This is a genomic window from Stenotrophomonas sp. SI-NJAU-1 (assembly GCF_020883215.1).
Taxonomy (GTDB): domain Bacteria; phylum Pseudomonadota; class Gammaproteobacteria; order Xanthomonadales; family Xanthomonadaceae; genus Stenotrophomonas; species Stenotrophomonas indicatrix.
In genome coordinates this window covers 4,377,501-4,435,171 of sequence record NZ_CP086598.1, presented here as the reverse complement: position 1 = coordinate 4,435,171, position 57,671 = coordinate 4,377,501, and the positions used below count along the sequence as shown (strand labels likewise).

The 57,671-nt window shown below is 66.6% G+C and carries 43 protein-coding genes, 2 tRNA genes and 3 rRNA genes (1 of these 48 only partly in view); 25 read left to right on the top strand and 23 right to left on the bottom strand.

Going from position 1 to position 57,671, the window contains the following annotated elements; genetic code table 11:
* A protein-coding gene (locus LMF57_RS20115) for a glycerophosphodiester phosphodiesterase (protein ID WP_117311807.1) crosses the window boundary here: on the top strand, window positions 1-929 show its 3' portion. Its footprint begins 187 nt before the window's first position; only the last 929 of its 1,116 coding nucleotides appear in the window; its start codon lies off the left edge, out of view; the stop codon is at window positions 927-929.
* 88 nt (window positions 930-1,017) lie between these two features.
* Here LMF57_RS20115 and LMF57_RS20110 read toward each other — a convergent pair whose 3' ends face one another.
* Window positions 1,018-1,788: a rhomboid family intramembrane serine protease gene (locus tag LMF57_RS20110; protein WP_025875594.1), complete on the bottom strand. Its 771-nt coding sequence runs from the start codon at window positions 1,786-1,788 to the stop codon at window positions 1,018-1,020.
* A 106-nt stretch (window positions 1,789-1,894) separates the two neighbouring features.
* Complete coding sequence (locus LMF57_RS20105) at window positions 1,895-2,851, bottom strand: TerC family protein (RefSeq protein ID WP_049466516.1); 957 nt, start codon at window positions 2,849-2,851, stop codon at window positions 1,895-1,897.
* 294 nt (window positions 2,852-3,145) lie between these two features.
* Here LMF57_RS20105 and LMF57_RS20100 point away from each other — a divergent pair, with 294 nt between their 5' ends.
* On the top strand, window positions 3,146-4,315 hold the full coding sequence (locus tag LMF57_RS20100) for a class I SAM-dependent rRNA methyltransferase (RefSeq protein ID WP_025875598.1): 1,170 nt from the start codon (window positions 3,146-3,148) through the stop codon (window positions 4,313-4,315).
* Between the two features lie 92 nt (window positions 4,316-4,407).
* Window positions 4,408-5,646 (top strand): dipeptidase, encoded by a 1,239-nt coding sequence (locus LMF57_RS20095; RefSeq protein ID WP_229290472.1) that lies wholly within the window; start codon window positions 4,408-4,410, stop codon window positions 5,644-5,646.
* Between the two features lie 57 nt (window positions 5,647-5,703).
* On the opposite strand, the gene LMF57_RS20090 is transcribed toward LMF57_RS20095, so the two are convergent.
* The 3 genes from LMF57_RS20090 to LMF57_RS20080 form a co-directional block, all read right to left on the bottom strand.
* Complete coding sequence (locus tag LMF57_RS20090; protein WP_093820395.1) at window positions 5,704-7,131, bottom strand: amino acid permease; 1,428 nt, start codon at window positions 7,129-7,131, stop codon at window positions 5,704-5,706.
* Between the two features lie 154 nt (window positions 7,132-7,285).
* Window positions 7,286-7,699 (bottom strand): hypothetical protein, encoded by a 414-nt coding sequence (locus tag LMF57_RS20085; protein ID WP_025875608.1) that lies wholly within the window; start codon window positions 7,697-7,699, stop codon window positions 7,286-7,288.
* Window positions 7,700-7,745: 46 nt separating this feature from the next.
* Window positions 7,746-8,834, bottom strand: a complete 1,089-nt coding sequence (locus LMF57_RS20080) for an aldo/keto reductase (protein WP_025875610.1) — start codon at window positions 8,832-8,834, stop codon at window positions 7,746-7,748.
* Window positions 8,835-8,933: 99 nt separating this feature from the next.
* On the opposite strand from LMF57_RS20080, the gene LMF57_RS20075 reads away from it, so the two are divergent.
* Window positions 8,934-9,902, top strand: a complete 969-nt coding sequence (locus LMF57_RS20075) for a LysR family transcriptional regulator (protein ID WP_117311804.1) — start codon at window positions 8,934-8,936, stop codon at window positions 9,900-9,902.
* On the opposite strand, the gene leuE is transcribed toward LMF57_RS20075, so the two are convergent.
* Complete coding sequence (leuE, locus tag LMF57_RS20070; protein ID WP_049469679.1) at window positions 9,840-10,469, bottom strand: leucine efflux protein LeuE; 630 nt, start codon at window positions 10,467-10,469, stop codon at window positions 9,840-9,842. The genes LMF57_RS20075 and leuE overlap by 63 nt on opposite strands.
* Before the next feature lie 12 nt (window positions 10,470-10,481).
* The gene (locus LMF57_RS20065; RefSeq protein WP_117311803.1) at window positions 10,482-11,456 is read right to left on the bottom strand and encodes a LysR family transcriptional regulator; all 975 of its coding nucleotides are present in this window, start codon (window positions 11,454-11,456) and stop codon (window positions 10,482-10,484) included.
* 89 nt (window positions 11,457-11,545) lie between these two features.
* On the opposite strand from LMF57_RS20065, the gene LMF57_RS20060 reads away from it, so the two are divergent.
* Window positions 11,546-12,553: a zinc-binding alcohol dehydrogenase family protein gene (locus tag LMF57_RS20060; protein WP_117311802.1), complete on the top strand. Its 1,008-nt coding sequence runs from the start codon at window positions 11,546-11,548 to the stop codon at window positions 12,551-12,553.
* 251 nt (window positions 12,554-12,804) lie between these two features.
* Here LMF57_RS20060 and LMF57_RS20055 read toward each other — a convergent pair whose 3' ends face one another.
* A complete protein-coding gene (locus LMF57_RS20055) occupies window positions 12,805-13,410 on the bottom strand; it encodes a glutathione S-transferase N-terminal domain-containing protein (protein ID WP_117311800.1) in 606 nt (201 codons plus the stop codon).
* A 45-nt stretch (window positions 13,411-13,455) separates the two neighbouring features.
* Between LMF57_RS20055 and rmuC the strand changes: the two genes are divergently transcribed.
* From rmuC to LMF57_RS20040, 3 genes are all read left to right on the top strand, one after another.
* Window positions 13,456-15,006, top strand: coding sequence for a DNA recombination protein RmuC (rmuC, locus tag LMF57_RS20050; protein WP_117311799.1), 1,551 nt, complete (start codon window positions 13,456-13,458; stop codon window positions 15,004-15,006).
* 70 nt (window positions 15,007-15,076) lie between these two features.
* Complete coding sequence (locus LMF57_RS20045; RefSeq protein ID WP_117311798.1) at window positions 15,077-15,478, top strand: hypothetical protein; 402 nt, start codon at window positions 15,077-15,079, stop codon at window positions 15,476-15,478.
* 135 nt (window positions 15,479-15,613) lie between these two features.
* A complete protein-coding gene (locus LMF57_RS20040) occupies window positions 15,614-16,159 on the top strand; it encodes a glutathione peroxidase (protein WP_117311797.1) in 546 nt (181 codons plus the stop codon).
* 105 nt (window positions 16,160-16,264) lie between these two features.
* On the opposite strand, the gene LMF57_RS20035 is transcribed toward LMF57_RS20040, so the two are convergent.
* Genes LMF57_RS20035 through LMF57_RS20010 form a run of 6 tightly spaced genes read right to left on the bottom strand, consistent with a single transcriptional unit; the run spans window position 16,265 to window position 20,351 of the window.
* Entirely contained in the window at window positions 16,265-17,269 is a 1,005-nt protein-coding gene (locus tag LMF57_RS20035; RefSeq protein ID WP_117311796.1) for a VacJ family lipoprotein, read from the bottom strand.
* Between the two features lies 1 nt (window position 17,270).
* The gene (locus tag LMF57_RS20030; protein WP_117311795.1) at window positions 17,271-17,582 is read right to left on the bottom strand and encodes an STAS domain-containing protein; all 312 of its coding nucleotides are present in this window, start codon (window positions 17,580-17,582) and stop codon (window positions 17,271-17,273) included.
* Window positions 17,572-18,234: an ABC transporter substrate-binding protein gene (locus LMF57_RS20025; protein WP_117311794.1), complete on the bottom strand. Its 663-nt coding sequence runs from the start codon at window positions 18,232-18,234 to the stop codon at window positions 17,572-17,574. The genes LMF57_RS20030 and LMF57_RS20025 overlap by 11 nt, the downstream gene beginning before the upstream one ends.
* Window positions 18,231-18,755, bottom strand: coding sequence for an outer membrane lipid asymmetry maintenance protein MlaD (gene mlaD, locus LMF57_RS20020; RefSeq protein ID WP_117311793.1), 525 nt, complete (start codon window positions 18,753-18,755; stop codon window positions 18,231-18,233). The genes LMF57_RS20025 and mlaD overlap by 4 nt, the downstream gene beginning before the upstream one ends.
* A 58-nt stretch (window positions 18,756-18,813) precedes the next feature.
* A complete protein-coding gene (locus LMF57_RS20015) occupies window positions 18,814-19,563 on the bottom strand; it encodes an MlaE family lipid ABC transporter permease subunit (protein WP_006404088.1) in 750 nt (249 codons plus the stop codon).
* On the bottom strand, window positions 19,563-20,351 hold the full coding sequence (locus LMF57_RS20010; protein ID WP_117311792.1) for an ATP-binding cassette domain-containing protein: 789 nt from the start codon (window positions 20,349-20,351) through the stop codon (window positions 19,563-19,565). Before LMF57_RS20010 ends, LMF57_RS20015 begins: the two co-directional genes overlap by 1 nt.
* 194 nt (window positions 20,352-20,545) lie before the next feature.
* Here LMF57_RS20010 and recC point away from each other — a divergent pair, with 194 nt between their 5' ends.
* From recC to recD, 3 genes are read left to right on the top strand one after another with little or no spacing between them, the layout of a single operon-like run.
* The gene (gene recC / locus LMF57_RS20005; protein WP_229290471.1) at window positions 20,546-23,887 is read left to right on the top strand and encodes an exodeoxyribonuclease V subunit gamma; all 3,342 of its coding nucleotides are present in this window, start codon (window positions 20,546-20,548) and stop codon (window positions 23,885-23,887) included.
* Window positions 23,884-27,558 carry an exodeoxyribonuclease V subunit beta gene (gene recB, locus LMF57_RS20000; protein ID WP_229290470.1) on the top strand — a complete coding sequence of 1,225 codons (3,675 nt, stop codon included), beginning with the start codon at window positions 23,884-23,886 and terminating at the stop codon, window positions 27,556-27,558. The genes recC and recB overlap by 4 nt, the downstream gene beginning before the upstream one ends.
* Complete coding sequence (gene recD, locus LMF57_RS19995) at window positions 27,555-29,435, top strand: exodeoxyribonuclease V subunit alpha (RefSeq protein WP_229290469.1); 1,881 nt, start codon at window positions 27,555-27,557, stop codon at window positions 29,433-29,435. The genes recB and recD overlap by 4 nt, the downstream gene beginning before the upstream one ends.
* Window positions 29,436-29,829: 394 nt before the next feature.
* Here recD and LMF57_RS19990 read toward each other — a convergent pair whose 3' ends face one another.
* From LMF57_RS19990 to LMF57_RS19965, 6 genes are all read right to left on the bottom strand, one after another.
* Window positions 29,830-30,228, bottom strand: coding sequence for a hypothetical protein (locus LMF57_RS19990; protein ID WP_032978532.1), 399 nt, complete (start codon window positions 30,226-30,228; stop codon window positions 29,830-29,832).
* 94 nt (window positions 30,229-30,322) lie between these two features.
* Window positions 30,323-32,362 carry an FUSC family protein gene (locus tag LMF57_RS19985; RefSeq protein WP_229290468.1) on the bottom strand — a complete coding sequence of 680 codons (2,040 nt, stop codon included), beginning with the start codon at window positions 32,360-32,362 and terminating at the stop codon, window positions 30,323-30,325.
* A 3-nt stretch (window positions 32,363-32,365) separates the two neighbouring features.
* A complete protein-coding gene (locus LMF57_RS19980) occupies window positions 32,366-33,826 on the bottom strand; it encodes an efflux transporter outer membrane subunit (protein WP_229290467.1) in 1,461 nt (486 codons plus the stop codon).
* A complete protein-coding gene (locus LMF57_RS19975; RefSeq protein WP_229290466.1) occupies window positions 33,823-34,740 on the bottom strand; it encodes an HlyD family secretion protein in 918 nt (305 codons plus the stop codon). Before LMF57_RS19975 ends, LMF57_RS19980 begins: the two co-directional genes overlap by 4 nt.
* The gene (locus LMF57_RS19970; RefSeq protein ID WP_025875651.1) at window positions 34,737-34,946 is read right to left on the bottom strand and encodes a DUF1656 domain-containing protein; all 210 of its coding nucleotides are present in this window, start codon (window positions 34,944-34,946) and stop codon (window positions 34,737-34,739) included. The genes LMF57_RS19975 and LMF57_RS19970 overlap by 4 nt, the downstream gene beginning before the upstream one ends.
* Window positions 34,947-35,053: 107 nt before the next feature.
* Entirely contained in the window at window positions 35,054-35,509 is a 456-nt protein-coding gene (locus LMF57_RS19965) for a MarR family transcriptional regulator (RefSeq protein ID WP_025875653.1), read from the bottom strand.
* Between the two features lie 600 nt (window positions 35,510-36,109).
* Between LMF57_RS19965 and folE the strand changes: the two genes are divergently transcribed.
* From folE to LMF57_RS19945, 4 genes are all read left to right on the top strand, one after another.
* Window positions 36,110-36,721: a GTP cyclohydrolase I FolE gene (folE, locus tag LMF57_RS19960; protein WP_025875657.1), complete on the top strand. Its 612-nt coding sequence runs from the start codon at window positions 36,110-36,112 to the stop codon at window positions 36,719-36,721.
* A 109-nt stretch (window positions 36,722-36,830) separates the two neighbouring features.
* Complete coding sequence (locus tag LMF57_RS19955; protein ID WP_025875659.1) at window positions 36,831-38,300, top strand: DUF3375 domain-containing protein; 1,470 nt, start codon at window positions 36,831-36,833, stop codon at window positions 38,298-38,300.
* On the top strand, window positions 38,287-38,988 hold the full coding sequence (locus LMF57_RS19950; protein WP_117311786.1) for a DUF4194 domain-containing protein: 702 nt from the start codon (window positions 38,287-38,289) through the stop codon (window positions 38,986-38,988). Before LMF57_RS19955 ends, LMF57_RS19950 begins: the two co-directional genes overlap by 14 nt.
* Before the next feature lie 16 nt (window positions 38,989-39,004).
* Window positions 39,005-42,385 (top strand): ATP-binding protein, encoded by a 3,381-nt coding sequence (locus tag LMF57_RS19945; protein ID WP_229290465.1) that lies wholly within the window; start codon window positions 39,005-39,007, stop codon window positions 42,383-42,385.
* Window positions 42,386-42,465: 80 nt separating this feature from the next.
* On the opposite strand, the gene LMF57_RS19940 is transcribed toward LMF57_RS19945, so the two are convergent.
* Entirely contained in the window at window positions 42,466-43,245 is a 780-nt protein-coding gene (locus LMF57_RS19940; protein ID WP_117311784.1) for a TSUP family transporter, read from the bottom strand.
* 72 nt (window positions 43,246-43,317) lie between these two features.
* Here LMF57_RS19940 and LMF57_RS19935 point away from each other — a divergent pair, with 72 nt between their 5' ends.
* Window positions 43,318-43,710 (top strand): YchJ family metal-binding protein, encoded by a 393-nt coding sequence (locus LMF57_RS19935; protein ID WP_117311783.1) that lies wholly within the window; start codon window positions 43,318-43,320, stop codon window positions 43,708-43,710.
* Here LMF57_RS19935 and LMF57_RS19930 read toward each other — a convergent pair.
* Entirely contained in the window at window positions 43,692-44,993 is a 1,302-nt protein-coding gene (locus LMF57_RS19930) for a GGDEF domain-containing protein (protein WP_229290464.1), read from the bottom strand. The genes LMF57_RS19935 and LMF57_RS19930 overlap by 19 nt on opposite strands.
* Window positions 44,994-45,139: 146 nt before the next feature.
* On the opposite strand from LMF57_RS19930, the gene egtB reads away from it, so the two are divergent.
* The 4 genes from egtB to LMF57_RS19910 all read left to right on the top strand — a co-directional run bounded on the left by egtB (window position 45,140) and on the right by LMF57_RS19910 (window position 50,475).
* A complete protein-coding gene (gene egtB, locus LMF57_RS19925; RefSeq protein ID WP_229290463.1) occupies window positions 45,140-46,411 on the top strand; it encodes an ergothioneine biosynthesis protein EgtB in 1,272 nt (423 codons plus the stop codon).
* Window positions 46,408-47,385, top strand: a complete 978-nt coding sequence (egtD, locus tag LMF57_RS19920) for an L-histidine N(alpha)-methyltransferase (RefSeq protein WP_229290462.1) — start codon at window positions 46,408-46,410, stop codon at window positions 47,383-47,385. Before egtB ends, egtD begins: the two co-directional genes overlap by 4 nt.
* A 137-nt stretch (window positions 47,386-47,522) precedes the next feature.
* Window positions 47,523-49,658 carry a lytic murein transglycosylase gene (locus LMF57_RS19915; protein ID WP_229291415.1) on the top strand — a complete coding sequence of 712 codons (2,136 nt, stop codon included), beginning with the start codon at window positions 47,523-47,525 and terminating at the stop codon, window positions 49,656-49,658.
* A gap of 31 nt (window positions 49,659-49,689) precedes the next feature.
* The gene (locus LMF57_RS19910; RefSeq protein WP_229290461.1) at window positions 49,690-50,475 is read left to right on the top strand and encodes a DUF2628 domain-containing protein; all 786 of its coding nucleotides are present in this window, start codon (window positions 49,690-49,692) and stop codon (window positions 50,473-50,475) included.
* Between the two features lie 5 nt (window positions 50,476-50,480).
* Here the strand turns inward: LMF57_RS19910 and LMF57_RS19905 are convergent, their stop codons facing one another.
* Window positions 50,481-51,668 carry a benzoate/H(+) symporter BenE family transporter gene (locus LMF57_RS19905; RefSeq protein WP_229290460.1) on the bottom strand — a complete coding sequence of 396 codons (1,188 nt, stop codon included), beginning with the start codon at window positions 51,666-51,668 and terminating at the stop codon, window positions 50,481-50,483.
* Between the two features lie 643 nt (window positions 51,669-52,311).
* Between LMF57_RS19905 and LMF57_RS19900 the strand changes: the two genes are divergently transcribed.
* The 5 genes from LMF57_RS19900 (at window position 52,312) to rrf (ending at window position 57,511) form a co-directional block, all read left to right on the top strand.
* Window positions 52,312-53,856: ribosomal RNA gene (locus LMF57_RS19900) — 16S ribosomal RNA — on the top strand.
* A 91-nt stretch (window positions 53,857-53,947) separates the two neighbouring features.
* Window positions 53,948-54,023 (top strand) — tRNA-Ala (locus LMF57_RS19895).
* Between the two features lie 25 nt (window positions 54,024-54,048).
* A tRNA-Ile gene (locus LMF57_RS19890) sits at window positions 54,049-54,125 on the top strand.
* 225 nt (window positions 54,126-54,350) lie between these two features.
* Window positions 54,351-57,228, top strand: a 23S ribosomal RNA gene (locus LMF57_RS19885).
* A 168-nt stretch (window positions 57,229-57,396) separates the two neighbouring features.
* Window positions 57,397-57,511 (top strand): 5S ribosomal RNA (gene rrf, locus LMF57_RS19880).
* Together the 16S, 23S and 5S rRNA genes with 2 tRNA genes alongside form the textbook arrangement of a ribosomal RNA operon.
* The last annotated feature ends 160 nt before the right edge of the window (window positions 57,512-57,671 follow it).

Here is a 57,671-nt window from a genome sequence, read left to right as displayed (position 1 = left end):
TCGAACCGGACCTGGTGATGACCAAGGATGGGGTGATGGTGGCCCGCCATGAGAACGAGATCGGTGGCACCACCGATGTGGCCGAGCACAGGGAATTCGCCAAGCGGAAGACCCGCAAGGTCATCGACGGGCAGACGGTCGAAGGCTGGTTCACCGAAGACTTCACCCTGGCCGAGCTGAAGACGCTGTACGCCCGCGAGCGCCTGCCGGAGTTCCGCAGCACCGCCTATGACGGCCAGTTCCGCATCGCCAGCCTGGACGAGATCCTGGCGTTCCTGGTCCAGCAGGCCGGTCGTGCCAACCGTGGCATCGGCCTGGTGCCGGAGATCAAGCACCCGAGCTACTTCCAGTCGATCGGCCTGCCGATGGAAGACACGCTGCTGGCCGCGCTGCGCGGCAACGCCTATACCAACGTCGGCCCGGTCACCATCCAGTCGTTCGAAACAGCCAACCTGCGCTACCTGCGCGGCAAGATCCCGCGCGGCAGCAACATCCGCCTGCTGCAGCTGCTGTGGAAGGGCGACACCCAGCCGGCCGACATCGCCAAGGCCGGCGGCGCGCTGACCTATGCGCAGATGATGACCCCGGCGGGCCTGAAGGACATCGCGGCCTATGCCGACGGCATAGGCCCGGAGCTGCGCTCGATCATCCCGCTGGATGCCAACGGTGCGCTGGGCACGACGACGTCGCTGGTGCGCGATGCGCACGCGGTGGGCCTGATGGTGATCCCGTACACCTTCCGCCCGGAGAACCATTTCCAGGCCAGCAACCTGCGCAAGGGCGCCGACAACGCGCGCAATGCCGAGGGTTCGATCGCCGAGATGCGCGCTTACCTGGCCACCGGCATCGATGCCTTCTTCACCGATGACCCGGCATTGGGCCGGCAGGCGGTGGATGGAACGGGCGCGGCGGCGAACGCGGCGAACTGACCGGCGTCAATGCCGCCGGGCATGGCCCGGCGCTACCAGAGGCATCCAGAAGCGGTAGCGCCGGGCCATGCCCGGCGTATCCACCCGATCAACCGCGCGGGTCTTCCGGCCGGCGGAACGGGATCACCACATAGTCCTGCCCTTCGCGCGGCTGCCACAGCACCGGCACGCGCTGCGGCGACGGCGGCTCGAGTTCGTCATCGGCCAGCGGCTCGACCTCGTCTTCCTCGTCCTCCCAGCTGTAACGCGGGCGCGGCGGCAGCGGGTCGGCGTTGCGGAACAGCAGCGCGGCGATGATGCCGGCGAAGGCTCCGCCCATGTGCGACTGCCAGGACACGCCGTCGGCATGCGGCAGCACGGTCATCAGCATGCCGCCGTAGAACAGCATGCCGATCAGCCCGGTGGCGATCGCCGCGCGGTCGCGGCGCAGCAGGCCAAGGCTGGCCAGCAGGAACATCAGGCCGTGGGTGACGCCACTGGCGCCGAGATGGAAGCTGCCGGGGTTGCCGAGCATCCACGCACCGATGCCCGAGCCCAGCCACAGCAGGGGCAGGGCGCGCAGCGTGGCTTTGGGATAGACGCTGCCGGCCAGGGTGCCGAGGATCAGGATGGCGAAGCTGTTGGCGGCGATGTGTTCGACCGAGCCATGCAGCAGCGGTCCGCCGATCAGGCCAAGCAGGCCCTTGGCTTCCAACGGTGCGACCGCCCAGGGCCGCCAGTCGAAATGGTCCTGCAGGGCGAACACGGCCACCAGCACCAGCACGGCGGCCAGGCTGGCATTGAAGGCGCGCAGGATGCGCGTGCGGTCGTTGCGGGCGGCCGGCGCGTCGCCGGCGGGCAGGGGCGCGTTCGTGTTCATACCCTCAGCAATGGCGGTGGCCGGCGCGAAACCAAGGCCACCGCCGCGGGAGAGTGGCTGCGACCGGCGGGACAATCCACCGGCCGCAGCGTTCAATCGGCCAGGATCAGGCGCCGCCTTCCTTCGGCGGGTTCTTCAGGCTCAGCACCACCGTGGCGGCGATGATCACCGCGACCACGCCCAGCGAGATCGGGGTCGGGATCTTGAACAGGTCGATGATCATCATCTTGATGCCGATGAAGGCCAGAACCAGGGCCAGGCCGTACGGCAGCAGGTGGAAGCGGTCGGCCATGCCGGCCAGCAGGAAGAACATCGCGCGCAGGCCGAGCACCGCGAATACGTTGGAGGTCAGCACGATGAACGGGTCGGTGGTGATCGCGAAGATCGCCGGGATGCTGTCCACTGCGAAGATCACGTCGGTCACCGCGATCAGGATCAGCACCGCGAACAGCGGGGTGAACCAGCGCACGCCGTCGCGCTTGACGCTCATCGCATTGCCTTCGTACTCCGGCAGCAGGCGCAGGTGCTTGCGCATCCAGCGCAGGGCCGGGTTGGCTTCCAGGTCAGGCTCCTGGCCTGCGGCGAACCACATCTTCCAGCCGGTGAAGAGCAGGAAGGCGCCGAATACATAGAGCAGCCAGTGGAACTGGGTGATCAGCACGCTACCGGCGAAGATCATGATCGTACGCAGCACGATCGCACCCAGGATGCCGATGATCAGCACCTTCTGGCGCTGTTCCTCCGGCACCGCGAAGTAGCTCATGATCATCAGGAAGACAAAGATGTTGTCCACCGCCAGCGCCTTCTCGACCAGATAGCCGGTCAGGAACTCCAGGCCGACCTTGTTGGCCACGACCTGGCCGGCGGTCTCGTTCAGGTAGAACCAGAGGCCGCCGTTGAAGGCCAGCGCCAGCGCGACCCAGCCGATGGACCACCACAGGGCTTCCTTGAAAGTGACCTTGTGCGGGCCACCGTGGCGCATCAATACGAGGTCGACCAGCAGGGCGATGACCACCACCGCTGCGAAGCCGCCCCACAACCACAAATTACCGATCGTCTGCATGGGTTTGTCCGTTGGGAAATGAAAAATGCCTCAAGCCGGACGGCGAGGATCTGCAACGGAGGATCGGGAGGGGATCCAGGGACAGAGCTTCGCCAGTACGGCGAAGGTCTCGCTCGCAGTTCCGATGGGCCGGAACTGCCGTTGCACCGGAGCCTGCGGGCTCGAATTGACGGCAACAACGTCTGGGAGCTACTCCCCTTCTGCCGCCGATTCTGCGGCCTGGCTGGGCCGGCGTCAAATGCCGGGCCTTCACCGGATTTCCGGCGCCCCATGCCCCCCGGCTACAATAGGTGGATGAATACCCCCCTTCCCGTTGTCCGCCTCAAGAACGCGTGGCGTTCCAGCCACCCGTGGATCTTCCAGAAACTGGTCGAGAAGCCGACCGTCCGGCCCAAGCCCGGCTCCCTCGTCGATGTCGTCGGCGTGGATGGCGAGTTCATCGGCCGTGGCTTCTACAACGGGCATTCGCGTATTGCTGTACGCATCCTCGAAACCGACCCGCAGATCCCGCTGGATGCCGGCTGGTTCTCGCGCAAGATCGCCCAGGCGGTGTCGCTGCGTCGTGAGGTGCTCAAGCTCGATGCGGTGTCCGACGCCTGGCGCGTGGTGCACAGCGAGGGCGATGGCCTGTCCGGCCTGGTGGTCGACCGCTACGGCGACCTGGTGGTGGTGGAGTTCTTCGCCGCCGGCATGTTCCGCCACCGCGAGTGGATCTACGACGCCCTGCGTGAACAGTTCCCGGGTTGCCGCTTCCACAGCTTCGCCGACGAACACGTGCAGAAGCAGGAAAGCTTCGATTTCCACGGCAATACCACCACCGAAGCGTCGGTGATCACCGAGTACGGCATCAAGTTCCGCGCCGACCCGGCCGGTGCGCACAAGACCGGTTTCTTCGCCGACCAGCGCGAGAACCGTGAGTGGCTGAGCCAGCAGGTGGAAGGCAAGAGCGTGCTCGACCTGTGCTGCAACACCGGCGGTTTCGCCGTGTACGCGGCCGCGCGTGGTGCATCGGAAGTGGTCGGCATCGACATCGATGAGGACGTCATCCAGATCGCCAAGGGCAATTCGCGTCTGAACAACGTGCGCCCGAAGTTCGTCCAGTCCGACATCTTCCCGTGGCTGCGTGATGCGGCCAACCGCGGTGAGCAGTACGACGTGGTGATCCTGGACCCGGCGAAGATGACCCGCGACCGCGACCAGGTGATCACCGCGCTGAAGAAGTACCTGGACATGAACAAGCTGGCGCTGGGCGTGGTCAAGCCCGGTGGCCTGTTCGCCACGTTCTCCTGCACCGGCCTGGTGGCCGAGGACCAGTTCCTCGACATGCTGCGTCGTGCAGCGTACTTCTCGGGCCGCACCATCCAGATCCTGAAGGTGGCCGGCGCCGGCCCGGACCATCCGTTCATGGCCCACGTGCAGGAATCGCGTTACCTGAAGGCCGTGTTCTGCCGCGTGGTGGACTGACCGCAGCATGGTTGCCGGCCAACGGCCGGCACTACCGTTGACTGGCTGCTTGGCGCTATCGTCCCAGGCTTCCCGTCCAAGGTGAGGCATCCATGACGCTGCGCAGTCTGTCGTTGCTGGTATCACTGGCGTTGTGCACGCCGCTGTCCGCCCATGCCATCGACTTCAGCGCGCAGGAGCTGGCCCGTGCCAAGGCACTGCAGCAACGCCTGCTGACCCTGGACAGCCATCTGGATACGCCGGCCAACTTCGGCCGCACCGGCTTCGACATCGAGCAGCGGCACGACCGCAACGCACTCTCGCAGGTGGACTACCCGCGCATGGTTGAAGGTGCGCTTGATGGCGGCTTCTGGGCGATCTATACCGACCAGGGCGACCGCACGGCCGCCGCGCATCTGGCCGAGCGCGACCACGGCCTGCAGCGGTTGCTGGAGATCCGGCAGATGCTGGCCGCCAATCCCGAGCGCTTCGCCTTGGCGCTGACGGCCGATGACGCGGCGCGCATCAAGGCCGCCGGCAAGCGCGTGGTCTACATCAGCATGGAGAACGCCAGTCCGCTGGTGGCCGACCCCAGCCTGCTGTCGTTCTATCACCGTGCGGGCCTGCGCCTGCTCAGCACCGTGCACTTCGCCAACAACGAGTTCGCCGACTCGGCCACCGACCCCAAGGGCGCTGAATGGAAGGGCCTGAGCCCGGCTGGCAAGGACCTGGTGCGCGAGGCGGTGAAGCTGGGCATCGTCATCGACCAGTCGCACGCCTCCGATGCCGTGTTCGACGATCTGCTGGCGATGATGCCGGTGCCGTTCGTGCTGTCGCACAGCTCGGCCAAGGCGGTCTACGACCACCCACGCAACCTTGATGACGCGCGCCTGCGCAAGCTGGCCAAGGCTGGCGGGGTGATCCAGGTGAACGCGTATGGCGGCTACCTGATCGACACAGGCAAGTCACCCGAGCGCAGGCAGGCCGAAGAAGCGCTGAGCAAGCAGTTGGGTGGCTGGGAAGGCATGACCATCGAGCAGGGCGTGGCGCTGCAGAAGGCCGAGCAGGCACTGGACCACGAACACCCGGTGCGCCACGCCAGCCTGGACGACTTCTTCGCCCACTTCGAGCACATCCTGAAGGTGGTCGGCCCCGAGCACGTCGGCATCGGCCTGGACTGGGATGGCGGCGGTGGCCTGAGTGACCTGCCCGATGTCAGCCAGCTGCCGAAGATCACGGCGTGGCTGCTGCGCAAGGGGTACACCGAGAAGCAGATTGCCGCCATCTGGGGCGGCAACCTGCTGCGGGTGATGCGCCAGGCGCAGGACTACGCGGCAAAGCAGGGCGGCTGACCGCCCTGCGTGCATCCGGGATTCCGCCGGGCATGGCCCGGCGCTACCGGTGATCCGTTATTTCGCGATCAGCGCGTTTCGACGGCTGTAGGCGAAGTACAGCACCAGGCCGACCACGTTCCACGCAAGGAAGTACAGCTGGGTGGTGTGCGGCAGGCTGATGAACAGGTAGATGCAGCCCAGCGCCGCCAGCGGGCCGACAATGAAGGCCAACGGCGTGCGGAAGGTGCGCTCGCGGTTCGGCTCACGCACGCGCAGCACCACCAGGCAGATGCCAACGGCGGTGAACGCGGCCAGGGTACCGGCATTGGCCAGTGCGGCGATCTCGTCCAGGCGTGCAACGCCGGCCAGTGCCGACACCACCAGGGCGGTGAACAGCGTGGTCGCCACCGGCGTGCCGGTACGTGCGTTGACCTTGGACAGGCCACGCGGCAGCAGTCCATCGCGGCTCATGACGAAGAATATGCGACTCTGGCCGTACAGGAAGGCCAGCAGCACGGTCGGCAGGGCGATGATCGCGATCACGCCGATCAGCATCGCGGCGGTGGGCTGGCCCAGCTGGCGCATGATCAATGCCAGCGGCTCGGCACTCTGGCCGAACACGGTGTAGCTCATCGCACCGATCGCGGCCAGCGCCACCAGCACGTACACGATGGTGCAGCCGACCATCGAGCCGATGATGCCGATGGACAGGTCGCGCCCGGGGTTCTTGGTTTCTTCGGCGGCGGTGGAGATCGCGTCGAAGCCGTAGAACGCGAAGAAGATGATCGCCGCTGCCGCCATCACGCCGCGCTCGACGCCATCCGGGCCCAGCGTCTTGGCGAATCCGTAAGGCATGAACGGCTGCAGGTTGTTGGCGTCGAACGCCGGCAGGGCCACCGCCACGAAGATCGCCAGCGCGATCAGCTTGAACACGACCAGGATCGCGTTGAGGGTGGCGCTTTCCTTGGTACCGGCCATCAGCATCAGGGCCACCAGCCAAGTGATGACGATGGCGGGCAGGTTGATCATGCCGCCATCGACATGCGGGCCTGCCGCGAGCATCGCCGGCAGGCGCAGGTCCCAGCCGAACTGGGTATGCACCCATTCCAGGAAGCCGACGAAGTAACCGGACCAGCCGACCGCCACGGTACTCACCACCAGCGAGTACTCCAGGATCAGGCTCCAGCCGACCACCCAGGCAAACACCTCGCCCAGGGCACTGTAGCTGTAGGTATAGGCGCTGCCGGCGGCCGGCATCATCGTGGACAGCTCCGCGTAGGCCAATGCCGCGCAGGCACACACCGCGCCGGCGATGGCGAAGGAGATCAGCACGGCCGGGCCAGCGCGGTCGGCACCCACGCCGATCAGGGTGTAGATGCCGGTGCCGACGATGGCGCCGATGCCCAGCGCGATCAGGTGCGGCCAGCTGAGGGTCGGGACCAGGCGCCGGCCGGCTTCATGGACGGTGACGGAATCTAGGGACTTGCGCCGGAGCAGGGACATGCAGGCCTCGGAAGGGGTGACTGAGAACGACAAGTCCCCGAGTGTGACCGAACGCAGCGCAGCATTGCCACTGACGGGGGTCATGGCCGACACAGCGCGCGCTGGACGCTGGGCACTCTGCCGGAAACGGCACAAACGGCCTCAGCGCAGGCGCCTACCAGTGACAGCCGTCGTCCTGGAAGGCGTTGACGTCTTCGTCGAAGTCCGTGCGGCGACCGTCCCGGGCACGCACGTAGCTGAAGCTGTAGATCCGTGCGCCCTGCGTGCTCAGTGTGTAGTGACCGTTGATGCGACCGTCCACGCGCTCCTCCCAGACGGTATCGAACTGGTAGGGGCGGTCCTCGTCCAGCACCGTGGTCTGTTCGGAGACCCGGCGCAGTGGCAGGCGCTCGCTGTGCCCGGCGTAGCGCACATCGGCGCGGCCATCGTCCAGCCAGCGCCATTCCAGGTGGATCGTGTTGTCGCGGCCACCGCTGAGGCAGCGGTGGTCCGGTGCGGCCGTGGCCGGTCCACTGGCAAGCAGCAGCACCAGGGCTGCTGCGACCGCGAGCGTTGGTGTTGCGGCCATGGCGCTTTTGTCCAACGAGGGGCGCCAGCATAGCGCGCCCCCGCTGTTACCTGCCCAGCGCGCGTGGCTGCAGACGCGTACCACCGCTCATCAGCATGCGTGGCAGCGGCATCTGCAGGAAGTCGTGCGGGAAGGCAGGCGCGACCGCGCTGATCGCATCCAGCCGTGCCAGCGCCTCAGCCGGCAGCGCCAGATCCAGCGCCGCCAGGTTGTGTTCGAACTGGTCCAGGGTGCGTGCACCGACGATCGGCATGGCCCCGGCCGCGGGTCGTTGCAGCAGCCAGGCCAGAGCGACCTGCGCAGCCGAGTGCGACAGTTCCGCCGCGACGGCAGCGACTTCCCCGGCGATGTTCAACGAACGTGGCGTCAACGCGCCATTGATGAGGGCCACGTTGCGCCGGGAACCGCCCGGCGTAGCCTCCGGCGGCTCGGCCGTGGTGAGATCAGCCGCGCTGTACTTGCCGGTCAGCACCCCGCTGCCCAGCGGCGACCACGCCACCACGCCCAACCCGAGCGCCTCGGCCATCGGCAGCAGCTCCTGTTCGACGCTGCGCTGGATCAGGCTGTATTCGATCTGCAGGGCCACCAGCGGCGCCCAACCGCGCAGGTCGGCCAGGGTCTGCATGCGGGCGATCTGCCAGGCCGGCGTGTCCGAGATGCCGGCATACAGCACCTTGCCGCTGCGCACGAGATCGTCGAAACCGCGCATCACCTCGTCCACCCCGGTGGTGTCGTCCCAGGCGTGCAGGTACAGCAGATCCAGGTAGTCGGTGCCGAGCCGGCGCAGGCTGTCCTCCACCGAGCGCATCATGCTCTTGCGGTGGTTGCCGGCGTTGTTCGGATCGCCGGGCACGGTCGCCAGGGTGTACTTGCTGGCGATGACCAGCCGTTCGCGGCGGCCCTGGGCGAATCGCCCGAGCAGCGTCTCGGCGCTGCCATTGGTGTAGTTGTTTGCGGTATCAACGAAGTTGCCGCCGCGTTCGACGTAGGCATCGAAGATGCGGCGGGCCTCGGCTTCGTCCGCGCCCCACCCCCAGTCGGCACCGAAGGTCATCGTGCCCAGCGCCATCGGGCTGACACGCAGGCCGGAGCGACCGAGCAGGCGGTAGTGATCAAGTGACATGTGGCATTCCATCGGAGGAGGCGGGCGTGCCGCCGGGAGGGAAAGCATCCGTCCGATGATCCTGTGGATAAACTGGACACAGCCGAACTGACAATGAAGGAAGGCTTCACAATGGATCCCTCCGCACCGCTGTCGGCGGTGGTCGCCTTTGTCCACGTGGCTGACCACGCCAGCTTTACCCGCGCCGCAGATGCGCTTGGCGTCTCGACCTCGGCACTGTCACAGAGCGTGCGTGCGCTGGAAGCGCGGATGGGCGTGCGCCTGTTGCAACGGACCACGCGCCGGGTGGGCCTGACCGAGCACGGTGCACGCTTCCTGCAGCGCGTACGTGGCGGGCTGGCTCAGATCGAATCGGCCTTCGAAGACCTGGACAGCGCGCGGACCGTGCCGGCCGGCCGGCTGCGCATCACCCTGCCACGCATCGTTGCCGAGCGCCGGGTCCTGCCGGCGCTGCCGTCGTTCCTGGCCCGGTATCCGCAGGTGGAGGTGGAATTGTGCGTGGAACCGGCGTTGACCGATCTGGTCGCCGAAGGTTTCGACGCAGGCATCCGCCTGGGGGAATCGTTGGCGCAGGGCATGATCGCGGTGCCGATCGGGCCGCCCGAGCGCCAGGTGGTGGTGGCCACGCCGGGCTACTTCGCGCGCCACGGTGTGCCGCAGAGCCCGCAGGAGCTGCAGGGCCACGACTGTATCGTCCATCGCCGTGCCAATGGCCGGCTGATGCCTTGGGAATTCAGCCGTGAGGGGCGTGACCTGGACGTAGTCGTCGAGGGCCGGCTGGTGTTCAACGATGCCGAACTGGCCTATGCGGCGGTGCTGGCTGGGCTGGGCATGGCGCAGGGGTTCGCCTCACTGGTCGCTGGCGACCTGGCTGCCGGCCGCCTGCGCAGCGTGCTGGAGGACTGGCAGCCGCCGTTCCCCGGTTTCCACCTGTACTACCCGGCGCGCGAGCATATGGCGCCCAAGCTGCGGGTGTTCATCGACCACCTGCGCGCGGCCTGCCACGCCGACGGGATCTCAGCCGTTCAGGCCCAGGCGGATGCCGAAGCCGACCAGGAACAGCCCGGCCACGCGCCGTAGCGCATCGCTGACCCGCGGGTGCTGGATCAACCGGCGGCGGGCCAGGTTGCCGACCCAGATCAGCAGCGAGCAGTAGGCGATGCTGACCACGAAGATGATCCCGGCCAGCGCGGCGAACGTGGCGATGCCCTGGTGGGCCTTCGGGTCGATGAACAGTGGCAGGAAGGCCATGTAGAACAGGATCGCCTTCGGATTGAGCAGGCTGACCAGGATCGCCTGGTGGAAGTAGCGTCCGGGCTGCATGCGCACCGGGCCAACGTCGGCACCGTCAGCCTTGGGCGTGCGCAGCAGGCTGATGCCGACCCACACCAGATACGCCGCGCCCAGATATTGCACGGCATGGAACACCGTCGGATTGGCCTTCAGCAGCGCGGCCACGCCGGCCAGTGCCAGCCACATCAGGATCTGGTCGCCGACCAGCAGGCCGGCCAGCGCCGTGTAGCCGCCGCGCACACCGCCGCGACCGGTCGCGGTCAGCAGGGTGAAGGTGCCCGGCCCGGGCAGGGCCAGAAACACCAGCACAGCGAGCAGGAAGGTCCACAGGTCCTGGATGCCCATCCACGGCATGGCGCGACTCTCTTACAACGGGGGAGCGTCATTGTCGGCCAGTGCTGGTGCAGGCGACAGGGGCGTGTCGCCGTTGCCGGGCATGGCGGACAGCAGCGGTTGCAGATGCTGGCGCAGCTGTGCGTGCAGTTGCCGCACCGCCGGTGAGAACTGCTTGCGATGGGGGCAGACCAGCTGCAGGGGAATGTGGCTGCCGATGCCATCCAGCAGCACCTGCAGGCGCCCTTCCAGCACGTCGTCGCGGACGTCCAGCCAGGACTTGTAGGTGATGCCCTCGCCGGCGACCGCCCAGCGCCGCACCACGTCGGCGTCGTCGCAGACCAGTGGCCCGCGCACCGGGATCACCACGCGGCGCCCCTCAATCTCGAACGACCAGCGATCGTAGGCGCGGCCGCCGAGCTGGTAGACCAGGCAATCATGCTCGCGCAGATCTTCCAAGCGGCTGGGCGTGCCACGCCGCCGCAGGTACCCGGGCGACGCAGCCAGCACCCGCCGGTTCTGTTCCAGCAAGGGCAGGGCGACGTAGCTGGCGTCGTCGAAGTGGCCGATGCGGATGGCCACGTCGACCGGGTCGCGGAACACGTCGGCCACTTCGTCGGACAGGCGCAGGTGCAGGCGCAGCCGTGGATGCGCCGCGCGGAACGCGGTCAGCCACGGCAGCAGCAGGTTGCGGCCGAAGTCCGACGGCGCCGACAACTGCAGGGTGCCGTGCAGTTCGGCGTCCTCGCCCTGCACCCGCGCCTGGCCTTCGCGCAGGGTGCTCAGAACCTCCTGTGCGTAGGGCAGATACAGCGCGCCTTCGGCGGTCAGCCGCAGGCTGCGGGTGGTGCGCACGAACAGGCGCAGGTCCAGTTCGCGTTCCAGCCGTGCCACCGCCGCAGCAACCTGGCCCGGCAGCAGGTCGGCCTCGCGCGCAGCCTGGGAGAAGCTGCCCAGCGCGGCGGTACGGACAAACAGCTGCAGATCGTCGAAGCGGACCATTTTCATTGCTGCAGTGAAAGTGTTGACCGATTCTGCGCCTTTCCGCCCTCCTGCGCACGGCGCACGCTGTGGCCTCTCCTCCCTGGATGTTCCCCATGCGTGCCATTGCCTACACCCAAGCCGGCCTGCCGATCGACGACCCGCAAGCCCTGATCGATCTCGACCTGCCCCTGCCCCAGCCGGGCCCGCGCGACCTGCGGGTGGCGGTGCGCGCGGTGGCGGTGAATCCGGTCGACACCAAGGTGCGGCGCGGCGCCGCCACCGACGGCCCGCGCGTGCTGGGGTGGGATGCGGTCGGTGTGGTCGAAGCGGTCGGCAGCGAGGTGACCCTGTTCCAGCCCGGCGATGCGGTGTACTACGCCGGTGTGATCGATCGCCCGGGCAGCAATGCCGAGTACCAGCTGGTGGACGAGCGCAGCGTTGGCCGCAAGCCGGCCAGCCTGGACGATGCCGCCGCTGCGGCGCTGCCGTTGACCGCGATCACCGCATGGGAACTGCTGTTCGACCGCCTGCGTATTGCCGAAGGCGGCGGCGAGGGCCAGACCCTGCTGGTGATCGGTGCAGCGGGTGGTGTGGGTTCGATCCTGGTGCAGTTGGCGCGACGGCTGACGAAGCTGACGGTGATCGGCACCGCCTCGCGCCCGGAGACCCAGGACTGGGTGCAGGCGATGGGCGCGCATCATGTGATCGACCACACCCGGCCGCTGGCCGAGGGCCTGGCCCGGCTGGGCATCACCCAGGTGGACCATGCGGCCAGCCTGACCCACACCGACCAGCACTACGCGCAGCTGGTCGAGCTGCTGGCGCCGCAGGGGCAGCTGGGGCTGATCGATGATCCGGGCCAGATCGATGTAATGGCGCTCAAGCGCAAGGCGCTGTCGCTGCACTGGGAGTCCATGTTCACCCGACCGCTGTACAGGACCGCGGACATGCAGCGCCAGCACGAACTGCTGAACCGGGTGGCCGATCTGGTCGATGCCGGCGTGCTGCAGACCACGCTTGGCGAGCACTTCGGGCGCATCGACGCGGCCAACCTGCGGCGCGCGCATGCGCTGCTGGAGAGCCACCGGGCCAAGGGTAAGATCGTGCTGGAAGGCTGGTAACGCCGGGCCAACCCAGCCTCTGACCTTCATCCACGCATGGCGTGGATCTACTGCAGATCGCGGAGATCCGTGAAAGGCGGGGTGGCATGGGTTTGCGGGACCGCAGGCGCCATGGATGGCGCCTACGAGCCCCCATGGACGGGTTTACGGCGTGTCCCGCAAATCCATGCCACCCCGCCATCCCACGGAACGCCAGCTCTTGATGTTGACGTTGCCTCTGCGGGTGCAGGGCGCCGCCCTGCCGGCCCCCCTTACGCCACGCCGTTGTCTACATGCTCGGTGAAGCCCGGCCGGGGGCGCAGGCGTTCGAACCAGGCGTCTACGTGGCGCAGCACAGGTTTGTTGCCGGGGGTGCTGCGCCAGCGCTGTGTCGACAGGCCGAGGACGATGTCGGCCAGGCTGAAGCCGGTGCCCGCCACGTAGGCATTGCTGGCGGCAAGCTGGGTGTCCAACACCTGCATCAGGCCGTTCCAGTGCGCCAGGCTGGCCTCGGCGCGAGCGTCGTCCGCGAAGTCGGGGTGCTGCCGCACGCGGGCCATGAACACGTGGCGCCAGGCGCTGTTGAGGTCGGTGGCCTGCCAGTCCATCCACTGCTCGACCTGGGCACGGGCCTGTGCAGCGCCCGGCAGCAGATCGTCTCGTCCTTGCCGTGCGGCCAGGTAGCGGCAGATGCTGTTGGACTCCCACAGCACGAAGTCGCCATCGCGCAGCACCGGTACCTGCCGGTTCGGATTCAGCGTGGACAGCACGTCCGGCGCCGGTGCCGGATCATGGGAGAACGGCAGATCGAGTTCGGCGCACAGCCACAGCACTTTGCGCACGTTGATCGAGGTGGGCTTTCCGTACAGTACAAACATGGGCTCGTTTCAGCACGTGAGACTGGGCCAGCCTACACTTGCCACATGCAAACCGAATTCCTCCTCGTCGCCGGCCTGCTGCTGGTCGTGCTGATCCTGCAACTGGTGGCGCTGCTGCGCCGCCCGCCCCACGATCGCCTGGAACAGGCCGTGCGCGATGAAGCACGCGCCGGCCGAAGCGAGTTGCGCGAGCAGCTTGATGGGTTCGCGCGCGCGCTGACCGATCTGTCCACCCGCACCGACCAGCGCCTGGACCTGCTGCGTGAAGCGCTGAGCGAAGACGCACGCAAGGCCCGCGCCGAGGCGGCCGACAGCCAGCAGCGCAGTGCCGCCTCACTGGGCGAACGCCTGCAGGAACTGCGCGTGCAGCTGGATGTGTTCGGCCAGCAGCAGGAGGCACGTATCCATGCCTTCGGCCAGCAGCTGCAGGAACTGACCGCCCGTACCGACACCCAGTTCGGTGCACTCCGACAGGCCCTGGTGGAGGATGCCCGCAAGGGCCGCGAAGAAGGTGCGCAGTCGCAGCAGCGCCTGACCGAGAGCCTGGGCCTGCGCCTGCAGGAACTGACCCAGCGCAACGAACAGCGCATCTCGGAAATGCGCGCCACCCTGGAAGAACAGCTGCGCGCGCTGCAGGCCGACAACGCGCAGAAGCTCGAGCAGATGCGCCACACCGTTGACGAGAAGCTGCAGTCCACGCTGGAAACGCGGCTGGGCAATTCGTTCAAGCTGGTGTCCGAACGACTGGAACAGGTGCAGCGCGGGCTGGGTGAAATGCAGCAGCTGGCGACCGGCGTGGGCGACCTGAAGCGGGTACTGACCAACGTCAAGAACCGCGGCAGCTGGGGCGAAGTACAGCTGGAGAACATCCTCGAGCAGACCCTCACCCAGGAACAGTACGCACGCGGCGTGAAGGTACGTCCTGATGGCAACGAGATGGTCGATATCGCCGTGCGCCTGCCGGGCCGTCGCGACGACGACGCGCCGGTCTGGCTGCCGATCGATTCCAAATTCCCGCGCGAAGACTATGAGCGCCTGCTCGACGCGCAGGAACAGGGCGATGCCGAGGGCGTACGCCTGCAGGGCATCCAGCTGGAACGCGCGATCCGCGTGCAGGCCAAGTCGATCTGCGAAAAGTACATCGTGCCCCCGCACACCACCGATTTCGCGGTGATGTTCGTGCCGACCGAAGGCCTGTATGCAGAAGTGATCCGGCGCCCGGGCCTGGTCGACCTGCTGCAGCGCGAGCACCGGGTGGTGGTGGCTGGCCCGACCACCGTCACCGCGTTGCTCAACAGCCTGCAGATGGGTTTCCGTACCCTCGCCATCGAACAGCGATCGAGCGAAGTCTGGGGATTGCTGGGCGCAGTGAAGAGCGAGTTCGGCAAGTTCGCCGGTATCCTCGAGAAGGCCGAGAAGCAGATCACCACGGTGGGCCGCAGCATCGGCGAGGCCAGCCGCAAGACGCGCACCATCGAACGCCGCCTGCGCGGCGTGGAATCACTGGCGACCGAACAGGCGCAAGGCCTGCTGGGCGACCTGGGCGAAGCGTCCAGCGACGAAGAGGCGGCAGAAGGCGAGGGTGAGGAGGCCTGAAGCCGGCTGACACGCCATCTGCATGGGCGGATGCGTATGCTGGCGCCGTCCTTCCTGACCAGGTACCGCCATGCGCCTCCGATTCCTTGCCAGCGTTGCCTTTGGCGCGCTGCTTGCCGCCTGCAGCAGTGCACCCCCGGCCAGTGACGATGCAGGCGCGGCAGCCACAGCGGCCGACAGCCCGGAAGCCGCTGCAGCCTATGAAGAGGCTCGCGATGTGGACTGCCGTGCAGCTGGCGGTACCCTGCAGCCGTTGGGTCGCCTGCAGCGGGTGCAGTGCGTGATTCCCTATGCCGACGCCGGCAAGTCCTGCAGCAGCAAAAGCGACTGCAGCGGCCAGTGCCTGGCCTCGGCAAACGTGCCAGCAGGCGAGGTGGCAACCGGGACCTGCCAGCGTGATGTCAGCCAGAACTTCGGTTGCCGGCAACGCATCGACGGTGGCAAGGCGCAGGGCACGATCTGCGTGGATTGAAGGTAGTGCCGGCCGCTGGCCGGCAGCCTCAAGAATCTTCGGGAACGTTCATGAGGTTGCCGGCCAGCGGCCGGCACTACCAGTGACGTCGGCGGTATGCTGGTGGGCCTTTCCCCGCTGTAGCCGGAGCCCCGCGTGAGCACCTCGATCCAGGATATTTCCCTCACCACCATCGACGGCCAGCCGTCCTCTCTTGCCCACTACCAGGGCAAGGTGCTGCTGCTGGTCAACGTGGCGTCCAAGTGCGGCCTGACCCCGCAGTACGAAGGCCTGCAGGCGCTGTATGCGGAAAAGCACGCACAGGGGCTGGAAGTACTGGGCTTCCCGGCCAACAACTTCCTCGGCCAGGAGCCCGGCAGCGAGGCGGAGATCCAGCAGTTCTGCCAGCTGACCTACGATGTGAGCTTCCCGATGTTCGCCAAGATCAGCGTGGCCGGTGAAGACACCCACCCGCTGTACCAGCAGCTGACTGCCGCGCAGCCGCAGGCGATCGGTGAAGGCCCGCTGCGCGAGCGCCTGGCCGGCAAGGAGATTCCGATCCACCCGGCACCGGCGGTGCTGTGGAACTTCGAGAAGTTCCTGGTCGGTCGCGATGGCAAGGTCATCGCCCGCTTCGCCCCGGACGTTGCCGCCGATGATGCGCGCCTGCGCGAGGCGGTCGAGGCGGCGCTGGCGGCCTGAAGATGGCATGCCAACCAAGGTTGGCACCTGCCGGAAGGTGGTGGACGCCGGTAAAACAAAAAAACCCCGCCGAGGCGGGGTTTTTTCATGCGTTGCCGGCAGCGGTCAATTGGTCCACTGCGGCATCGGCATTGCATCGACCGGGATCGGCGAGTTCGCGTCGTCGCTGCCACGCTCGCGCTTGCCACGCAGGTCGTTCTCGATCTGGTAGTTGCGGCGCTGCATCCAGGCATCGCGGACCAAAGCGTATTCGTCCACCGCGGTATCGCGCAGGTCGTCGATCGCCAGCAGCTGCGCGCGGGTATCGACCAGCTGCAGGCCCTGCAGGCCGATGCGGTACTTGTCGCTTTCGATGCGGCGGATCGGCGACAGCGGGATGTCACCGGCCAGTCCGAACACATCACGTACGGTACGCGGGCCGAAGAACGGCAGTTCCACATAGCGCGAACGACGCCAGCCCCAGGTACCCAGGGTCTGCCCGAAGTCTTCATTGCGACGCGGCACCATTGCCTTGCTGGCCGGGTCGAACAGGCCACCAATGCCCAGCGTGCTGTTCATCAGGAACCGGCCGAGGCTGTCCCAGGCGTCGGCCGGGCGGCCCTGCAGCAGCTGGTTGGTGATGGTCAGCGGTGCCCGCAGGTTGCTGAAGAAGTTGCTCACGCCGGTACGGGCAAAGCGCGGCACCACATGGGTATAGGCCGTCGCCAGCGGGCGGGCGATACCGCGGTCGACCGCGTTGTTGAACCCGTGCACCCTGCGGTTGAACGGTTCCCACGGGTCGTAGGCGGTGGCACTGCGGCGGTTGTCACTGGTGCCGTACAGGGCATCGAAGTCGTTGTCGCCGCCCGGCGCGGTCGCCGCCGCATCCGTGGCCGCATCGGTTGTACGGGCAGTGTTGGCGGTGTCCTGGGCCGACGCTGCTGGCGGGGTGTCAGTCTGTACCGGCTGGCTGGCCGGTTCGCTGTCAGCAGGCGTGGCTGCAGCAGGTGCTGTGGCCGTCGCCGGCACCACGGTGTCGGTCATCGGCGCGTCGCTGCGCGCCGGCTTGCCGGCACACGCGCTGAGTGCTGCGGCAAGGAGGATCAGAGGAATAACGCGCACGACGTTCATGTCAGCTCGCAGCAAAGGTAGCGTTGAAGTCCAGGTAGGGCGACAGCCGGTAGGCCGCGCTCAGCTCGTTGTAGCCGGCGGGGGCGCCGGAGATCGCCAGTGGATGGCCCGCCTGCCGCGCGCGCGCGGCCAGTTCGGCCAGCAGGGCCAGGCCGGCACTGTCCACGCGCTCGACCTCCGCCAGTTCCAGCCGCGACAGCTGTGCCGGCAGGGCCTGCAGTTGCGGCCACAACGCGATCACCGCGGTACGGTCGAGCACCCCGCGCAGGCGCAGGGTGTCACCTTCCAGCAGCGCCAGCGCCTTATTTGCCATTGCCGGCCGGCCCAGCCTGCATGCTGCCGCTGCGCAGTTCGGTGGCCACCTGCTTGATGCCCTTCTGTCGCAGCGGGGCATCGAACTGGTTGCGGAAGGTCTGCACGTAGGAGATGCCTTCGATGTTCACGTCGAAGATCTTCCACTGGCCGTTGACGTTGCGCATCCAGTATTCCACCGGCGTCGGCTCGTTGGCGGCGCGCACCAGCTCGGTGCCGACGCGCACGCCACGGTTGCCGGGGAGCGGGCTTTCGCCCTTCAGGCGGAAGCTCGGCTTGCCCTGGATGTTGAGCAGGGTCGAGCCATAGCGCTGCATCAGGCTGTCGGCCATCGCATCGGCGAACAGCTTGATGTCGGCGTCCGAAGCGCCGCGGGCATGCGGACCCAGCACCAGGCGCGCGGCATAGTCGCGGTCGAAGGTGCGGGTCAGCTCGCTGTCGATGTAGCTGCGCAGGCTGGCCGGGTTGCTGGTGAACTCAGCGCGGCGCTGCTGCAGGGTGGAAAGAATGCGGCTGCTGGCGTCGATCACCACCTTGCCGGCCTGGCCCTGGGGCGCGGCAGCAGCGGGTGCGGCGGCCTGGGCCTGGGCCAGGAACGGGGTGGCCAGCAGCAGCGACGAGGCGAGCAGGGCCGGGATCAGTTTCATCTTCATGGTTGCGGTTCCGTTGCAGGCGCCTGCGCGCCATCGTTGGGCTTCTGGGCAGCGCCGCCACCGGCGCCGCCACTGAACATGTACTTGCCGACCAGCTGCAGCAGGTCCACGGCCGGCTGGGTGAACACGATTTCCTCACCGGGTTTGAGCACTTCCGGATCGCCGCCGGGCTGCAGACCGATATAGCTCTCGCCGAGCAAACCACTGGTGAAGATGCCGGCCGAGGTATCGGCCGGCAGATCCTTGACCTTGCTGTCCATGCGCAGCGTCACGATCGAGTCGAACTTCACCGGGTCCAGCTCGATCGCTGCGACCTGGCCGACGGTGACACCACCGATCTTCACCGGCGCCTGCTTGCGCAGCTGGCCGACCTGGGAGAAGCGTGCCTTGAGTTCATAGCCTTCGCCACCCCAGCTCCAGCGCTGGTTGGTCGAGGCCACGGCCAGCACCATCAGCGAGGCCAGGGCCAGCAGCAGGAAGGCGCCGACGGAGAATTCGAGTCTGGGACCGCGGATGGCCATGTGGATTACCTGATCAGTCGTGGTGGCCGCGCGCCGATGCGCACCGCCGATGGAGGGGTTAGGTGAACAACATTGCCGACAGTACGAAGTTGAACATCAGCACCAGCAGCGAGGCGTTGACCACTGCACGGGTGGTGGCGACGGAGGTGCCTTCGATGGTCGGTTCGGCGTGGAAACCGACATAGGCGGCCACCAGGGCCGCAGTACCACCGAAGATCGCCGACTTCAGCATCGCCACGCCGAAGTCGTCCCAGAAGTCCACGCTGCCACGCAGCGCCGACCAGAACACGCCGTTGTCCAGGCCCAGCACGTGCACGGCTTCGAAGTAGCTGGCGCTGATCGCCAGCGAACAGAAGATGCCGGTCAGCAGCGGCACGGTAAGCACCGCCGCCCAGAAGCGCGGTGCCACGGCCTTGGCCACCGGGTCGATGGCCATCAGTTCCAGCGCCTTGATCTGGTCGGTGGCGCGCATCAGGCCCAGCTCGGCGGCGATCGAACTGCCGGCGCGGCCGATGAACAACAACGCGGTCAGCACCGGTGCCAGTTCGCGGTACAGCGACAGGCCGAGCAGGGTGGACAGCGCGTCGGCCGCACCGAAGGTGGTCAGCGTACGGTAGCCCTGCAGGGTCAGCACCAGGCCGACGAAGGCGCCGCCCACGGCGATGATCGGCAGCGAGCGCGCACCGATCTTGTAGATCTCGCGGGTCAGCTCGGCCAGGAAGTCACGGGTCGGCAGCGAACCGCGCAGCACGGTCAGCGAGAACAGGCCGGCACGACCCAGCGAGCGGGTGGCTTGCACGAACGGCATCAGGCAACCCTCGCGCGCGGTGCGGCATCAAACGGGATGGGACCATCGGGCTGGCCATGCAGGAACTGCTGCAGCAGCGGGTCCTGGCTGGACTGCAGCGCCTCCGGCGTGCCCTGGAACACGATGCCGCCATTGGCGATCGCGATCACCTGGTCGCAGATCGGCAGGGTCTCGTGCACGTGGTGGCTGACGATGATGCTGGTCAGGCCCAGGCTGTGGTTGAGGCGCTGGATCAGGCTCATGATCACCCCCGAGGCGATCGGGTCCAGCCCGGTCAGCGGCTCGTCGTAGATCATCAGCGGCGGGTCCAGGGCCAACGCGCGGGCCAGTGCCACGCGTCGTGCCATGCCGCCGGACAGCTCACGCGGCCAGGCATCGGCGGCGGCCAGCAGGCCGACCGAATGCAGCTTCATCTGCACCAGCCGGCGCAGCACCGGTGCCGGCAGGCGGGTGTGGGTGCGCAGCGGCAGGGCGACGTTTTCGGCCACGGTCAGGTCGGTCAGCAGGCCATTGCCCTGCAGCAGTACGCCGACGCTCTTGCGCATTTCCAGCAGTTCGGCGGTGCGCTGCGGGATGGGCTTGCCGAACAGGGTGACGTCGCCCGCCACCGGACGCAGTTCGCCGGTCAGCGCCGCCAGCAGGGTCGACTTGCCGCTGCCGGACGGCCCAAGCACGGCGGTGATGCTGCCTTCGGGCACCTGCAGCGAAACGTCGCGCAGGATCGTGCGCCCGCTCCGGTCGATGCGGACGTTGGACAACTGCACCAGACTGGGAGTGGAAGCCGGCATGGGCACCCTTAACGTTTTTTCGACATTGAAGCATCGGGTCAGGCTGCTGAACATAAGCAGACTGGACGGTCCAGTATTGTTGCACGGTCGGGCGGTCGCCAGACTGGGACAATGCCGAAAACGACCGGAACAATCCGTCGCAATCACCGAATCCCGGGATTGAATACGGGCGGGTGTGCTGCACACTGTGCACGATGAGTGACCCGGGTAGCGATTTTCGCCTCTACCATTCCAATTCGCTGGACGTGCTGGCTGCCCTGCTGGCGCGCAACGTGCGTGTGCCGGTGCCGGGACAACCGCTGCTGGCGCCGGAGGTGGTGCTGATCCCGCAGGTGGCGATGCGGCGCTGGTTGCAGGCGACACTGGCCGCCGAGTATGGCGTAGCCGCCAACCTGGAATTCCTGACCCCCGGTGAGTTCGTCGCCCGTGCGTTGAACGCCAATGTGGAGGGCGAAGCCGACGACCTGGACGCGGCCGCCCTGCACTGGCGCCTGTACCAGGCCCTGCGCGATCCGCAGCTGCTGGCACAGCCACCGATGCGCGCGCTGCAGTCCTATCTTGCCGGGGGCGACGTGCTCAAACCCTGGGCCCTGGCCGGCGAACTGGCCTCGGTGTTCGAGAAGTACCAGGCCTGGCGCCGCGACTGGTTGCTGCGCTGGGAAGCCGGCGCCGACGCCGCCGATCCGCAGGCCATCCTGTGGCGCAGCATCGCCGCCGGGCAGGGTTACCGCGCGCGCCGCATCCAGGCCTACCTGGACCGCTTCGAGGGTGCCGGCCAGCCGCTGCCGCAGGGACTGCCACCGCGGATGTCGGCATTCGCCACCCTCAACATCTCGCCCGACGTACTGCGGGTGATGGCCACCCAGTCGCGGGTGGGCGAACTGCATTTCTATCTGCCCACGCCGGTGCAGTCCTACTGGGGCGACCTGCAGACCCTGGCAGAGCGCCTGCGCAGCGGTGCTCCGGACCCGTTCGGCGAGGCTGCCGGCGAGAACCGCCTGCTGGAAGCGTGGGGGGCAGCCGGCCGTGATTTCATGGCGGTGCTGGGCAGCTACGAAGTGGTGCATCCGGCCGGTGAGATCGCGGCCTATTCCGACCCGGAGGAAGATACGCGGCCGACGATGGCCCAGGGCGGGCTGTCCGACAGCCTGTTGCACCGCCTGCAGCGCGACCTGTTCCACCGTCGTGCATTGCCTTCCGGTGAACTGCGCGACAGCCTGCGCGGCGACGACCCGAGCCTGCAGGTGCACGCCTGCCACACCCGCCTGCGCGAGCTGCAGGTGCTGCACGACCAGCTGCGCAGCCTGCTGCAGGACCCGCGCTTCGACCCGCCGCTGCAGGCGCGCGAAATTGCCGTGCTGGCGCCGGACATTGATCCGTATGTGCCCTATCTGGAAGCGGTGTTCGGCGGACGGGGGGGCGAGGACGAACACATTCCCTACGCGTTGGCCGACAGCAGTCCGTTGGCCGGCGAGCCGCTGGCCGATGTGTTCGTGCACCTGCTTGGCCTGCCGATTTCGCGCTTTGGCCTGAACGAGGTGCTGGACCTGCTGGCCAGTGCCCCACTGGCCGAGGCCGCCGGCCTGGAAGCGGTGGACTTCGACCGACTGCATGGCTGGCTGCAGCAGGCGGGCGCCCGTTGGGGCCTGGATGCCCAGCATCGCCACCAGCTGCAGGCTCCCAGCGATGACGCCTACACCTGGCAGTTCGCGCTGGATCGCCTGCTGCTGGGCCACGCCACCGGCAGCGAGGTGGATCTGGCCGGGGTGGCCCCGTGGATCGAACTGGAAGGCGGGGCGCTGGATGCGCTGGACCGGCTGTTGCGCCTGCTGCGCGTGCTGGCCATCTACCAGCGCCGGCTCGGCGAACTGTTGACCCCGGCACAGTGGCGGCAGCGCCTGCTGTCGCTGCTCGATGCCCTGCTGCCGACACCACCCAGCTCGCCCAACAGCCAGCGCGCGCTGGAGCGCCTGCGCAAGCTGCTCAACCAGTTCGCCGAGGATGCGCACAAGGCCGGGTTCGTCGATGGGGTGCCACCGGAGGTGGTGCGTGCGCACTTCGCCGGTGCGCTTGCCGAGGCCGATACGCGCGCGCCGTTGCTGACCGGTGGCATCAGCTTCGGGCGCATGGTGCCGATGCGCCTGCTGCCGTTCCGGGTGATCTGCGTGCTCGGCCTCAACGATGGTGATTTCCCGCGTCGCGACCCGGCCGCCGGCCTCAACCAGCTCACCGCCGAACTGGATACGCCGCGCCGCCGTCCCGGCGACCGCTCCACCCGCGAAGACGATCGTTTCCTGTTCCTGCAGCTGTTTGCTGCTGCGCAGGACGTGTTCTACCTCAGCTACCTCGGCGCGGACCCGCGCGATGGCAGCGTGCGCGAACCCTCGGTGCTGGTCAGCGAACTGATCGATGCCGCAGCGGCGTATCACCTCGATCCGTCGACCGCCACGCGGGACTTCACCGTGCGCCACGCGCTGCAGCCGTTCTCGCCAGCCGCCTTCGGTGACGGCGATCCACGCCGCTTCAGCTACCGCCGGCAGTGGCACCCGGCCGCGGGGCGACTGGGTGGGCAGCGCGGCGGCCTGCTGCCGTGGTTCGACGCCGCACTGCCGCCGCCGGTGGACGACGCGGTGGAAGAAGAGGTCTCGCTGGAGAGCCTGCGTCGTTTCCTGTGTGATCCGGCCGGGCAGTTCCTCGCACAGTCGCTGGGCCTGCGCCTGGCCGACGACGTCGAGGACGTCGACGACCTGGAGCCGCTGGTGCTGTCCTCGCGCGGGCCGGAGAAGCGCGGTGTGCAGCTGGCCGTGGTGCAGGCCACCCTGGCCGGTGACAGCGAGCCGCTGTACCCGCGGCTGCGCGCACGCGGGCTCATGCCGTCGGGCATCCTCGGCGAGCGCCAGTTTGAAGTGGAGCGGCTCAAGACCCGACCGTATGCCACGGCGATGCTGGGCTGGTTGCAGGGCACGCCGCTGGAGAGCCGCCGCTATGAAGTGGAGATCGACGGCGTGCGCCTGCATGGCCGGGTCGGTGATCGCCATCCCGAAGGCCTGGTGCGCCTGCGCGCCGGCGCCCTGAACGGCAACGCGGTGATCCGCCAGGGGCTGGACTGGCTGCTGGCCAACGCCGCCGGCGATGCCTTGCCGCTGGTGCAGTTCCATGACGGCGGTGATGCCGGCCCCGGTCCGCATGCATTGCCTGCCTTGACCGTGCCCGCAGCACGCGCGGCATTGCGCGCGCTGCTGCAGCTGCGCCAGCGTGGGCTGCGCGAACCACTGCGCTTTGCGCCCTATACCGGCTGGGTGCTGTTCAACGCGCCAGTGGAAAAGCAGCGCAGCGAAGGCTGGAAGCAATGGCATGGCAGCGACCGCAGCTGGGGTGAAGCCAACAGTGATGCCTGGCAGCTGCTGCTGCGTGGCGCCGACGCGTTCGCCGACGACGCCAGTTACGCCGACCTGCTGCGCAACAGCCAGGTGGTCTTCAGCGCCGTGCGCGAAGGGCGCAGCTTCGGCAATGATCCACAGGCGGGCCTCGCATGAGCAGCGGTGCCGAGGGCGCTCCCATCAACACGCATTGCCCCGACCCTTACCTGGCGTTGCCGCTGCATGGCACGCGACTGATCGAAGCCAGTGCCGGCACCGGCAAGACCTTCACCCTGGCCACGCTGTTCACCCGTCTGGTGGTCGAGCAGGGCCTGCGTATCGGCCAGATCCTGGCGGTGACCTTCACTGACGCCGCCACCCAGGAACTGCGCAAGCGCATCCGCGAGCGCCTGGCCCTGGCTGCGCGCCTGGTCGATCTGTCGCCGGGCGACGATGAAACACCCGATGCGCTGCTGACCCGGCAGGTGCTGCAACGTCATCTGCAGGACGGCACGGAAACCGCAAAAGCGTTGAAGCGGCGCCTGCAGGTAGCCGCCGATGAGATCGACCTGGCTGCGATCTTCACCATCCACGGCTTCTGCACCCGCGTGCTGCGCGAACATGCGCTCGAGAGCGGGCATACCTTCGACCCACCCGAGCTGCTGGCCAGCGATCGCGAGCTGCTGGAAGAACTGGCGGCCGATCTGTGGCGGGTGCATGCCAACGACCCGGCAACGCTGGAACCGCTGACCTGGTTGTGGTCCCACCCGGATGCGCTGGCGGCTGACCTGCGCGCGCTGCTGGCATCGCCACCGCTGCACCCGCCACTGCAGCCGCTGGCCGTGGACGATCCACGCCCGGCGCTGCAGCGCACGGCGGCGGAACTGTCGATGGCCGTGCGCGAGCATGGTGAGCGCTTCTTCCTGGACCTGTGCGAAGCGGTCGACAACAAGTGGATCAACGGCGTTTCCTACAAGCTGGGCTGGCTGCACCCGCTGGGCCGGCAGCTGTTGGGCTGGGCCGAGCGCGGCGACGCAGCCGAACTGCTGTCCAGCGACCGCTTGCCGGCGCTGCTGCCCGATGCGCTGGTGGCCAAGACCAACAAGAAGTTCGCCGAGCGCACGCCGTCCTCGCCGCTGCAGGCACCGCTGCAGCGCTACGTGGCACTGCTGGCCCAGCGCGAACAATGGCTGCGTGCCACGGCACTGAACTTCCTGCACGCCCTGCGCGAGGAAGCCACCCAGCGCCTGTCGGCGCTGAAGCGCGTGCGTCGCGTGCAGACCTACGACGATCTGATCGACGGCGTCGCCCGCGCGCTGGAAGGGCCGCAGCGGCTGGCCCTGGTCAAGCCGCTGCGGGCGCAGTACCGCATTGCCCTGGTCGATGAATTCCAGGATACCGATGACCGCCAGTGGGGCATCTTCCATACCGTGTTCGGTGCCTCGCCGGAGGTGGACGAACTTGGGCTGCAGCCGGCGCTGTTCCTGATCGGTGACCCCAAACAGGCCATCTATGGCTTCCGCGGCGGCGACATCCACACCTACCTGAAAGCCAAGCAGGTGGCCGAGCAGGCACCGGCGCTGGACCAGAACTTCCGTTCGCGCCCGGCCGTGCTGCGCGCGTTGCAGGCGCTGTACGACAACGCTGGCGAAGATGCCTTCCTCGAACCCGACATCCAGTTCGAGCCGGTGCGGCCCGGTGGCGTGCGTGTCGATGAGGACTACCTGCGCGATGGCCGGGCCGCACCGGCGCTGACCCTGCGCCTGCTGCGCAGCGACGGTGAAAAGGCCCTTGGCGCCGATGCGTCGCGCGACGCGGCCACCCAGGCCTGCGTGGCTGCGATCCACCAGATCCTGCTGGAGGCGCGTGCCGGCACTGCGCTGCTGCGTGGACGCCCGGTGCAACCCGGCGATATCGCCGTGCTGGTGCGCTCGCATCGCGAAGCCACGCTGGTCCAGCGTGCGCTGGCCGCCGTCGGCATTCCCGCGGTGGCGGCCGGCAAGCAGAGCCTGTTTGCCACCAGCGAGGCTCGTGACCTGCGTGCGTTGCTGCTGGCATTGCTGCAACCGGCCGACGAGGGACGCCTGCGCACTGCATTGGCAACGGTGCTGCTGGGGCAGCGCGCGAGCGCGATTGCCAGCATGGAGCGTGAGGGAGACCTGCAGCGCGGGTTCCAGACCCAGCTGCTGCACTGGCGCGAGCGCTGGCAGCGTGGCGGCCCGTTCGCGGTGGTAGCCGATGTCTGCGCCGCGCAGGGCGAGCGCCTGTTGGCACTGATCGATGGCGAGCGGCGCCTGACCAATTACCTGCAGCTGGGCGAACTGCTGCAGGAAGCCTCCGCGCAGGCACTGGGCATGCACGGCCTGCTGGACTGGCTGCAGGGGCAGATGGCCAACGCCGACCAGGATGACGAGCAGCAGCTGCTGCGGCTGGAGTCCGACGCCCGACGGGTGCAGATCATCACCCTGCACAAGAGCAAAGGCCTGGAATACCCGCTGGTGTTCCTGCCGTTCGTGGGCATCGATGGCGGCGCGCCGAACACCGCCACCCACTGCACCGTGCACCTGCAGGGTGAGCGCCAGCTGCACTGGAAGCTGGACAGGGACGACGCCTGGGACGCGGCCAGCAGCCAGCGCGAGCGCGAACAGCGTGCAGAAGACGCGCGCCTGCTGTACGTGGGCCTGACCCGCGCCGAGCATGCCTTGTGGATCGCCACCGGCGATCTGGCAGGCCATGCGAAGACCCGCCTGGCGCCGTTGCTGGGCGACCTGCAGGCGCTGCGTGCGCACGCGGACGTGGACCTGGATGACCGTGCGCCGCCGGGTCGCCTGCCGCAGCTGCTGGCCGAAACCGAAGGTGAGCTGCCGGCGGTGCGTGCCTTGACCCGCCGTGTGCCACATGACTGGTGGGTCTACAGCTTCACCCAGCTGGCGCATGCCGACGCCGGCAACAGCGACGATATCGAAGCGGCGGCCACCGAACTGCCGGCACCGGCTGCCGACGAACCCGCCGGTGCCGAGCTGCCGCTGGAACCGGCGTTGCCGGACGCTGCCGCAGAAGACACAGCGCCGCCGGATCCGCGCTTCATGGGCAGCCGCTTCGGCAATGTGCTGCACGATGCACTGGAGAACGTCGACTTCGCACTGTGGTCGCACTGGCAGCCGCAGCAACCGGCACCGGAGGGACAGGCCGACGTGCTGCGCCGCTCGCTGCACGACGAAGGCTATGCCGACGAGGATCTGGACGATGGCGTGGCGGTGCTGGTGCCGCTGGTCGGCCACACCCTCACCGTACCGCTGCCCGAAGGCGGTGCGCTGTGCAGCGTGCCCGAGCATGAGCGCCGGGCCGAGATCGAGTTCCACTTCGCCATCGAGCCGACCGCGGTACCGATGCTGCTGCAGCTGCTGCACGAGCATGGCATCTCCAGCGCACGGCGCGGTTTCGGCCTGCGCAGAAGGCTGGAAGGGCTGATGACCGGCAAGATCGATCTGACCTACGTGCGTGATGGCCGCTGGTATGTGCTGGACTACAAATCCAACCGGTTGCCGGGCTACAGCCCGGACTTGCTGGAGATCGCCATGCGCCACAGCGAGTACGACCTACAGGCGCTGATCTATACCGTGGCCCTGCATCGCTGGCTGCGCTTCCGCCTGGGCGCGGCATACGACTACGCGCGCGACATGGGCGGTATCCGCTATCTGTTCTGCCGGGGCCTGGATATTGCCGGCAATGGCGTGCACGTGCAGCGCTTCGCGCCTGAGCTGGTGGATGCGCTGGATGCCTTGTTTGCGGGCGGCCAAGCAGCCCAGGCCGATATGGCAGCGCGCGCGCGCGGAGAAACCGCATGAACCTGCTGCGCGATCTGCATCGCAGTGGCCAGCTGCGCACCCTGGACCACGCCCTGGCCATCAGCCTCAAGCGCCTGCGCGAAGACACGCCGGACGACGTGGCACTGGCCGCCGCACTGGCCTCGCTGGCCGTGGCGCAGGGGCACGCTGGCTTCGATCCGCGCCAGCCCCAGCGCGTGATCGATGGCATTCCGGCATGGCCCGAACCTGCGCAGTGGCTGGCGCAGCTGCAGGCCTCGCCCTGGGTGGCGACCCCGCAGGATGCCAGTGCCGCCGCCGCGGAAGCGCCGCTGGTGCTGGAGAACGGTCTGCTGTACCTGCGCCGCTACCGCGAATACGAGCGGCAGTTGGCCGTCGGCCTGCAACGCATCGGCCGCCATCCGCTGCCTGCACCGGACATGGCCGCCGTGGCGCCCCTGTTCGCGCGTCTGTTCCCGCACGCCGCAACGGGTGAGGACCACCAGGCCCGTGCGGCTGGCGTAACTCTGCGCCACCCGCTGGCCCTGGTCACCGGTGGTCCCGGTACCGGCAAGACCACCACCATTGCCCGCCTGCTGCTGCTGTTGGCGGCACAGGCGCGGCACCAGGGCCTGCCCGTGCCGAAGGTAGCGTTGGCCGCACCCACCGGCCGCGCCGCCGAGCGCATGGCCGAAAGCCTGCGCCTGGCCGTACAGCGGCTGCAGGAGCAGGGGCTGGATCCGGCGCTGTGCACCGCGCTGCCCAGTACAGGCACGACCCTGCATCGCCTGCTCGGGGTGATTCCCGATTCACCGCGCTTCCGCCATCACGCCGACAACCCGTTGCCGGTGGACGTGGTGGTGGTCGACGAAGCCTCGATGATCGACCTGCCGCTGATGGCCAAGCTGGTCGACGCGATCGCCAGCGGTACCCGCCTGATCCTGCTCGGCGATCCCGACCAGTTGCCGTCAGTGGAAGCCGGTGATGTGCTCAGCGCCATCCTGCGCGCCAGCGGCGATGGCATCGGCACCCGCGCCGACGATGCGCAGGCGCTGCATGGACTGCTGGCAGCGGCGACGCTGCAGCCGCAGGCACCGCCGCGCGCGTTCGCAGGCCGCCGCGTGCAGTTGCAGCGTGGCTACCGGCAGAGTGATGCGCTGGACCTGGCGCCGCTGGCGCAGGCCGTGCGTGGCGGTGACAGTGGTACCGCCCTGCGCCTGCTGCGCAGTGGCGGGCTGGCTGGTGTCCGTTTCCATGAAGGCGAGGCGGACCCGTTGCGTGGCCAGCGCGAGCATCTGCTCGACCACTGGCGCGCACTGGCCGACGCAGTGGACCCGGCGCAGGCACTGCAGCAGGCCGGCCGCCTGCGCGTGTTGACCGCACTGCGCGAAGGCCCGCAGGGCGCGCGTGGCCTCAACAGCCGTATTGAACAGCTGCTGGCTGGCAACACCCCGGGCTACTTCCAGGGCCGGCTGCTGCTGATCACCGAAAACAGCTACCGCCACCGCCTGTTCAACGGCGATATCGGCATCTGCCTGCGCGATGGCAGCGGTGCGATGGTGGCCTGGTTCCCCGGCGAGACCGCCGACCAGCCGCGCGCGTTCCACCCGGCCGCGTTGCCTGCACACGAGAGCGCCTTCGCGATGACCGTGCACAAGGCGCAGGGTTCGGAGTTCGATGAAGTGTGGTTGCAGCTGCCGAGGCAGGACAGCCGCGTGTTGTCGCGCGAACTGGTCTACACCGGCCTGACCCGCGCCCGCCAGCGCCTGCAGGTGGCCGGCAGCGCCGAGGTGCTGGAGGCGGCATTGAAACGACATGCCAGCCGCCTCGGTGGCCTGGCCTGGCGGCTGGGTGCGGAAGAGGTGACCGAGGAACCGGTGCGCGGCGAAGAACCCACCGTGCAGGGCACGTTGTTCTAAACGCCAGCCTTACCATCACGTCGGTCACCTTCATCCACGCACGGCGTGGATCTACCGTGTCGACGAAGATTGACACCCACCAACAGCATCACAGAGCGCCGTTCCGACAGATCGCGGAAATCTGTCGAAGGCGGGGTGGGTCCGGTTGCGGGGGCGTGAGCGCCATGGATGGCGCGACCGAGCTTACAGGGGTGAGGGCGCTTTGCTTGCGAAGCACTGCTTCGCAAGCGCCCGAACGCACAGCCGCCAGCGGCTGGGCCGGGCCCCGGAGGGGGACTTGCAGCGTCCCCCGCAACCGGACCCACCCCGCCAACCCACGGAGAGCACGCATTTGATGTTGACGTTGCCGTTGCCGTTGATTCGGCAGGTGCAGGGCGCAGCCCTGCCGCCAAACCTATTCCGGCATCAACACCAAGCCATCCGGATACACGATCGCCGCTTCGTCCGCACTGACATCGAAGAACCCCACGCCGTGCTTCTCGGCCAGGTCCTGCACCCGACCATGCGCGCGCTCGGCCACCGAGTACGCGAACGCGCCATAGATCACATGGCGGCCGATGCTGTACTCGGTCACCTCGGCGCGATCATCATCGTCATTGCTCAGCGGGCCGTTCATCGGCGGAAACTCCTGCGCCATCTCCGCGAACCATGCCTGCAGCGCCGGGCTGCTGACCGCCGGGTCGTCGTACTCGTGGCTCTCGCCCCACTGCGCCTGCTTCTCGAACCAGGCGATGAACGCTGCCGCTTCACGCGGGGCGACGCTGGCTTCGAACACCATCATGTCGTAACTCATTGAACCATCCTGTTGCCGTGGCGTAAGGACACCGGGAGTGGTCCGGCGCTACCGGATGACGATGGTAGCGCCGGGCCATGCCCGGTGGATCGCATCAGACGGACGGCGCTGCGGCGTCCGTCAATCCCGGCGCCAACGCCTTTGCTTCCGGGAACAGCGCAAACCGCAGGCCGACAAGGCCCATCAGCGCCTCGTCGCGCGCCTTGCAGGCGGCCACGCTGCCGACCCGGCCCAATGAGGTGTCCAGCCGTTCGCGCAGCGCCTCGGCCGCCACAATCGGCTTGCGTACGGCGATCTGCCGGCGATAGTGCACGGCCACCTCCTCCAGGATGTGCTCGACCGCCTCGCGGCTGCGCTCCGGCAGCTCCAGGCGGGCGCGGCGCAGCTGCAGGATGTTCAGGCCGATGCGCGCCTCGTTGAGCATGTCCACCGAGGCGATGTCGCTGCCTTCCGGGGTCGCCGCCAGGCGCGGTGCCAGCAGGCCGAGCAGATCCAGCATGCGCGCGGCGAAGCGCTGGCGATCCTGTTGGCCACGGCCTTCGGCCGCTTCGGCCAGGGTGGTCCAGCCCTGCCGTACCAGCCGGCGCGCGGTCCATTCGGCACCCACCGAGCGGAACAGCCGGGTCATCACCACCGCAAAGCCAATGCCGATGAACATCGCGATCGACGAGTTGGCGAAGGTCTGCACGTTGGCATTGTAGGTGTTCTGCAGGCTGAGCAGCGCGGCCAGGTTGACCGTCAGCGGCAGCGCGAACAGCGCGCTCTTCGGGTGGTGCAGCAGCAGGCCCAACGGCAGGAACACCACCGCCAGCACCAGCGCAAGCAGTCCGAAATCGTGCACGGCGGGGAACACGCCGAACAGGTACACGCCGGCCACCAGCGAAGCCACCATCGCCCACACCAGGAACGAGACCATGCTCGGCGCCGGGTCGTCCTGTGCCGCGAAGAACGCGGCGGTCACCGCGGCCATCATCGCGCCGTTGCCACCGCCCTCCCAGCCCAGGCCGATCCACAGCACGCAGTAGCTCATCAGCGCCACGCCGGCGCTGAGCGCGGAGAACAGTGCCATGCCGTAGTCGACGTGCTTGTCGGTGGCGGCGCGTTCGGTGCGGATGCGGTAGTGCGCACGGTCCAGCGGCGCGGTGCCCTGGTCGATCGCGTGCTGCAGGGTGCGGCAGTCCTGCCACAGGTCCACCAGCTCCTCCAGGCGCAGCAGCAGGCTGGCCAGCTGCAGGTGCTGCAGATCGCGGTCCACCTGCGGCTTCAGCGCACTGATGCGTGCGCGCAGGCGCGCGTAGTCACTGGCACTGGACGGCGTGTCGATCCAGTCGTGGATGTCATCGACCAGCGTCGGCAAGCCCTCAGGCAGGGTCTGTCCATCGCTGCGCAGCGCACTGAGGCGGTCGGCGATCGATGACAGCACCGGCAGCAGCAACAGCATGCGTTCGCGCAGGCGCTCCATCGATACGGCCGCGCCGGCATGGCGTGGGTCATCGCGGCGCAGGAACTCGATCAGTGCCTCGAACTGCACCAGGTCGGCGGCCAGCCGGTTGCGTGGGGCATGCGCGCGGCCACGCTCGAGGATCTGCCGGCACCACTGCGCTGCGTCCTCCATCCAGTTGCCGATGCGAGCGCCCAGCATCGGCCGCACCGAGGCCGGGAACAGCAGTGAGGCGAACAGCACCGCTACCACCGTACCGAGGATGATCTCCTCGCTGCGCGCCACCACGGTGTCGAAGATGGTCTCCGGCGAGGTCACCGCCGGGAAACCTATGAATGCAGTGGTGTAGCCGGCCAGCAGGAACGCGTAGCCACGTGGGCCACGGTTGAGCAGGGCCAGGAACAGGCAGCCGGCCAGCCAGATCGACATCGCTGCGCTCAGCACCAGCGGCGTTTCCACCAGGGCGGGCAACATCAGCAGGGTGGCCAGGCCGGCGGCCAGGGTGCCGAGGATGCGGTACACGCCCTTGGCCCGGGTCGGGCCCAGCAGCGGCTGGCTGACGATGTACACCGTGCCCATCGCCCAGTACGGGCGCGACAGGTTGCCGGCCATGGCGATATACAGCGCGACGATCGCTGCCAGGTAGGTCTTGATCGAGAACAGCCAGGCCTGGCGGTCGGTCAGCCCGTTCATCGCTTACCTCGCCGCCGTCGGCGCAGACGCAGACGCGGCACTGTCCTGCCAGCCACCGCCCAGTACCAGGAACAGATGGATCTGGTCGCGCGAGACCTGGGCTTCGGCCGCGGCCAGGGTGGCATCGCTGCTGGCCAGGCTGCGGTCGGCATCCAGGCTGGACAGGTACGGCGTGCGGCCACCCTGGTACAGCCGGCGGTTCTGCTCTGCGGCCATCGCAGCCTGCTCCTGCGCCACGCGCAACGACTGCAGGCGGCGCAGATCCTGCGCATAGCGGTCCAGTGCGGTCTGTGTTTCGCGCAGTGCCTGCAGCACGGCATGGTCGAACTCGGCCAGCGCGGCATCGGCGCCAGCCTCGGCGGCGTGGATGCGTGCATGCGTGCCCGAGGACGGCAGCGTCCACGAGATCAGCGGGCCGAACGACCACTGCTGGGTCATTGGCTGGCCGAAGTCTTCCAGCAGGCCGGCGGCGCCGGCCGAGGCGCCCAGGCGGATGTCCGGGTACAGCTCGGCAGTGGCGACACCAATCCGTGCGGTGGCCGAGGCCAGCTTGCGTTCGGCCTGGCGGATGTCGGGACGGCGCTGCAGCAGCGCGCGGCCATCACCGACCGGCAGCGGCTGGGCAAGGGTGGGTGCGTGCGCGCAGTCGATCACCCCGGCCGGCAGCTGGCCCGGGGTCTGCCCAAGCAGTGCCGCCAGCGAATAGGCGGCGGCCGAACGCTGCGCCTGCAGCGGGGGCAAGGCGGCTTCCAGCAGCGCGACCTGGGCATTGGCGCGCGCCAGTTCCGGCGGCGTGCTGCGGCCTGCGCTGATCAACCGCTGGGTGACCGAACGGCTGCGCTGCTGCAGCTGCAGGGAATGCTCGGCTACGTGCAGTTCGTGGTTGGCGTGGCAGATCTCCAGGTAGCTGTCGGCCACCTCGGCCACCACGCTCACCTGGGCCAGGTCACGTGCAGCGGCCACCGACTGTTCGTCGGCGCGGGCTGCTTCGGCACCGCGCTTGAGCTTGCCGAACAGGTCGAACTGGTAGCTCACCGCGAACTTTCCGTCGGCCAGGTTGATCACCGGCAGCTCGTGCTCCTGCAGGAACGACTCGGCCGACAACTGTGCGCGGCTGACGCCGGCTTCGGCCTCGTACTCGAAGCCACCGGCGTCCATCGCCTGCTCGTACACCGCAGCAGCGCGGCGCAGATGCGCGTCGGCAGCCTTCAGTTCGACGTTGTCGCGCAGCGCCTGGGTGATCAGCCCATCCAGCACCGGGTCGTTGTACAGCGACCACCAGCGTGCCGGCAGTGCCTGGTTGGCAGCCACTTCGGGGTTGTGGGTATCGATGAACGCGGCATTCGCCTGCGGCCGCTTGAACGCCGAGCCCTCGGGCAATGCGTAATCCGGGCCGACGGTTCTGCACGCGGCCAGGCTGGCCAGCGCGACGATCAGGCCAAGGCGGGGCAGGGCGGCGTTCACAGGCCCGCCTGTGTCGGCGCAGCGCCGGCCTTCTTGTTCTGCACGTGGCGGCCGGTATCCACGGTCACCGTGGCGGTGCGCCCGGCGATCAGCTCCACGCCGGCAGGCACCTCGTCGATGGCGATGCGCACCGGGATGCGCTGCGCCAGCCGCACCCAGTCGAAGGCCGGGGTCACGTTCGGCAGCAGCGTGCTGCCATTGCTGCGGTAGCGATCCTCGATGCCGGCAGCGATGCTCTCGACATGGCCGTGCAGAGGGGTGTCTTCGCCCATCAGGCGGATGTCCACGCGCTGCCCCGGGGCCACGCCGCGCAGGCGGGTTTCCTCGAAGTAGCCATCGATGCGGAACGAACCGGTATCCAGCAGCGCCAGCACCGGCTTGCCGGCCACCACGTAGTCGCCCACGCGCATGGTGCGGTCGTTGACCCGGCCATTGGCCGGTGCACGTACTTCGGTGCGGGCCAGGTTGAGTTCGGCCAGGTCGACCGCGGCCTGTGCGGTGGCCAATGCGGCCTGTGCGGCCTGCAGCTTGGCCCGGCGCACTTCGGCGTCCTCGGCGGCCACCAGATCCTGCAGGCTGCGGTCGCGTCCGATCTCACGGCGCAGCTGCGCGACCGATGCCTGGCGTTCGGCCAGGCTGGCGCGGCTCTGCTCCAGTGCGATGCGGTAGCGCGCGCGATCGATCACGAACAGCAGGTCGCCCTTTTTCACTGCCTGGTTGTCGGCTACCTGCACCGTCTCGACCAGGCCGGACACATCCGGCGCGACCTGCACCACGTCGGCGCCGACGTGGGCGTCGCGCGTCCACGGCTCATCCATGTAGTAGACCCACAGCTGGCGCAGCACCAGCAGGGCGACGATCACGGCTGCGCAGGTAAACAGCACCGGCAGGGTCTTCTTCACGATCTTGTTCACGATTGCATCCAACGCAGGAGGTGGAACAGCAGGCCCAGCACGATCCCGTACAAGGCCAGGTTGAACAGCGCCGGGTGCCATACGTGGCGATAGGCACCGGCACGCTGCAGCAGCGCGTGCAGGCCGCTGTTGACCAGGTAGGCCAACACCATCAACCCGAGCAGGGTCGGGACGAACACTCCGTGGAGACTGAATTCACCGGGCATCGGTAGGGGCGGGGACGGTAGGGGAAGGGGAGGTGGAACAGGACAACGGCAACGGGCAAAAGCCGCTGGCGCGTGCACGGCAGCGGCGGTATTCACCGACAACGGACTTACGTGATGCGGTCGGCAGCCTCGGCCAGCAGGCGCCATGCCTTCAGCACGGCATGCAGTTCATCCATGGAAAGCTCGCCGAACACGTCCTGGCGCAGGCCGATCAACTGGTCTTCCAGTTCGCGCACCAACGCCTGGCCTTCCTCGGTCAGCCACAGCAGATTGGCGCGGCGGTCGCTGGCATCACATTCGCGGCGGACCAGCCCACTGGCGCAGAGCTTGTCCAGCAGGCGCACCAGGGAAGGGCCTTCCATGCCCAGCTGCTGCGCCAGCGCGACCTGGCGGATGCCACCGCCGGAGCGGCCGATCATCAGCAGGGGCATGGTGCAGGCGGTGGAGATGCCGTAGCTGCCCAACCGGCTGTCGGCCAGGCGCTGCCACTGCCGCCCTGCGTACAGCAGGCCGGAGCTGAGCTGCATCTGCAGCACGGTGCGCTCGTCGAGGGGTCGGTCCATAAGTAATAAATAGGATACTACTAATTTCATTCCTATCAATAGGTTTTGCTGAATGGGTGGGTTGTATTGAGGAAAGCGTTGCGCCTGCTGGCTATCGGTTGGGGTGGCGGAGGGCCGGGCGGGGTAGGACACGCTGCAAGTACGTCCCTGTAAGCTCGATCGGCGCATCCGTGCGCCTCACGGTCCTACCCCGCCCGGCCCTCCGCCACCCACCCCACATCCCGCGGGCGCGGAGGGGTGGCTCTTTCAAAGGCAAGGGCAGAAGCAGTGCGGACCAACGGTCCGCACCCACCACAGCAGCAGCCAGGACACCCTCCGAAGCCATGAACCCCAGCTTTTGACCCCGCTTTCGGGCGGACCGGCCGCGCCCGCAGGAAACCGTCAGGGAGCGGGAAGGGCGGCAGGGCAGGACCGTGAGGCGCATGGATGCGCCGACCGAGCCCCCATGGATGGGTTTACGGCGTGTCCTGCCCTGCCGCCCTTCCCGCTCCAGATCGATAGCAATCCGGCGCCGGGCGGCCTCCCGATGAACCGTCCCCAGAGGACGACCCACCCCCCGGTCGGGTACGATGCTCGCCCCCCGTTCGGGCGCTGTATGCAATGAGCAAGAACAACGAAAAGGCCGCCCCGCAAGGCGAAGTGACCCAGGTCCAGGCCGAGGATGCCGTGCGCACCCTGCTGCGTTGGGCCGGTGAGGACCCGACCCGCGAAGGCCTGCTGGATACCCCGCGCCGCGTGGCCGAAGCCTATGGCGACTGGTTCAGCGGCTACCGCGACGACCCGCGCGCCTACATGGAACGCACCTTCGAGGAAGTGGCCGGCTACGACGAACTGATCGTCCTGCGCGACATCGAATACGAAAGCCACTGCGAGCACCACATGGCGCCGATCATCGGCCGCGTGCACGTCGGCTACCTGCCGGCCGGCAAGGTGGTGGGCATCAGCAAGCTGGCACGCGTGGTCGAAGCCTACGCCCGCCGCTTCCAGGTGCAGGAAAAGATGACCGCGCAGATCGCCCAGTGCATCCAGGACGTGCTGCAGCCGGTCGGTGTCGGCGTCGTTGTCGAAGGCGCCCATGAGTGCATGACCACCCGCGGCATCCACAAGCGCGGCGTCAGCATGGTCACCTCGAAGATGCTGGGCAGCTTCCGCGAGGATGCCCGCACCCGCGCCGAGTTCCTGCGCTTCATCGAAGTGGGCGGCAAGCGCTGAGCGCCGTCGCCTCCCGGTGGCGGCCGCCCGCGGCCGCCGCTTTCGCCGTGCCTGCGCCGCGCCTTCGCGCGCGCGCCGGCCGCCGCGCCCTTCCGACCGATCTCGCTGCATGAAGCACCGCGAACGCATCACCCGTTACCGCCACCTGCGCGAACAGCCGCAATGGAAGCTGCTCGCCGCCGACCACGCACCGGAAATCATCGGCCTGCTGCAGGGCCTGCTGATGGACGGCGATCGCACGTTGCCGGCATCGGTCCTCAACGAGCGCCTGCAGCGTGCGCTGGACCAGCTCAACGGCGACGAGTTGTCGCGCGAGCTGCCGCGGACCGCGCAGGCCTACGTCGCCCATTGGCTCGCGCAGGGCTGGCTGGAACGCCGGCTGCCTGAAGGCGCCGACCAGGAGCAGTACGAGCTCTCGACCCAGGCGCTGCAGGCGATCCGCTTCGCCGACAGCATGGAGCAGGCCCGCGTGGCCGCCACCGAGAGCCGTCTGGCACTGGTGATCGAACAGCTGTCGCAGCTGGCCGCGCAGACCGAGGCCGACCCGGACGCGCGCCTGTCCGCCTTGCGCGACGAGCGCGACCGCATCGATGCCGAGATCGCCCGTGTCAGCGCTGGCCGTGTGACGGCCCTGGACGGCAAGCGCGCGCTGGAACGCACGCGCCAGATCATTGGCCTGGCCGACGAGCTGACCGAAGATTTCCGCCGCGTGCGCGACGACTTCGAGCAGCTCAACCGTGATTTCCGCGAACGCATCATCGATGACGAAGGCGAGCGCGGCGACGTGCTGTCCAAGCTGTTCGAAGGCGTGGACGTGATCGGCGAGAGCGACGCAGGCCGTAGTTTCCAGGCGTTCTGGCGCCTGCTCAACGACGCCGAACAGAGCGCCCAGCTCGATGCCGCGCTGGAGACCCTGCTGGCCCGTGGCTTCGCCCGGCGGCTGGATCGCAACGAGCGCAACTTCCTGCGCGGCTTCACCAGCACCATGCTCGAGCGTGGTGGCCAGGTGCATGACGTGCTGCAGAACTTCGCGCGCAGCCTGCGTGGTTTCGTGCAGAGCCGTGGCTACCTGGAACAGCGCCGCCTCAACCAGCTGTTGAAGCAGGCGCAGTCCGAAGCTCTGGCACTGCGCGATGACTTCCCGGCGCAGCGCGCCATTGGCCGCGACCTGCAGCTGACCACCAGCCGCCTGCGCTCGTGGTCGCAGTGGAAGCTGCACGACCCGCGCAGCGCGCAGGTCGATGGCAACGTCGAATACAACGATGCGGCCAGCATCAGCCTGGAAAGCGTGGGCGATCTGGTGGCGTCGTCGGAAATCGATTTCCGCACCCTGCGCCGCGACCTGCACGACCTGCTCGACAGGCAGCCGAAACTCAGCATTGCCCAGGCCCTGTCGCAGCGCGAAGCACCGCAGGGGTTGGGCAGTGTCATCGGCTACCTCTCGCTGGGCACGCGCTTTGGCAGCGTGATCGCCGGCGAACAGGAGCTTGCCGAATGGCGAGGTGGCGACGGGCAGATCCGTCGTGCCCGCATCCCGCTGGTTTGGTTTACCCAGGAGAGACGCCATGAGCTGGCATGAAGACCCCATCGACGCACCGCATGCCGACCTGGCCGAAGACGCTTACCCGGCCGAACCGGTGGCGACCGTGGCCCAGCCCCGGCGCGGCAACGACGTCTACTACATGGGCGATACCGGCCGCCTGCCGCTGGATGCGCGCCGCGCGCTGTGCCAGCTGCTGATCGGCCCCAGCATCGACCAGCTGCGTCACGCCAAGCTGTGGCCGGCACTGATCCGCAGCGAAGCCGGTATCCGTTCGGCGCTGTCGGACCTGTTCCTGGAACTGGTGCTCGACCGTGACAGCGGCGTGGCGTTCACCCGCCAGGCCGACACCGAAGATGTCGATGCACCGGTACTGCTGCGCACCTCGCCGCTGACCTTCATCGATTCGGTGCTGCTGCTGTACCTGCGCCAGCAGCTGGGCGAAGCCGATGCGCGTGGCAACCGCGCCGTGGTCGCCGATGCTGAAATGGCCGAAGCACTGGCCATCTACGAAAAGAACCTGTCCACCGACCGCGCCGGCTTCAATCGCCGTGTCGCCTCGGCGGTGCAGAAGATGAAGGACAACCACATCCTGACCCGCCTCGGCGGCCAGGAAGACCGCCACGAAGTCTCGCCGGCGTTGAAGCTGCTGTTCTCCGCCGAAGACGTATCCCAGCTGTCGGCGGTTTACCGCCAGCTGCGCGAAACCCCGGCCGCTGAAGCCTGAGAGACCCGAGCACCGCATGGCCATTTCCAAGCACACTCCCGCCCTGTTCAACGAAGGCCTGCCGGACCCGCGTCTGCAGCAGTTCCGCATGCGTCGCCTGCAGGTGCACAACTGGGGCACCTTCAACGGCCTGACCGAAGTGCCGATCGCCGAGCGCGGCTTCCTGTTCGTCGGCCGCTCCGGTTCGGGCAAGTCGACCCTGCTCGACGCCATGTCCGCACTGCTGACGCCACCGGCCATCGTCGACTTCAACGCCGCAGCGCGTGAAGCCGAACGCAGCGGCCGCGACCGCAACCTGGTGTCCTACGTGCGCGGCGCGTGGGCCGACCAGCAGGACAGTGGCACCGGTGAAATCGCCACCCAGTACCTGCGCAAGGGCGCGACCTGGACCGCGCTGGTGCTGGAGTACCGCGCCGGCGACGGCCGCGTGGTCAGCCTGGTGCGCCTGCTCTGGATCGCCGGCAGCAGCACCTCCGCCGGTGACGTGCGCAAGCACTACATGATCGCCGAGCGCCCGTTCGACATCGCCAAGGATCTGGGCGGCTTCGATCTGGACCTGCGCAAGCTCAAGCAGAAGCTGGCCGACGTCCATCACTTCGACACGTTCTCCGGCTATGCCGAACGCTTCCGCCACCTGCTCGGCATCGACAACGAGATGGCGCTGCGGCTGCTGCACAAGACGCAGTCGGCGAAGAACCTGGGTGACCTGAACGTCTTCCTGCGCGACTTCATGCTCGACACGCCGAAGACCTTCGACGCCGCCGAACGACTGGTCAGCGACTTCGCCGAACTCGATGGCGCGCACCAGGCCGTGGTCACCGCGCGGCGTCAGGTTGAAACCCTGCAGCCGGCGCGCGACCACTACCGTGACCTGCAGGCGATGAGCCGCCGTCGCGGCGACGACGAAGCGCTCAAGCTCGGCATCGACAGCTTCCGCGAGAGCCGCCGTCAGTTGCTGATCGAAGCGCGCCTGCGCGAGATGGATACGCGCGATCGTGGCCTGCTGGGCGAAGAAGCGCAGCGTCGCGCGGCGCTGGACAACCACACCGAGCGCCTGGCCGAGCTGGAACTGCAGCGCCGCCAGCAGGGTGGTGAGCGCATCGAGGAACTGGAACGCGAGCAGGGCCGCGCCGAAGCCGAACGTGATCGCCGCCTGGCCAAGCAGGCACAGGCACGTGACGCCGCACAGAAGCTGCAGGCCGCGTTGCCCGAGGATGCACATGGCTTCGCCGAGCTGCTTGAGCAGGCGCAGTCCGAACTTGAAGACCGTCAGCGCGCGTCGAGCGCCCTGGACGATGCCATCAGCGAACGGCTGGGCGGCAAGCGCGACGACGAGCGGCGCTTCTCCGAAGTGCGCGGCGAACTGGAGGCGATGCAGCGCACGCCCTCCAGCATTCCGGCACCGATGCAGAAGCTGCGCGCACGCCTGGCCGAAGAAACCGGCATCTCCGAAGCGGCCCTGCCGTTCGTCGGCGAGCTGATCCAGGTCCGCTCGGAAGAGCAGAGCTGGCAGGGCGCGATCGAGCGCGTGCTCGGTGGTTTCGCGCAATCGCTGCTGGTCGATGACAAGCACTACAACGACGTCGCCGAATGGGTGAACCGCACCCATCTGGGGATGCGCTTCACCTACTACCGTGTGCGTCGCAATGATGATGCGTTCGCCCGCGAACCGTCCGCCAGGTCGCTGCTGCACAAGCTGGAACTGCGCGATCACGTGTTCGAAAGCTGGCTGCGTCGCGAGCTGGGCAAGCGCTTCGACTACGAATGCGTGGACGCCAAGCAGCTGCGCAACGTCGACCGCGGCATCACCCGCGAAGGCCAGGTCAAGCATCCGGGCGATCGCTTCGAGAAGGACGACCGCAGTGCGGTCAATGATCGCCGCCGCTGGCTGCTGGGCTTCAGCAACCGCGACAAGCTCGCCGTTTTCGAGAAGGAAGCCCAGGAGCTGGCCGCCCGTATCGCCAGCTGCGATACAGACATCGCGCGCCTGCGCAGCCAGCGTGACCGCGACAACGAACGTCGCCTGGCATGCCACCAGCTGGTCGGCATCAGCTGGAACGAAATCGACGTCGCCGCGCCGCAGCAGCGCCTGGCCGACATCGAGGCCAGCCTGCACGCCCTGCGCGAAGGCAATGCCGACCTGGCCAGGATCGCCCAGCAGATCGACGCCACCCGCGCCGATATCGAGCAGGCCCGCCGCACTTACGAAGACACCCGCGTCGAGCGCGGCCAGCTGGTGCGCGAACGCGACCGCCTGGACCGTGCCCGCCAGCAGAGCCGGGCACTGGTCCTGCCAGCGCTGGCCGAAGACCAGGAAGCCGGCCTGGCCGAGCGCCTGCAGGAGCAGGGCCCGCTCAGCCTGGAAACGCTGGAAGCGCACATGCGCCAGGTCAGCAACGCGCTGAACGAACAGCTGTCGTCATCGCAGCAGGAGGTCAACCGTGTCGAGAACCTGCTGCTGGGCTGCTTCCGTCGCTTCATCCAGCAGTGGCCGGAAGAATCGGGCGACTTCACCGTGTCGGTGGCCTCGGCCGAGGATTTCCTGGCCCGACTCGAACGCCTTGAACGCGACGGCCTGCCGCAGCACGAAGAACGCTTCTTCGACCTGCTGCAGAACCAGAGCAAGAACAACCTGCTCGCGCTGCAGCGGCACAGCGCCGAGGCCCGCAAGTCGATCGGCCAGCGCCTGGACGAAGTCAACGCCAGCCTGGAGCAGGTGCCCTTCAACCGTGGCACCCTGCTGACCATCGAACTGAACGACCGGCGCCTGCCGGAAGTGCAGGAGTTCCACCAGCAGCTGCGCGAAGTGTTGTCGCAGCAGCAGACCGAGCAGCGCGACCTGGCTGAAACCCAGTTCACCGTCCTGCGCCAGCTGGTCAACCGCCTCGGCTCGCAGGAAGGCGAAGACAAGCGCTGGCGCGAAGTGGTGCTGGACGTGCGCCTGCACGTGGAGTTCATCGGCGTGGAGCTGGATGTGGAAACGCGCCAGCAGGTCGAGATCTACCGCAGCGGCGCCGGCAAATCCGGCGGCCAGCGGCAGAAGCTGGCCACCACCTGCCTGGCCGCGGCACTGCGCTACCAGCTTGGCGGCGCCGACAGCCAGCTGCCCAGCTACGCCGCAGTCGTGCTCGACGAGGCCTTCGACAAGGCCGACAACGAGTTCACCGCGCTGGCGATGAACATCTTCGACAACTTCGGTTTCCAGATGGTGGTGGCCACCCCGCTGAAATCGGTGATGACGCTGGAACCGTTCATCGGTGGCGCCTGCTTCGTCGAGATCAGTGGTCGCCACGATTCGGGCGTGCTGCTCATCGAGTACGACGAAGAAGGCAAGCGCCTGAAGCTGCCGGAGCGCAGCCGCCAGCAGGCCGACGAACCGGAAGAAGCCGAAGCCTGATCTCCCTGGAAACGCCGTGCCAACCAAGGTTGGCACCTACCGGGTCAGTGGTAGTGCCGGCCGCTGGCCGGCCATCGCATTCACGGACTACGGAACGTATCCCACGCCATCCGCGCGATCAGCACCACCACCAGGCCCACGAACAGTTTGCGGATGAACGGCGTGCCGCCCTTCAGCGCCAACCGCGTGCCCACCACCGAACCGATGATGTTGGCCGCCGCCATCGGCAGCGCGAACAGCCACAGGATGTTGCCGGTCGGTACGAAGAACGAGATCGCCGCCACGTTCGTCGCCAGGTTCACCACTTTCGACGCGGCCGACGCACGCAGGAAGTCCAGCCCGAAGAAGCGCACGAACAGGAAGATCAGGAAGCTGCCGGTGCCGGGCCCGAAGAAGCCATCGTAGAAGCCGATCGCCGCACCGATCGCCAGCGCGATCACCAGCTCGCGGCGGCCAATCTCCTGCGGCCGGTGCAGCGCGCCGAAGTCCTTCTTCCACAGCGTGTAGGCCAGCATCGCCACCAGCAGCACCAGCACCAGTGGCCGCACTGCGTCCTTGGGCAACAGGCTGACCGCCGTAGCGCCAAGGAAGGAGAACACGAAGGCCGTACCGGCGGCGAACAGCACCGGCTTCCACGGGAAGCGCACGTTGCGCGCATAGCGCCATGCCGCTGCGCCGGTGCCGAACATCGAGCTGAACTTGTTGGTGCCAAACAGCATCGCCGGGGTCTGCTGCGGCAGTACCGTGAACAGGCCGGGCAGCTGCACCAGTCCGCCCCCGCCCACGGCTGCATCGACCAGGCCGGCAATGAAGGCGATCACCACCAGCCACCACAACTCAGGAGGAATCAGTTCCAGCACGGCGATCGATCGAAGTGGGGGCGCGACAGCATACGCCTGTCACATTGTCGCCGCCCACGCGACAATACCCGCATGAGCCGAACCGCCCCCGATCCCTGTCCCTGTGGCCTGGCCGCCGACTACGCCGCCTGCTGCGGGCGCTTCCATGCCGGTGACGCCGCGCCGGATGCCGAGCGTCTGATGCGCTCGCGTTACAGCGCCTATGTGCGCCACTTGCCGGACTACCTGCGTGCCACCTGGCACCCGGACACCCGTCCGGCAGAACTGTCGCTCGATGATGCCCCCGGCCAGCGCACCCAATGGCTGGGCCTGACCGTGCAGGACCACCAGGTGACCGGCAGCGACAGCGCCGAGGTCCGCTTCACCGCCCGCTACCGCGTCGGCGGCGGCAGCGCGGTGAAAATGACCGAGCACAGCCGCTTCCTGCGGATCGAGGGCCGCTGGTACTACCTCGACGCCGTCTGAGCGTGGCTGCCGCGCACGGCCAGCACGCGCTGGCCGCCATGCGCGCACACGCGGTTGCGGCCTTCCTCCTTGGCCGCATACAGCGCCTGGTCGGCCGCTTTGATCACCCCGGCAGGGCGCCGGTCGACCCGGCTGTCGGCCAGGCCGATGCTGACGGTTACCTGCACCACCGCACCGCCACCGCCGCGCCCGCGCTGCTGCTGGCCGAGCGTATCGTCGCGGGTGCGCGTGCTGCGGTCGCGCAGTTGCATGCGGCTCTGCTCGATGCCCTGTCGCAGCGCCTCCACCGCATCCACGCAGGCCGATGCCGGGCGGTCGAGGAAAACCACGGCGAATTCCTCGCCGCCATAACGGAACGCACGGCCGCCGTCGCCGACCCGCGACAACCGCGAAGCCACCAGTTTCAGCACGTCATCGCCGGTGTCGTGGCCGTGGGTGTCGTTGAATTTCTTGAAATGATCCACATCGATCATCGCGATGCTGTAGGTGCCGGTGGTGCGCTTGAGGGTCTCGTTGAATGCACGGCGACCGGGCAGGCCGGTCAGCTCGTCGCCGAAGGCCATGTGGAAGGACTCCTGCAGGGTCGCGCCCAGCATCAGCAGCAGCGCCGCTACGCTCAGCGCCGGCAGCAGCACCGGCTGCAGGAAGATCCGCGGCAGCATCCACCACAGGCACAGCAGGGCCAGCAGCATCGCCGTATGCAGCGGCCGCGGCTGGCGCCACGCCTGCCATCCCAGCGCAGCGGTGGCCAGCAGGAACAGCACGGCAGGCAGCTGCGCCAGCGCGTTCCAGTCGCTCGGAATCCAGGGGAAGTGCCGGTTCGACAGCAGGTCGTGCATGCCCTGTGGCTGCTGCGCGGCAAGCAGGATGAAGATCGCCACCGCAACACCACTGGTCGTGGCCCTCAGCAGCAGGTCCTGGCGGCGGCGACCACGTTCCGGCCACAACGCATGGATGGCGAACAGCAACGGCAGCCAGGTCGAGATCGCGTGGAAGCGCAGTGGCGTCAACGCCGTCACCCGGCCCTCGCGCAGGTAGTGCCCAAGGTCCTGGTGCAGCACCGCGAAGGCCAGCGCCACCAGCAGCAACAGGCACAGCGTGCGTACCTGGTTGTACAGCAGCGCCAGCCCTGCACCCAGGCAGGCCAGCAACCACGGCAGGATGCGCTGCCCCGCGCGGCCGACATCATCGCTTTGCAGGCTTGCCCACAGCACCAGTGCGACCAGCAAGGCGGGCAGCACGAACAGATAGTGCGCAGGCTGTCGAAGCGGATGACGGGACACACGGAATTCCAGCGCGGTCACGACGCGGCCGCAGCACTGCCGTTAGCGGCGCAGCAGCGTCCTTCTTGAATACGCGCAGCCTGATGTGAACACCGCGGCACCGGGCCATGACATTGCGCTCACCGCCCGCGGTCGAAGCTGGTCGCATGGACAGCGTACCCGCCGCCGTCGCTGCCCCGCAGCGTGACCTCGCCCGCCACTTCACCCATGTGCGGGGCCGCAGCGTGCAGCTGGCCGCACCCCTCAGCCCGGAAGACGCCCTGCTGCAGAGCATGGCCGACGCCAGCCCGGCCAAGTGGCACCTGGCCCACACCACCTGGTTCTTCGAGCGCTTCGTGCTGGCCAGCCAGCCCGGCTACACACCCTGGGATCCGGCCTGGGACTATCTGTTCAACAGTTATTACAAAAGCCTCGGCCCCGCCCACGCACGGCCACAGCGCGGATTGCTGTCGCGGCCCTCGCTGCAGCAGGTCCACGCCTACCGCCAGCATGTGGATGAGCAGGTGCTGGCAGGACTGCGCGACGGCGATCTCGGCAGCGACGCCCTGCAGCACCTGCAGCTTGGGTTGCAGCACGAACAACAGCACCAGGAGCTGCTGCTCACCGACATCAAGCACGCCTTCTGGTGCAATCCGCTGCAGCCGCCGTACCGCGAAGACCTGCCCATCGCCGTCAGCGCCCTCGGCACGCAGGGGTGGGTCGAACAGGGCGAACGCATCGTCAGCATCGGTGCGTCCGCCTGGCCGCAGCACGCAGCCTTCGCCTATGACAATGAATCGCCCGTGCATCGCATGCTGCTTCCCGCGCATGCCATCGCTGAGCGTCCGCTCAGCAACGCCGAGTACCGCGCCTTCATCGACGCCGGCGGCTACCGCGATCCGCGCTGGTGGCTGAGCGAAGGCTGGGCGCTGCGCGAGGCCGAGCAGTGGCAGCATCCGCTGTACTGGGATGACGACCTGCTGCGCGAGTTCACCCTGGGTGGCTGGCGTGAGCTCGATCCGCATGCGCCGGTCTGTCATCTCAGTTACTACGAAGCCGATGCCTGCGCACGCTGGGCCGGCGCCCGCCTGCCCACCGAATTCGAATGGGAGGCGGCCGCCGCCTCGCAGCCTGTCGAAGGCCACTTCGCCGACGACGACCATCTGCACCCGAGGGCAGGGCAGGGCGACGGACTGCGCCAGTTGTTCGGCGACGTGTGGGAATGGACCAGCAGCGCCTATGGCGCCTATCCCGGCTTCCGTCCCTTCGCCGGCAACCTCGGCGAATACAACGGCAAATTCATGTGTGGCCAGTGGGTCCTGCGCGGAGGCAGCTGCGCCACGCCGCGCGGCCATGTACGGGCCAGCTACCGCAACTTCTTCATGCCACCGGCGCGTTGGCAGTTCTCAGGCCTGCGCCTGGCAAGGGATCTTTCATGAGTACCGTCCAGGATGCGCTGCAGGCGCTGACCGACCTTACCCCCGGCCGCCAGCAGATTCTTGCCGACGTCGTAGCGGGGCTGTCGCAGGCCTCACGTCAGCTGCCTTCCAAGTATTTCTACGACGCGCGCGGCTCGCGCCTGTTCGAACAGATCACCCACACGCGGGAGTACTACCCCACACGCACCGAACTGGCCCTGCTGGACCGGGTGCTGCCGGCGATCGCGCAGGCGGTGGGGCCGCGCGTGCATGTGGTCGAACTGGGCAGCGGCAGCGGCCGCAAGACCGCCCGCCTGCTGGCTGCCCTGCAGGATCCGGTGGCCTATACGCCCATCGAGATCTCGCGCGCGGCGTTGTTGTCCAGCATCGACCACCTTGCCCCTGCGCTGCCGGACGTGGAAATGCTGCCGGTGTGTGCCGACTTCACCCGCCCTGTGCAGGTCCCTGCGCCGGAGCGGCCCGCCGCGCGCCGGCTGCTGTTCTTCCCCGGCTCCACGCTGGGCAACTTCGCCGATGAGGACGCGATCGCCCTGCTGCGCGCAATGCGCCAGACCATGGGCAAGCACGGCCTGGCCCTGGTCGGTATCGATCTGCACAAGGACCCGGCACTGATCGAAGCCGCCTACAACGACGCCGATGGCATCACCGCCGCCTTCACCCTGAACCTGCTGGCGCGCCTGAACCGGGAGGTCGGCAGCGATTTCGACCTCGACGGCTTCCGTCACCAGGCCCGTTACAGCACCGCACGCCTGCGCATCGAAACCGATCTGGTCAGCCAGCGCGAGCAGGACGTCCATCTAGACGGCCGCACCTTCCACTTCAGCGCTGGCGAACCGATCCGGGTGGAGTACAGCCACAAGTACACCGACGCCAGCTTCGGCCACCTGCTGCAGCAGGCAGGGCTGGAGGTGGCGGCATCCTGGAACGCGGACGATCCCGCCTATGGGCTGCGCCTCCTGCGCCCCGCACCCTAGGCACAGGTAGTACCGGCTGCTGGCCGGCAATCTGGACCAACCTTGCTCTCCCTCCGCGTTACCATGGCTTCAGCACCGGCAACACGGAGGACGCCATGCCCATTCTGACCACGCTCGGCCTGGCCGCCGCGCTTGCCATGCCAGCGGCCGCGCCGCCGGCAGCAACGGCAACCGCTGATCCCGCGTTTGCCCGCTGCATGGCGGGCCTGCAGGCGACGGCCGCCAGCCAGGGCATTGCCGCTGACCGCTTCACTGCGATCACCGCCGGATTGCAGCCCGACCCTACCGTGCTGCCGCTGCTCGATGCGCAGCCGGAGTTCACCACGCCGATCTGGGACTACCTGGCCGCACTGGTCGATCGCCAGCGCGTGGACGACGGTCGCGCCATGCTGCAGCAGCACCGTGACCTGCTTCAGCGCGTATCGGCGCAGTACGGCGTCGATCCAGTCACCATCGTCGCCGTATGGGGTGTGGAGAGCGACTACGGCCGCGTGTTCGGCAAACGCCCGCTGCTGCAGTCGCTGGCCACGCTGTCCTGTGCCGGCCGCCGGCAGCCCTTCTTCCGCGGCGAACTGCTGGCGCTGATCAAGCTCATCGACCAGGGCGACCTGCAGGCGCAGGGCCTGACCGGTTCCTGGGCCGGTGCCTTCGGCCACACCCAGTTCATGCCCAGCACTTACGCACGCATTGCCGTTGATGGTGATGGCGACGGTCGCCGCGATCTGGTCGGCAGCATTCCCGATGCATTGGCTTCCACCGCCAACTATCTGAAGCGCGCCGGCTGGCGAACCGGCGAACCCTGGGGCATGGAAGTCCGTGTCCCCGCCGGTTTCAACGCCAGCCAGGCGGGCCGCACCCAGCGCCGGTCACTGGCCGACTGGCGCGCACTGGGCGTGACCGGCCTGGACGGCAGCGCGCTGGCACCGTCCGGCCTGCCCGCCGATGCACGCGCCGCGCTGCTGCTGCCGTCCGGGACAAAAGGCCCGGCGCTGCTGGTGTTCCGCAATTACGACGCGATCTACAGTTACAACGCGGCCGAGAGCTATGCGCTGGCCATCGCCACCCTGGCGGACCGCCTGCGTGGCAGCAACGGCCTGGTCACCGCCTGGCCAACCGATGATCCTGGCCTTGGCCGCGACGAGCGCCGCCAGCTGCAGACCCTGCTGCTCGCGCGTGGCCATGACATCGGCGCCGCCGATGGCATGATCGGTACCGCCAGTCGTCGCGCCATCCAGGTCGAGCAGCGTCGGCTCGGATGGGCCGACGCCGACGGTCGCGCCGGCCAGCGCATCCTGCGCGCGCTGCAGGCACAACCGCAGGCACAGGCGCCAGCCGCGCCGACCCGCTTCAGCCTTCCCAACAACTACAGTGCCGTGCAGTCGCCGGCCATCCGGAGTCGATCCAGCGTGCAACAGATCCAGGGTGTCAGCAGTGGCCAGTTCCAAGGACTCGACGCCTGGCTGGTGGAAACTCCCCAGGCCACCGCCGCGATCAGCGTGTTCGGCGGCCAACTCCTCTCGTTCGTGCCCAAGGGCCAGCCCGATGTGATGTGGCTCTCGCCCAAGCGTGCTGCGCTGCCCACGCCGATCCGTGGCGGCAGCCCGGTGTGCTGGCCCTACTTCGGCCGCCAGGGGCAGGGCGACGACGTGCCCGCCCACGGTTTCGTGCGCACCCTGCCCTGGGAACTGCAGCAGGCGCGGCGGCTCGACGATGGCAGCATCGAGCTGACCCTGGCCCCGCCGGCGTTGGACAACCTCGGCCTGCGCCTGACCATGACCGTCCGTGTCGGCCGTGAACTGCGCCAGCAGCTGGTCACCGAGAATACCGGCAAGGCTCCGGCCACCATCACCCAGGCGCTGCACAACTACTTCCGTGTCGGTGACGCCAGCAAGGTCGATGTCGACGGCGTCGACGGCCTGGACTATCTCGACAAGTTCGAGAACTACGCCCAGCCGCGCCGCCAGCAGGGCCCCTGGTCGCTGCGCGACCCGCGCGACCCGGGCCGCAGCGACCGCATCTACACCCAGGCCGGCGGGCACTATGTGCTGCGCGATCCGGTACTCAAGCGCCGCATCGACCTCCGCACCGAAGGCAGCCGCTCGCTGGTGGCATGGAACCCTGGCGCCGAAGCCGCCGCGAAGATGGCCGATGTCGGCGATGGCTGGCGCGACTATGTCTGCCTGGAAGCGGCCAACGCCGGCCCCGATGTGGTCACCGTGGCCCCTGGCGGTCGCCACACGCTGGTGCAGACACTGTCCAGCGCATCTCTGTAACCCGCACAACGCCGACACAGGACGATCTTCAATGCAGGAAGCACAGTGGTATTACGCTCGAAATGGCAGGAGTGAAGGTCCAGTGGACCTGGCCGGCCTGCAGAAGCTGCAGCAGGACGGTGTCATCGCCGGTCACACCCTGCTCTGGTGCGAGGGCATGGCTGGCTGGCAGCCATTGCAGGCGCTGCAGTCGACGGCAACGCCAGCGGCGGACGCCAGCGGTATCGCAGATGGCTGGGCAGCGCCGCCTGTCGGTGAGGCTGCCGTTGCCATAGCGGCCAGCGATGATCCCTACCGCGCACCGGCTGCGCCCGCCACGCCCGATGCCGTTCCACTGGGCGCCGGACTGACTGGCCGGATGGCGCTGTATGCAGCCGTTGTCGGCGGCAACTTCCCGATCTACCGCAAGCGCTGGCGCCTGGATCAGGGCACCGCGAACGCGGCAGGCACCTGGCACTGGCCGGGCTTCCTGTTTGGCGTGATCTGGATGATGTACCGGAAGATGTATCGCATGGCCGCCATCTGGGTTGGCGTACTGCTGGCTTCCAGCGTGATCGAGGCGTTCCTCGATGTGCCTGATGCCCTGTCACTGGTGATCGACCTGGGTATCAGCATCGCCGTGGGTGTCCTCGCCAACAGCTGGTACCTGCACCACTGCCAGCGGGAGATCGCGCGTGCCGAGGCGCTCAACCGCGACGATGAAGCTGCGGTGCGCAGTACGCTGGCGGCACGTGGCGACACCAGCGTGACCGGCGCGGTGATCGCCATTGCCGTTTCCGTCGGCCTGGGTATCCTCGGTGCCGTGTTGACCGGCTGATCCCTTCAGCCAGCCCGCTGCGGCCGCAGCACCCACAGGCAGAGCGTTCCGGCGACCAGGCCCCAGAACGCAGAACCGACACCGGCCAGCGTCATGCCCGAGGCGGTCACCAGGAAAGTGACCAGCGCGGCCTCGCGGTCGCGCTCCACTGCCAATGCGCTGGCCAGGCTGTTGCCGATGGTGCCGAACAGGGCGATGCCGGCCACACAGGCCACCAGTTCCTTGGGAAAGGCAGCGAACAGGGCCGCTACGGTGGCCCCGAACAGGCCGATGACGATATAGAAGGCGCCAGCCGCCATCGCCGCCGTGTAGCGCCGTGCCGGGTCTTCGTGGGCATCACGGCCCATGCAGATCGCCGCGGTGATGGCGGCCAGGTTCAATGCGTAGGCACCGAAGGGCGCCAGCAGCGTGTTGACCACGCCGATCCAGCCGATCACCGGTGACACCGGCGCGTCGTAGCCGGAGGCGCGCATCACCGCCACACCGGGAATGTTCTGCGACGCCATGGTGACCACGAACAGGGGCAGGGCGATGCCGACCATCGCCGTCCACGACAGCGAGGGAGTGACCCATTGCGGTACCGCCAGTTGCAGGTGCACCTGCTGTGCATGCAGCAGACCCTGGCTGGCAGCGATGGCGATGCCGACCAGCAGGGTGGCGATCACCGCATAGCGGGGGAACAGGCGGCGGCCCAGCAGCCACGTAGCGAACATGGCCAATGCCAGCACGCGCTGGGTATTCATCGCCACGAACACGTCCAGCCCGAAGCGCAGCAGTACACCGGCCAGCATGCCGGCGGCCAGGGCCATGGGCACGCGTTTCATCAACCGGGCGAACACTCCCGAGAAGCCGGCGAGCATGCCCAGCACGGCCGCAAGCAGGAACGCACCGGTGGCCTCGGACAGAGAGGCGCCACCCGCACCGACGACCAGCATCGCCGCCCCGGGCGTCGACCATGCGGTGACCACCGGCACCCGGTAGCGTAGTGACAGGCCGATGCAGGTCACGCCCATGCCCAGCCCCAGCGCCCACATCCACGAGGCGATGTGGGCCTGGTCGGCACCCACGGCCTGAGCGGCCTGGAACACGATCACCGCCGAGCTGGCGAAGCCGACCAGCACGGTGATGAAGCCGGCGACGATCGCCGGCATCGAAAGATCGCGCCACCATCCCTGTCGTACCGTCGTGTCCATCGTCTTCCTTCCTGTATGCATCCGACTATAGATAGCGCCTGCGGCGTTGACCGCGCAACGCGCGGGCAACGCCGCCGTGATCGTTGCACGCCCGTTGTGCATGCAGCAGCCGATGCGTTGTCATGCTCCTGAAAAAAATGTGTTGACGAATTCTGCAGGATCTCTAGAATTCGCTCCCTTGCTGCAGCGCGGTGACTTCTTCGGAAGCCGGCAACGCGAACAGCAACGCAACCACCGCCGGACGAGATCATCGAACGAAGGTGTTGACGGACTCGAAAAGTCCGGCATAATAGGCGGCTCGCAACGACGAAAGCCCTTCGGGGCCAACGACGAAGCAGCATCGGCAACAACGTCCACCTCGGTGAGACGGCCTTGAAAAAAGGTGTTGACGAAGCGGAAAAGCCGGCTATAATGGGCGGCTCGCTACGAAGGAAACTTCGCAGCACACGGGAACGGCGCTGAGGCCACTTCCCCGGATCTTTGAAAGTATGCGCAGGTATCTTGTGAAGGCGCCTGCAGGAAGGATGATTGTCCATCTTGCAGACGTTTGATCAAGCAACTATTAATTGTTTTAAAGCAAGCGATACGTTGCCAGAATCAATCATCTGCAGCTTTAAATTTTTGTCTTCGGACAATGCAGTTTTAAGTGAAGAGTTTGATCCTGGCTCAGAGTGAACGCTGGCGGTAGGCCTAACACATGCAAGTCGAACGGCAGCACAGAGGAGCTTGCTCCTTGGGTGGCGAGTGGCGGACGGGTGAGGAATACATCGGAATCTACTTTTTCGTGGGGGATAACGTAGGGAAACTTACGCTAATACCGCATACGACCTACGGGTGAAAGCAGGGGACCTTCGGGCCTTGCGCGATTGAATGAGCCGATGTCGGATTAGCTAGTTGGCGGGGTAAAGGCCCACCAAGGCGACGATCCGTAGCTGGTCTGAGAGGATGATCAGCCACACTGGAACTGAGACACGGTCCAGACTCCTACGGGAGGCAGCAGTGGGGAATATTGGACAATGGGCGCAAGCCTGATCCAGCCATACCGCGTGGGTGAAGAAGGCCTTCGGGTTGTAAAGCCCTTTTGTTGGGAAAGAAATCCAGCCGGCTAATACCTGGTTGGGATGACGGTACCCAAAGAATAAGCACCGGCTAACTTCGTGCCAGCAGCCGCGGTAATACGAAGGGTGCAAGCGTTACTCGGAATTACTGGGCGTAAAGCGTGCGTAGGTGGTTGTTTAAGTCTGTTGTGAAAGCCCTGGGCTCAACCTGGGAACTGCAGTGGAAACTGGACAACTAGAGTGTGGTAGAGGGTAGCGGAATTCCCGGTGTAGCAGTGAAATGCGTAGAGATCGGGAGGAACATCCATGGCGAAGGCAGCTACCTGGACCAACACTGACACTGAGGCACGAAAGCGTGGGGAGCAAACAGGATTAGATACCCTGGTAGTCCACGCCCTAAACGATGCGAACTGGATGTTGGGTGCAATTTGGCACGCAGTATCGAAGCTAACGCGTTAAGTTCGCCGCCTGGGGAGTACGGTCGCAAGACTGAAACTCAAAGGAATTGACGGGGGCCCGCACAAGCGGTGGAGTATGTGGTTTAATTCGATGCAACGCGAAGAACCTTACCTGGCCTTGACATGTCGAGAACTTTCCAGAGATGGATTGGTGCCTTCGGGAACTCGAACACAGGTGCTGCATGGCTGTCGTCGGCTCGTGTCGTGAGATGTTGGGTTAAGTCCCGCAACGAGCGCAACCCTTGTCCTTAGTTGCCAGCACGTAATGGTGGGAACTCTAAGGAGACCGCCGGTGACAAACCGGAGGAAGGTGGGGATGACGTCAAGTCATCATGGCCCTTACGGCCAGGGCTACACACGTACTACAATGGTGGGGACAGAGGGCTGCAAGCCGGCGACGGTAAGCCAATCCCAGAAACCCCATCTCAGTCCGGATTGGAGTCTGCAACTCGACTCCATGAAGTCGGAATCGCTAGTAATCGCAGATCAGCATTGCTGCGGTGAATACGTTCCCGGGCCTTGTACACACCGCCCGTCACACCATGGGAGTTTGTTGCACCAGAAGCAGGTAGCTTAACCTTCGGGAGGGCGCTTGCCACGGTGTGGCCGATGACTGGGGTGAAGTCGTAACAAGGTAGCCGTATCGGAAGGTGCGGCTGGATCACCTCCTTTTGAGCAAAGACAGCATCGTCCTGTCGGGCGTCTTCACAAAGTACCTGCATTCAGAGAATCGCATCGGCCAGGCCGATGTGAGTGTCCCTTTGGGGCCTTAGCTCAGCTGGGAGAGCACCTGCTTTGCAAGCAGGGGGTCGTCGGTTCGATCCCGACAGGCTCCACCATCTAAGCTGTTCCGGAGAGTCTTCCGGGTCTGTAGCTCAGGTGGTTAGAGCGCACCCCTGATAAGGGTGAGGTCGGTAGTTCGAGTCTACCCAGACCCACCATTCTCTGAATGACGCATACAATCGATCTTTATACGCATCGGCACTGTGGCCGGTACGTGTTCTTTTAAAACTTGTGACGTAGCGAGCGTTTGAGATACATCTATCAGACGTGTCGTGAGGCTAAGGCGGGAATCGGAAGATTCCTTATTAATTGAGTCGTTATATTCGTATCCGGGCTTTGTACCCCGGGTCATATATATAACCCGAGGCAACTTGCGGTTATATGGTCAAGCGAATAAGCGCACACGGTGGATGCCTTGGCGGTCAGAGGCGATGAAGGACGTGGCAGCCTGCGAAAAGTATCGGGGCTGGCAACAAGCTTTGATCCGGTAATGTCCGAATGGGGAAACCCACCCGCTTGCGGGTATCCTGCAGTGAATACATAGCTGCTGGAAGCGAACCTGGTGAACTGAAATATCTAAGTAACCAGAGGAAAAGAAATCAACCGAGATTCCGTAAGTAGCGACGAGCGAACGCGGACTAGCCCTTAAGCTGATTTGGTTCTAGGAAAACGCTCTGGAAAGAGCGGCCATAGAAGGTGATAGCCCTGTATCTGAAAGGGCCATTTCAGTGAAGACGAGTAGGGCGGGGCACGTGAAACCCTGTCTGAACATGGGGGGACCATCCTCCAAGGCTAAATACTACTGACCGACCGATAGTGAACCAGTACCGTGAGGGAAAGGCGAAAAGAACCCCGGAGAGGGGAGTGAAATAGATCCTGAAACCGTGTGCGTACAAGCAGTAGGAGCCTCGCAAGGGGTGACTGCGTACCTTTTGTATAATGGGTCAGCGACTTACTGTTCGTGGCAAGCTTAACCGTATAGGGGAGGCGAAGGGAAACCGAGTCTGATAAGGGCGCATAGTCGCGGGCAGTAGACCCGAAACCGGGTGATCTAGTCATGGCCAGGGTGAAGGTGCCGTAACAGGTACTGGAGGCCCGAACCCACGTCTGTTGCAAAAGACGGGGATGAGCTGTGATTAGGAGTGAAAAGCTAATCGAACCCGGAGATAGCTGGTTCTCCTCGAAAGCTATTTAGGTAGCGCCTCATATGTATCCTCTCGGGGGTAGAGCACTGTTATGGCTAGGGGGTCATCGCGACTTACCAAACCATTGCAAACTCCGAATACCGAGACGGACTGTATGGGAGACACACGGCGGGTGCTAACGTCCGTCGTGAAAAGGGAAACAACCCAGACCCACAGCTAAGGTCCCAAATTTTGTGCTAAGTGGAAAACCATGTGGAAAGGCACAGACAGCCAGGAGGTTGGCTTAGAAGCAGCCACCCTTTAAAGAAAGCGTAATAGCTCACTGGTCGAGTCGGTCTGCGGGGAAGATTTAACGGGGCTAAGCACAGAACCGAAGCTTGGGGTGTGCATATTTATATGTACGCGGTAGAGGAGCGTTCCGTAAGCCGTTGAAGGTGGATTGAGAAGTCTGCTGGAGGTATCGGAAGTGCGAATGCTGACATGAGTAACGATAATGCGGGTGAAAAACCCGCACGCCGAAAGCCCAAGGTTTCCTTGCGCAACGTTAATCGGCGCAGGGTGAGTCGGCCCCTAAGGCGAGGACGAAAGTCGTAGTCGATGGGAAGCAGGTTAATATTCCTGCACCTCGCGTAAGTGCGATGGAGGGACGGAGAAGGTTAGGCATACCGGGCGTTGGTTGTCCCGGGGAAAGGCGGTAGGTTTGGATCTTTGGCAAATCCGGGATCCTTCAAGACCGAGCACCGAGACGAGCCTTTATGGCGAAGTTGCTGATACCACGCTTCCAGGAAAAGCTCCTAAGCTTCAGCTTACGCAGACCGTACCGTAAACCGACACAGGTGGGTAGGATGAGAATTCTCAGGCGCTTGAGAGAACTCGGGTGAAGGAACTAGGCAACATGGCACCGTAACTTCGGGAGAAGGTGCACCCTTTTTGGTGGCTCGTGCGAGCTATAGCTGAAGAGGGTCGCAGTAACCAGGCCGCTGCGACTGTTTATCAAAAACACAGCACTCTGCAAACACGAAAGTGGACGTATAGGGTGTGACGCCTGCCCGGTGCTGGAAGGTTAATTGATGGGGTCAGCCGCAAGGCGAAGCTCTTGATCGAAGCCCCAGTAAACGGCGGCCGTAACTATAACGGTCCTAAGGTAGCGAAATTCCTTGTCGGGTAAGTTCCGACCTGCACGAATGGCGTAACGACAGCGGCGCTGTCTCCACCCGAGACTCAGTGAAATTGAAATCGCTGTGAAGATGCAGCGTTCCCGTGGCAAGACGGAAAGACCCCGTGAACCTTTACTATAGCTTTACACTGAACGTTGAGTTCGTCTGTGTAGGATAGGTGGGAGGCTATGAAACCATGGCGCTAGCTGTGGTGGAGCCATCCTTGAAATACCACCCTGTCGTGCTTGACGTTCTAACCTGGGCCCATTATCTGGGTCGGGGACCGTGTATGGTGGGTAGTTTGACTGGGGCGGTCTCCTCCTAAAGAGTAACGGAGGAGCTCGAAGGTACGCTCAGCGCGGTCGGACATCGCGCACTGTGTGCAAAGGCATAAGCGTGCTTGACTGCAAGATCGACGGATCAAGCAGGTAGGAAACTAGGACTTAGTGATCCGGTGGTTCTGTATGGAAGGGCCATCGCTCAACGGATAAAAGGTACTCCGGGGATAACAGGCTGATACCGCCCAAGAGTTCATATCGACGGCGGTGTTTGGCACCTCGATGTCGGCTCATCACATCCTGGGGCTGTAGTCGGTCCCAAGGGTATGGCTGTTCGCCATTTAAAGTGGTACGCGAGCTGGGTTCAGAACGTCGTGAGACAGTTCGGTCCCTATCTGCCATGGGCGTTGGAGATTTGAGAGGGGCTGCTCCTAGTACGAGAGGACCGGAGTGGACGAACCTCTGGTGTTCCGGTTGTCACGCCAGTGGCATTGCCGGGTAGCTATGTTCGGAAGCGATAACCGCTGAAAGCATCTAAGCGGGAAGCGCGCCTCAAGATGAGATCTCCCGGGGCACAAGCCCCTGAAGGAACCATGTAGACTACGTGGTTGATAGGTCAGGTGTGTAAGTACAGCAATGTATTGAGCTAACTGATACTAATGATCCGAGAGGCTTGACCATATAACCTCAAGTTGCCTTGGCCGACATGACATGTCGATAGATCCAAGTGCACGCTACGTCACAAGACCAAACGAGAGGCAGGCGCTCAGGCGCGTCTCTTTGCATCGCAGGCAGCATCATGCCCGCCCCTGCAAGGACACGACGCCCAGGCGACACTCCAACCGCCTCCCTGGTGAAATTAGCGCTATGGAACCACCCGATCCCATCCCGAACTCGGAAGTGAAACGTAGCTGCGCCGATGGTAGTGTGGCCTAAGCCATGCGAGAGTAGGTCATCGCCAGGGTTTATACCCGAAAACCCCGCTGCACATGCAGCGGGGTTTTCCTTTTTGCAAGCCTCAGGTTTCGACCTGGACTTAACGCAACAACTTCACGAAGAGCTTCGAGTTCATCTCACAAGTTGTTGACAAAGCTGAAAAGCCTGCCATAATAGGCGGCTCGCAA

What these genes read in the sequence shown, in the direction of transcription:
- LMF57_RS19990 (WP_032978532.1), bottom strand. Translation starts at nt 30,228, where the DNA reads ATGAGTTACGACATGATGGTGTTCGAAGCCAGCGTCGCCCCGCGTGAA.
- LMF57_RS20030 (WP_117311795.1), bottom strand. Translation starts at nt 17,582, where the DNA reads ATGGCAAATAAGGCGCTGGCGCTGCTGGAAGGTGACACCCTGCGCCTG.
- LMF57_RS19945 (WP_229290465.1), top strand. Translation starts at nt 39,005, where the DNA reads ATGGCCATTTCCAAGCACACTCCCGCCCTGTTCAACGAAGGCCTGCCG.
- LMF57_RS20100 (WP_025875598.1), top strand. Translation starts at nt 3,146, where the DNA reads ATGAATACCCCCCTTCCCGTTGTCCGCCTCAAGAACGCGTGGCGTTCC.
- LMF57_RS20045 (WP_117311798.1), top strand. Translation starts at nt 15,077, where the DNA reads ATGCGCCTCCGATTCCTTGCCAGCGTTGCCTTTGGCGCGCTGCTTGCC.
- recD (WP_229290469.1), top strand. Translation starts at nt 27,555, where the DNA reads ATGAACCTGCTGCGCGATCTGCATCGCAGTGGCCAGCTGCGCACCCTG.
- LMF57_RS19950 (WP_117311786.1), top strand. Translation starts at nt 38,287, where the DNA reads ATGAGCTGGCATGAAGACCCCATCGACGCACCGCATGCCGACCTGGCC.
- LMF57_RS19915 (WP_229291415.1), top strand. Translation starts at nt 47,523, where the DNA reads ATGCCAGCGGCCGCGCCGCCGGCAGCAACGGCAACCGCTGATCCCGCG.
- LMF57_RS20085 (WP_025875608.1), bottom strand. Translation starts at nt 7,699, where the DNA reads ATGGCCGCAACACCAACGCTCGCGGTCGCAGCAGCCCTGGTGCTGCTG.
- LMF57_RS19905 (WP_229290460.1), bottom strand. Translation starts at nt 51,668, where the DNA reads ATGGACACGACGGTACGACAGGGATGGTGGCGCGATCTTTCGATGCCG.
- LMF57_RS20090 (WP_093820395.1), bottom strand. Translation starts at nt 7,131, where the DNA reads ATGTCCCTGCTCCGGCGCAAGTCCCTAGATTCCGTCACCGTCCATGAA.
- LMF57_RS19910 (WP_229290461.1), top strand. Translation starts at nt 49,690, where the DNA reads ATGCAGGAAGCACAGTGGTATTACGCTCGAAATGGCAGGAGTGAAGGT.
- LMF57_RS19955 (WP_025875659.1), top strand. Translation starts at nt 36,831, where the DNA reads ATGAAGCACCGCGAACGCATCACCCGTTACCGCCACCTGCGCGAACAG.
- egtB (WP_229290463.1), top strand. Translation starts at nt 45,140, where the DNA reads ATGGACAGCGTACCCGCCGCCGTCGCTGCCCCGCAGCGTGACCTCGCC.
- LMF57_RS20075 (WP_117311804.1), top strand. Translation starts at nt 8,934, where the DNA reads ATGGATCCCTCCGCACCGCTGTCGGCGGTGGTCGCCTTTGTCCACGTG.
- LMF57_RS20065 (WP_117311803.1), bottom strand. Translation starts at nt 11,456, where the DNA reads ATGAAAATGGTCCGCTTCGACGATCTGCAGCTGTTTGTCCGTACCGCC.
- rmuC (WP_117311799.1), top strand. Translation starts at nt 13,456, where the DNA reads ATGCAAACCGAATTCCTCCTCGTCGCCGGCCTGCTGCTGGTCGTGCTG.
- LMF57_RS19970 (WP_025875651.1), bottom strand. Translation starts at nt 34,946, where the DNA reads ATGCCCGGTGAATTCAGTCTCCACGGAGTGTTCGTCCCGACCCTGCTC.
- folE (WP_025875657.1), top strand. Translation starts at nt 36,110, where the DNA reads ATGAGCAAGAACAACGAAAAGGCCGCCCCGCAAGGCGAAGTGACCCAG.
- LMF57_RS20060 (WP_117311802.1), top strand. Translation starts at nt 11,546, where the DNA reads ATGCGTGCCATTGCCTACACCCAAGCCGGCCTGCCGATCGACGACCCG.
- recC (WP_229290471.1), top strand. Translation starts at nt 20,546, where the DNA reads ATGAGTGACCCGGGTAGCGATTTTCGCCTCTACCATTCCAATTCGCTG.
- egtD (WP_229290462.1), top strand. Translation starts at nt 46,408, where the DNA reads ATGAGTACCGTCCAGGATGCGCTGCAGGCGCTGACCGACCTTACCCCC.
- LMF57_RS20025 (WP_117311794.1), bottom strand. Translation starts at nt 18,234, where the DNA reads ATGAAGATGAAACTGATCCCGGCCCTGCTCGCCTCGTCGCTGCTGCTG.
- LMF57_RS20110 (WP_025875594.1), bottom strand. Translation starts at nt 1,788, where the DNA reads ATGAACACGAACGCGCCCCTGCCCGCCGGCGACGCGCCGGCCGCCCGC.
- leuE (WP_049469679.1), bottom strand. Translation starts at nt 10,469, where the DNA reads ATGCCGTGGATGGGCATCCAGGACCTGTGGACCTTCCTGCTCGCTGTG.
- LMF57_RS20015 (WP_006404088.1), bottom strand. Translation starts at nt 19,563, where the DNA reads ATGCCGTTCGTGCAAGCCACCCGCTCGCTGGGTCGTGCCGGCCTGTTC.
- LMF57_RS20095 (WP_229290472.1), top strand. Translation starts at nt 4,408, where the DNA reads ATGACGCTGCGCAGTCTGTCGTTGCTGGTATCACTGGCGTTGTGCACG.
- recB (WP_229290470.1), top strand. Translation starts at nt 23,884, where the DNA reads ATGAGCAGCGGTGCCGAGGGCGCTCCCATCAACACGCATTGCCCCGAC.
- LMF57_RS19985 (WP_229290468.1), bottom strand. Translation starts at nt 32,362, where the DNA reads ATGAACGGGCTGACCGACCGCCAGGCCTGGCTGTTCTCGATCAAGACC.
- LMF57_RS19935 (WP_117311783.1), top strand. Translation starts at nt 43,318, where the DNA reads ATGAGCCGAACCGCCCCCGATCCCTGTCCCTGTGGCCTGGCCGCCGAC.
- LMF57_RS19965 (WP_025875653.1), bottom strand. Translation starts at nt 35,509, where the DNA reads ATGGACCGACCCCTCGACGAGCGCACCGTGCTGCAGATGCAGCTCAGC.
- LMF57_RS20055 (WP_117311800.1), bottom strand. Translation starts at nt 13,410, where the DNA reads ATGTTTGTACTGTACGGAAAGCCCACCTCGATCAACGTGCGCAAAGTG.
- LMF57_RS20010 (WP_117311792.1), bottom strand. Translation starts at nt 20,351, where the DNA reads ATGCCGGCTTCCACTCCCAGTCTGGTGCAGTTGTCCAACGTCCGCATC.
- mlaD (WP_117311793.1), bottom strand. Translation starts at nt 18,755, where the DNA reads ATGGCCATCCGCGGTCCCAGACTCGAATTCTCCGTCGGCGCCTTCCTG.
- LMF57_RS20080 (WP_025875610.1), bottom strand. Translation starts at nt 8,834, where the DNA reads ATGGAATGCCACATGTCACTTGATCACTACCGCCTGCTCGGTCGCTCC.
- LMF57_RS20105 (WP_049466516.1), bottom strand. Translation starts at nt 2,851, where the DNA reads ATGCAGACGATCGGTAATTTGTGGTTGTGGGGCGGCTTCGCAGCGGTG.
- LMF57_RS20035 (WP_117311796.1), bottom strand. Translation starts at nt 17,269, where the DNA reads ATGAACGTCGTGCGCGTTATTCCTCTGATCCTCCTTGCCGCAGCACTC.